General features: G+C 67.4%; 38 protein-coding genes. 27 read left to right on the plus strand and 11 right to left on the minus strand.

Translation table 11 applies throughout. From position 1 onward, the window contains the following. The 6 genes from AC1DJN_RS10965 to AC1DJN_RS10990 form a co-directional block, all read left to right on the plus strand. A partial coding sequence (locus AC1DJN_RS10965) for an NAD(P)H-hydrate dehydratase (protein ID WP_478039203.1) occupies positions 1-1434 on the plus strand: 1434 nt, incomplete at its 5' end. Next, a complete protein-coding gene (tsaE, locus tag AC1DJN_RS10970) occupies positions 1431-1913 on the plus strand; it encodes a tRNA (adenosine(37)-N6)-threonylcarbamoyltransferase complex ATPase subunit type 1 TsaE (protein ID WP_333623444.1) in 483 nt (160 codons plus the stop codon). The genes AC1DJN_RS10965 and tsaE, both read left to right, overlap by 4 nt. Positions 1914-1995: 82 nt before the next feature. After that, entirely contained in the window at positions 1996-3567 is a 1572-nt protein-coding gene (locus AC1DJN_RS10975) for an N-acetylmuramoyl-L-alanine amidase (protein WP_478013591.1), read from the plus strand. 132 nt (positions 3568-3699) lie between these two features. After that, positions 3700-5607, plus strand: coding sequence for a DNA mismatch repair endonuclease MutL (gene mutL, locus AC1DJN_RS10980; RefSeq protein WP_032978685.1), 1908 nt, complete (start codon positions 3700-3702; stop codon positions 5605-5607). An 11-nt stretch (positions 5608-5618) separates the two neighbouring features. Next, positions 5619-6548, plus strand: coding sequence for a DUF1684 domain-containing protein (locus AC1DJN_RS10985; RefSeq protein ID WP_032978687.1), 930 nt, complete (start codon positions 5619-5621; stop codon positions 6546-6548). Between the two features lie 2 nt (positions 6549-6550). Next, positions 6551-7489: a TraB/GumN family protein gene (locus tag AC1DJN_RS10990; protein ID WP_032978689.1), complete on the plus strand. Its 939-nt coding sequence runs from the start codon at positions 6551-6553 to the stop codon at positions 7487-7489. An 80-nt stretch (positions 7490-7569) separates the two neighbouring features. Here AC1DJN_RS10990 and phaR read toward each other — a convergent pair whose 3' ends face one another. The 3 genes from phaR to gluQRS all read right to left on the minus strand — a co-directional run bounded on the left by phaR (position 7570) and on the right by gluQRS (position 9972). Beyond that, complete coding sequence (gene phaR / locus AC1DJN_RS10995) at positions 7570-8115, minus strand: polyhydroxyalkanoate synthesis repressor PhaR (protein WP_025876379.1); 546 nt, start codon at positions 8113-8115, stop codon at positions 7570-7572. A gap of 178 nt (positions 8116-8293) precedes the next feature. Then, positions 8294-9034, minus strand: coding sequence for an acetoacetyl-CoA reductase (phbB, locus tag AC1DJN_RS11000; protein WP_025876381.1), 741 nt, complete (start codon positions 9032-9034; stop codon positions 8294-8296). Between the two features lie 17 nt (positions 9035-9051). Continuing rightward, a complete protein-coding gene (gluQRS, locus tag AC1DJN_RS11005) occupies positions 9052-9972 on the minus strand; it encodes a tRNA glutamyl-Q(34) synthetase GluQRS (protein WP_442252118.1) in 921 nt (306 codons plus the stop codon). Positions 9973-10064: 92 nt separating this feature from the next. On the opposite strand from gluQRS, the gene htpX reads away from it, so the two are divergent. After that, positions 10065-10931, plus strand: a complete 867-nt coding sequence (gene htpX / locus AC1DJN_RS11010) for a protease HtpX (protein WP_154880863.1) — start codon at positions 10065-10067, stop codon at positions 10929-10931. Between the two features lie 769 nt (positions 10932-11700). Here htpX and AC1DJN_RS11015 read toward each other — a convergent pair. After that, entirely contained in the window at positions 11701-12528 is an 828-nt protein-coding gene (locus AC1DJN_RS11015; protein WP_025876387.1) for an inositol monophosphatase family protein, read from the minus strand. A 120-nt stretch (positions 12529-12648) separates the two neighbouring features. On the opposite strand from AC1DJN_RS11015, the gene AC1DJN_RS11020 reads away from it, so the two are divergent. The 3 genes from AC1DJN_RS11020 to AC1DJN_RS11030 all read left to right on the plus strand — a co-directional run bounded on the left by AC1DJN_RS11020 (position 12649) and on the right by AC1DJN_RS11030 (position 15959). Continuing rightward, on the plus strand, positions 12649-13419 hold the full coding sequence (locus tag AC1DJN_RS11020) for an RNA methyltransferase (protein ID WP_442252116.1): 771 nt from the start codon (positions 12649-12651) through the stop codon (positions 13417-13419). 156 nt (positions 13420-13575) lie between these two features. Continuing rightward, positions 13576-13836: a hypothetical protein gene (locus AC1DJN_RS11025; RefSeq protein ID WP_442252115.1), complete on the plus strand. Its 261-nt coding sequence runs from the start codon at positions 13576-13578 to the stop codon at positions 13834-13836. Continuing rightward, a complete protein-coding gene (locus tag AC1DJN_RS11030; RefSeq protein WP_088101734.1) occupies positions 13833-15959 on the plus strand; it encodes a putative bifunctional diguanylate cyclase/phosphodiesterase in 2127 nt (708 codons plus the stop codon). Before AC1DJN_RS11025 ends, AC1DJN_RS11030 begins: the two co-directional genes overlap by 4 nt. 4 nt (positions 15960-15963) lie before the next feature. On the opposite strand, the gene epmB is transcribed toward AC1DJN_RS11030, so the two are convergent. Continuing rightward, positions 15964-17004 carry an EF-P beta-lysylation protein EpmB gene (gene epmB / locus AC1DJN_RS11035; protein WP_442252113.1) on the minus strand — a complete coding sequence of 347 codons (1041 nt, stop codon included), beginning with the start codon at positions 17002-17004 and terminating at the stop codon, positions 15964-15966. 97 nt (positions 17005-17101) lie between these two features. Here epmB and efp point away from each other — a divergent pair, with 97 nt between their 5' ends. The 5 genes from efp to AC1DJN_RS11060 all read left to right on the plus strand — a co-directional run bounded on the left by efp (position 17102) and on the right by AC1DJN_RS11060 (position 21417). Next, entirely contained in the window at positions 17102-17668 is a 567-nt protein-coding gene (gene efp, locus AC1DJN_RS11040) for an elongation factor P (protein ID WP_006379771.1), read from the plus strand. 254 nt (positions 17669-17922) lie between these two features. Next, complete coding sequence (locus tag AC1DJN_RS11045; protein ID WP_478039204.1) at positions 17923-19266, plus strand: TRZ/ATZ family hydrolase; 1344 nt, start codon at positions 17923-17925, stop codon at positions 19264-19266. Between the two features lie 26 nt (positions 19267-19292). Further along, positions 19293-20009, plus strand: coding sequence for a bifunctional 2-polyprenyl-6-hydroxyphenol methylase/3-demethylubiquinol 3-O-methyltransferase UbiG (gene ubiG, locus AC1DJN_RS11050; RefSeq protein WP_025876400.1), 717 nt, complete (start codon positions 19293-19295; stop codon positions 20007-20009). Then, positions 20006-20701, plus strand: a complete 696-nt coding sequence (locus tag AC1DJN_RS11055; RefSeq protein ID WP_025876402.1) for a phosphoglycolate phosphatase — start codon at positions 20006-20008, stop codon at positions 20699-20701. The genes ubiG and AC1DJN_RS11055 overlap by 4 nt, the downstream gene beginning before the upstream one ends. Positions 20702-20712: 11 nt before the next feature. Further along, positions 20713-21417, plus strand: coding sequence for an isoprenoid biosynthesis enzyme family protein (locus AC1DJN_RS11060; RefSeq protein WP_033831576.1), 705 nt, complete (start codon positions 20713-20715; stop codon positions 21415-21417). Positions 21418-21421: 4 nt separating this feature from the next. On the opposite strand, the gene AC1DJN_RS11065 is transcribed toward AC1DJN_RS11060, so the two are convergent. From AC1DJN_RS11065 to yidD, 3 genes are read right to left on the minus strand one after another with little or no spacing between them, the layout of a single operon-like run. Then, positions 21422-22204, minus strand: a complete 783-nt coding sequence (locus tag AC1DJN_RS11065) for a M23 family metallopeptidase (RefSeq protein WP_478039205.1) — start codon at positions 22202-22204, stop codon at positions 21422-21424. Further along, the gene (locus AC1DJN_RS11070) at positions 22204-23550 is read right to left on the minus strand and encodes a dihydroorotase (RefSeq protein ID WP_033831575.1); all 1347 of its coding nucleotides are present in this window, start codon (positions 23548-23550) and stop codon (positions 22204-22206) included. Before AC1DJN_RS11070 ends, AC1DJN_RS11065 begins: the two co-directional genes overlap by 1 nt. A gap of 1 nt (position 23551) precedes the next feature. Further along, the gene (gene yidD, locus AC1DJN_RS11075) at positions 23552-23806 is read right to left on the minus strand and encodes a membrane protein insertion efficiency factor YidD (protein ID WP_014037867.1); all 255 of its coding nucleotides are present in this window, start codon (positions 23804-23806) and stop codon (positions 23552-23554) included. A gap of 273 nt (positions 23807-24079) precedes the next feature. Between yidD and dksA the strand changes: the two genes are divergently transcribed. Next, the gene (gene dksA, locus AC1DJN_RS11080; RefSeq protein ID WP_059064669.1) at positions 24080-25300 is read left to right on the plus strand and encodes an RNA polymerase-binding protein DksA; all 1221 of its coding nucleotides are present in this window, start codon (positions 24080-24082) and stop codon (positions 25298-25300) included. 504 nt (positions 25301-25804) lie between these two features. Here dksA and AC1DJN_RS11085 read toward each other — a convergent pair. From AC1DJN_RS11085 to cysS, 3 genes are read right to left on the minus strand one after another with little or no spacing between them, the layout of a single operon-like run. Continuing rightward, on the minus strand, positions 25805-27052 hold the full coding sequence (locus tag AC1DJN_RS11085) for an MFS transporter (RefSeq protein ID WP_032978720.1): 1248 nt from the start codon (positions 27050-27052) through the stop codon (positions 25805-25807). Further along, a complete protein-coding gene (locus AC1DJN_RS11090; RefSeq protein WP_025876416.1) occupies positions 27049-27501 on the minus strand; it encodes a SufE family protein in 453 nt (150 codons plus the stop codon). Before AC1DJN_RS11090 ends, AC1DJN_RS11085 begins: the two co-directional genes overlap by 4 nt. Before the next feature lie 55 nt (positions 27502-27556). Next, on the minus strand, positions 27557-28933 hold the full coding sequence (gene cysS, locus AC1DJN_RS11095) for a cysteine--tRNA ligase (RefSeq protein ID WP_025876418.1): 1377 nt from the start codon (positions 28931-28933) through the stop codon (positions 27557-27559). A gap of 187 nt (positions 28934-29120) precedes the next feature. Here cysS and AC1DJN_RS11100 point away from each other — a divergent pair, with 187 nt between their 5' ends. From AC1DJN_RS11100 to AC1DJN_RS11150, 11 genes are all read left to right on the plus strand, one after another. Next, positions 29121-29684 (plus strand): hypothetical protein, encoded by a 564-nt coding sequence (locus AC1DJN_RS11100; RefSeq protein WP_442251610.1) that lies wholly within the window; start codon positions 29121-29123, stop codon positions 29682-29684. Positions 29685-30013: 329 nt separating this feature from the next. Then, on the plus strand, positions 30014-31024 hold the full coding sequence (locus tag AC1DJN_RS11105; protein WP_442251604.1) for an N-acetylornithine carbamoyltransferase: 1011 nt from the start codon (positions 30014-30016) through the stop codon (positions 31022-31024). Between the two features lie 71 nt (positions 31025-31095). Beyond that, positions 31096-32289 carry an argininosuccinate synthase gene (locus AC1DJN_RS11110; RefSeq protein ID WP_478039206.1) on the plus strand — a complete coding sequence of 398 codons (1194 nt, stop codon included), beginning with the start codon at positions 31096-31098 and terminating at the stop codon, positions 32287-32289. A 133-nt stretch (positions 32290-32422) separates the two neighbouring features. Next, a complete protein-coding gene (locus AC1DJN_RS11115; RefSeq protein ID WP_032978726.1) occupies positions 32423-33511 on the plus strand; it encodes an acetylornithine deacetylase in 1089 nt (362 codons plus the stop codon). 74 nt (positions 33512-33585) lie between these two features. Then, positions 33586-34914, plus strand: coding sequence for an acetylglutamate kinase (locus AC1DJN_RS11120; protein WP_025876427.1), 1329 nt, complete (start codon positions 33586-33588; stop codon positions 34912-34914). Between the two features lie 5 nt (positions 34915-34919). Further along, positions 34920-35519, plus strand: coding sequence for a GNAT family N-acetyltransferase (locus AC1DJN_RS11125; RefSeq protein WP_025876429.1), 600 nt, complete (start codon positions 34920-34922; stop codon positions 35517-35519). Positions 35520-35529: 10 nt separating this feature from the next. Beyond that, the gene (gene argC / locus AC1DJN_RS11130) at positions 35530-36486 is read left to right on the plus strand and encodes an N-acetyl-gamma-glutamyl-phosphate reductase (protein ID WP_478039207.1); all 957 of its coding nucleotides are present in this window, start codon (positions 35530-35532) and stop codon (positions 36484-36486) included. 19 nt (positions 36487-36505) lie between these two features. Further along, on the plus strand, positions 36506-37801 hold the full coding sequence (argH, locus tag AC1DJN_RS11135; protein ID WP_032978731.1) for an argininosuccinate lyase: 1296 nt from the start codon (positions 36506-36508) through the stop codon (positions 37799-37801). Next, a complete protein-coding gene (locus AC1DJN_RS11140) occupies positions 37801-38064 on the plus strand; it encodes a YciI family protein (RefSeq protein WP_025876435.1) in 264 nt (87 codons plus the stop codon). Before argH ends, AC1DJN_RS11140 begins: the two co-directional genes overlap by 1 nt. Before the next feature lie 10 nt (positions 38065-38074). Next, a complete protein-coding gene (gene proB, locus AC1DJN_RS11145; protein WP_032978734.1) occupies positions 38075-39232 on the plus strand; it encodes a glutamate 5-kinase in 1158 nt (385 codons plus the stop codon). After that, entirely contained in the window at positions 39229-40500 is a 1272-nt protein-coding gene (locus tag AC1DJN_RS11150) for a glutamate-5-semialdehyde dehydrogenase (RefSeq protein WP_032978737.1), read from the plus strand. Before proB ends, AC1DJN_RS11150 begins: the two co-directional genes overlap by 4 nt. The last annotated feature ends 141 nt before the right edge of the window (positions 40501-40641 follow it).

Here is a 40641-nt window from a genome sequence, read left to right on the forward strand (position 1 = left end):
GCCCAGGCCTCCGCGCTGGCGGGCGATGGTGGCTGGGGCCTGATGGCCCAGGCGGGCCAGGTGGCTTGGCAGAGCCTGCTGCAGCACTGGCCGCAGGCGCGGCGGATCGGCGTGGTGGTTGGCAGCGGCAACAATGGCGGCGATGGCTATGTGCTGGCCTGTCATGCGCTGGAGGCCGGGCGGCAGGTGCAGCTGATCGCGCTGCCGGGCAGCCCACCTTCCACGGCGTTGGCGCAGCGCGCCGCAGCGGATTTCAGGTCCGCCGGCGGCACCGTCACTGATTTCAACGGCGAACTGGCCCAGGCCGATCTATGGGTCGATGCCCTGTTCGGCCTTGGCTTCTCCCGGGCACCAGAGGGCGCGGCACTGGCCTTGATCGAGGCGCTGAACGCGCAGCAGGCGCCGGTGTTGGCGTTGGACGTACCCAGCGGTGTCGACGCCGACCATGGCTGCGTGCCGGGCGCAGCCGTACGCGCGGCCCTGACAGTGCAGTTCATCGTCGCCCACCGCGGCCTGTACACCGGCGACGCACTGGAATACACCGGGCGCAGGCACCTGGCACCACTGACGCTGGCCGATGCGGCCTGGCAGGGTGTCGTCGCTGCTGCAGAGTGCTGGACGCAGTCGCGCCTGCCGGATCTGCTGCCGCCGCGCCGTGCCAACAGCCACAAGGGCGAATCCGGCCATGTGYTGTGCGTGGGCGGCAACCATGGCAGCGGCGGTGCCATCGCGATGGCCGCCGAAGCTGCGCTGCGCGCTGGCGCGGGCCTGCTGAGCATCGGCACCCGCCGCGACCATGTCGGCCCGCTGCTGGCGAGGTTGCCTGAAGCGATGACGCACGCGCTGGAAAATGGCTCAGCGCTGCCGGCGTTGCTGGCAAAAGCCAGGGTGGTGGCGATCGGCCCGGGCCTGGGCCAGGACGAATGGGCGCGCGCGCTGTATGCGCGTGTGCTGCAGTCAGGCCTGCCGCTGGTGATCGACGCCGATGCGTTGAACCTGCTGGCGCAGGATGCACATGCGCTGCCCGATGCGATCCTGACCCCGCACCCCGGGGAAGCCGCGCGCCTGCTGGAAACCACCACGGCGGCAGTCCAGGCCGATCGCTATGCCAGCGCGCAGGCGCTGGCCGAGCGCTATCACGCAGCGGTGGTGCTGAAGGGGGCGGGCAGCATCGTCGCCGCGCCCGGCCACACACCGCGACTGATTGCGGCCGGCAACCCGGGAATGGCGGTGGGTGGCATGGGCGACCTGTTGACCGGCATCATCGCCAGCCTGCGCGCGCAGGGCCTGCCTGCGTTCGATGCGGCGGCAGGCGGTGCGCTGCTGCATGCCCTGGCCGGCGATGTCGCCGCCGCCGACGGTGCCCGCGGCCTGCTTCCCACTGATCTGCTGGCGCCCCTGCGGCGGCTGGCCAACCCGGAACGTTCCCGATGACCGAATTCTTCCTTGCTGACAGCAACGCCACCGAACTGCTGGGGCAATGGCTGGCAGCCACCCGTCCGCCGCAGGCGCTGGTCGAGCTGCGCGGTGATCTTGGCGCCGGCAAATCGACCACGGCGCGCGCGCTGTTGCGGGCGCTGGGCGTGCAGGGGGCGATCCGCAGCCCCACCTATACCCTGGTCGAGCGCTATCCGTTGTCCAGTGGCGGCGAGGCCTGGCACATGGACCTGTATCGCATCGGCCAGGCCGGCGAGCTGGATTTCCTCGGGCTGGACGAGGGCAGTGCCGTGCTGTGGCTGGTCGAATGGCCAGAGCGCGGTGCCGGTGCGCTGCCGCCAACCGATCTGGTGGTCGCACTGCAGATTGAAGGTCAGGGGCGTCGCGTGCGTCTCACTGGCATCAGCGACACGGGACGTGAATGGCTGCAGCGGCTTCCCGAAGGTGGCGACTTGCAGGCCCTTTCTGTCGGCTGACGAGAACAAACGCCGGCAGGTTACGGATTATTAAGGAAAAAGGTGTTGCATTCCGTTCAGTGCGGTGATTGAATCCTGAGTCATGCGCCCGGGGAATCGACTCATTGCCATCTGTGCCGCCGTCGGACTTGGTCTGGCGAGCGTCAGTGCGTGGGCCGGTGAGGTCCGCCAGGTGCTGCTCAATACCGGTGCGACCGGAACCCGCGCGGAAATCGCGCTGGTCGGCAGTGGTGGCTACAAGACCCTGTCGCTGGCCGGTCCGAACCGGCTGGTGGTCGATTTCCCTGATTCCAGCGCGGTGCGCAACCTGAAGATGCCGTCGCCGCAGGGCGTGGTGACTGCGGTGCGCACCGGGCAGCCGGTGCCGGGCACTTTCCGTGTCGTATTCGACCTGGCCGAGACGGTCGCCCCCTTCCGCCCGCAGATGCAGCGCGAAGGCAATGAATCCAAGCTGGTGATCGAGTGGCCCGGCGATGGCCCGGCCGTGGCCGCCAGTCGCCCCGCGCCGACGCCTGCGCAGCCGCCAGCGGCATCTTCGGTTAGTCCGGCTCCGGTCCCGGGCCCGACCCCGGCACAAACCGCACAGTCCCGTGGTGATGCCGCGCGAGCCACTGCGCTGTTGACCGCGCAGGTCCAGCAGCAGGCCAGTGCCAGCGCTGCGGCACCCGCCGCGCCGACGCCGGCACCCAGCACCACCCCGGTGCAGATGGCGGCAGCAGGCACCACCGCCAGCAGCACCCCGACGTCGTCGCCGGCAGCCATCCTGGCTGGACAGGCCACCACTGCGGTTGTGGCCACCCAGCCGAAGCCGGTGCCGACACCTGTTGCGCCGACCGAGTCGCCGCGTCCGACCATGCCCAGCGATGCCTCGCGCATACGCATGCAGCCTGGCATGCGTCACCTGGTGGTGGCGATCGATCCGGGCCATGGCGGCCAGGATCCGGGCGCCATCGGCCCGACCGGCAAGCGCGAGAAGGATGTAACCCTGGCGGTGGCGCGTGAACTGGCCCGCCAGGTCAACGCCACGCCTGGCCTGAAAGCCTTCCTCACCCGCGACAGCGATGTGTTCATCCCGCTGCCGATGCGTGCGCAGAAGGCGCGTGCGAACAAGGCCGACATCTTCATTTCGATCCATGCCGACGCCGCCGAAAACCGCTCGGCCACCGGTTCGTCGGTGTATGTGCTGTCGACCAAGGGCGCGTCTTCGCAGCGTGCACGCTGGCTGGCGGACAAGGAAAACGCCGCCGATCTGGTCGGTGGCGTGCGCCTGCAGCAGACCGAAGGCACGCTGGCCAACGTCCTGCTGGACCTGGCCCAGAGCGGTTACATGAAATCCTCCGAAGACGCAGCCGGGCACGTGCTGGGCGGCCTGAAGCGTATCGGCAACAACCACAAGCCGAACATCGAGCGCGCCAACTTCGCCGTGCTGCGCACTTCGGACATGCCTGCGATGCTGGTGGAAACCGCGTTCATCTCCAACCCGGATGAAGAGCGCCGCCTGATCGACCCGGCCTACCAGCGCAAGGTCGCCGGTGCGGTGCTGGATGGCGTGCACACCTTCTTCAGTCGCCAACCGCCGCCGGGCACGTTGTACGCCGCGCGCGCGCAGGCCGAGATCGACGCTGCAAGCACCGTGGCGGGCGGCAGCAAGTAACCCGCTGGATCGCTCGCGTCCGCTGGAGCCAGGCCACGCTTGGCTGGCTGGCGCCGCGTACGGTGGATCTCGACTCTCCTTGGCGCCGCTCCGCTATCATCGTGGCATGACGTCTGCCTGCCTTGCCTGCCCATGAACGCGCCCGATCCGCGTCCGATCCGGCCGCTGCCGGAAATCCTGATCAACCAGATTGCCGCCGGTGAAGTGGTCGAACGACCCGCATCGGTGGTCAAGGAACTGGTTGAGAACGCGATCGATGCCGGCGCCAGCCGCGTCGATATCGAGTTGGAAGAAGGCGGTGTGCGCCTGATCCGCATCCGCGACAACGGCAGCGGCATTGCCGCAGAACAGTTGCCGCTGGCGGTTTCGCGGCACGCCACCAGCAAGATCGCCAACCTGGATGAGCTGGAAGCAGTGGCCACGCTGGGTTTCCGTGGCGAAGCGCTGCCGTCGATCGCCTCGGTCAGTCGTTTCACCCTGGCCTCGCGCCGTGCCCATGATGAGCACGGTTCGGCACTGCAGATCGAAGGCGGCAAGATCGGCGAGGTGACCCCGCGCGCGCATGCGCCCGGCACCACGGTGGAAGTGCGCGAGCTGTTCTACAACGTGCCGGCGCGGCGCAAGTTCCTGCGCGCCGAGCGCACCGAACTGGGGCATATCGAAGAGTGGCTGCGTTCGTTGGCRCTGGCCCGTCCCGATGTCGAGCTGCGCGTCTCGCACAACGGCAAGGCCTCGCGTCGCTACAAGCCAGGCGACCTGTATTCGGACGTGCGCCTGGCCGAGACCCTGGGCGAGGACTTCGCCAACCAGGCTGTGCGCGTGGACCACAGCAGTGCCGGCCTGCGCCTGCATGGCTGGATCGCGCAGCCGCATTATTCGCGCGCCAGCACCGACCAGCAGTACCTGTACGTCAACGGACGTTCGGTACGTGACCGCAGTGTCGCCCATGCAGTGAAGATGGCCTACGGCGACGTGCTGTACCACGGCCGCCAGCCAGCGTATGTGCTGTTCCTGGAGCTGGACCCGACGCGCGTTGATGTGAACGTGCATCCGGCCAAGCATGAGGTGCGCTTCCGCGATTCGCGGCTGGTGCATGACTTCGTCTACCGCACCCTGAAGGATGCACTGGCCGACACCCGTGCCGGCATGACCGCGCAGGAGATCGGTGCCGGCGCGGCGCATCCGGCCGAAGGCGACCCTGCGGCGGCGATGCCGGGCGCGACGGCGTCCAGCTTCGGCTACGTACGCGGCCCGGCGCCCGGTGCCGGGCAGGGCGGCGGTGGTGGTGGCGGCTTCTCTGGCTGGCGCCCGCAGCAGCCGCTGGGCCTGCAGGTGGCCGACGCACCCGCCGCCTATGCTGCGTTGTATGCGTCGCCAGCGGGTGCCGAGCGCGGTGCGGCACTGCCGCCGATGCCGATGGAGAACGGATTGCCGGTCACCAGTGCCGACGCCGGCGTACCTCCGCTGGGTTACGCCGTTGCCCAGCTGCATGGCATCTACATCCTGGCCGAGAACGCCGAAGGCCTGATCGTGGTCGACATGCATGCGGCGCACGAACGCATCGGCTACGAGCGGTTGAAGAATGCGCACGATGGCATCGGCCTGCAGTCGCAGCCGTTGCTGGTGCCGATCACCCTGGCGGTGGGCGAGCGCGAGGCCGATACCGCCGAGGCGGAGGCCGATACGCTGGCTGCGCTCGGATTCGAGATCACCCGCGCGGGACCGGGCGCACTGCACGTGCGCAGCATCCCGGCGCTGCTGGCCCATGCCGAGCCCGAAGGCCTGCTGCGCGATGTGCTGACCGACCTGCGCGAGCACGGCCAGAGCCGTCGCATCGCCACTGCGCGCGATGAGCTGCTGTCGACCATGGCCTGCCATGGCGCGGTGCGTGCGAACCGGCGCCTGACCGTGCCGGAAATGAACGCGCTGCTGCGCGACATGGAAATCACCGAGCGGTCCGGACAGTGCAACCACGGCCGACCGACCTGGGCCCGTTTTTCGCTGGCGGAGATCGACCGCTGGTTCCTGCGCGGACGTTGAGGGGAGCACCGATGCGATTTTGCCGAATGGGCAGCCTGCTGGCGGCCCTGTTGTTGGTGGCCTGCAGCCCGGCACCCACGCCGGCACCGGCCGCCGTTGAGGATCCGGCCTTCGCCGCACAGCAACAGCAATGGCGGGTGCTGCGCTACCAGGACCTGACCCGGCCCGATGGCTGGACCGCGCTGGTCGGCCTGCACTGGTTGCAGAACCGATCGCACTTCGTCGGCAGCGGCGACACCAGCGGCATCCGCCTGGCGGTGGGGCCGGCCAAGCTGGGCCTGCTGCGCCGTGAAGGCGACCAGTGGTGGTTCACGCCGGAGTCCGGCACGGATGTCACCCTTGATGGACAGCCCGTGCGCGGGCGTGTGCGCATGGATACCGACAAGGATCCGCAGCCGACCCTGCTGGCCTTCGATGGTGGCAAGGGCCAGCTCAGCCTGATCCGTCGCGGCCCGCGTGACGCACTGCGGGTCAAGCATGCCGATGCACCGGCGCGCCGCGATTTCGCCGGCCTGCAGTACTGGCCCGGTGGCCCGCAATGGCAGGTGCAGGCGCGCTTCATCGCGCATCCGCCAGGCAAGACCCTGCCGATCGTGGACATCACCGGCCTGACCACCGAGATGCCCAACGCCGGTGCCGTGGAATTCGATCGCGACGGCCGCAGCTGGCGGCTGGAAGCGATCGGCGAACCCGGGCAGCCGCTGTTCCTGATCTTTGCCGACCGTACCAGTGGCCACGGCAGCTACCCTGCCGGCCGCTATCTGGATACCGATGCGCCCACGGCCGACGGCCACGTGACGATCGACTTCAACCACGCCCACAACCCACCGTGCGCGTTCACCGCCTATGCGACCTGTCCGTTGGCGCCGCCGGAAAACCGCCTGGACCTGCGCGTGGAAGCGGGTGAGAAAACGTATCACCTGCCTGAAGGAGAGGGTTGAACATGTTGATGAAACTGTTGCTGCGCAGTGCCGTTTTTCTCGCTGCCTGCGCCGTCGGTCCGTTGGCCGTCGCGCGCGATGCGCCGGCCGAAGCCACGGCCGGCAAGCCGCCGGTGCCGCTGCTGTGGAAGGTCACCGGGCAGGGAGACGCACGCCTGTACCTGCTGGGTTCCTTCCATCTGTTGAAGCCGCAGGACTATCCACTGTCGACCGAGGTCGAGCAGGCATTCGAAGCCTCGCAGCGTGTGCTGTTCGAAGTGACCCCTGAGGAACTGCAGTCGCCACAGATGGCCAGCCAGATGGTGCAGGTGGCTACCCGCAAGGACGGCAGTGAACTCAAGCGTGACCTGGATGCGCCGACCTGGCAGAAGCTGCAGGCCTATGCGACGCAGAACCAATTGCCATTGGCGCAGTTGCAGGGCATGAAAGCGTGGTTCGTCGGCCTGACCATCACCGTCGGGCAGATGCAGAAACTGGGCCTGGACCCCGAACTGGGGCTGGACCGGCACTTCATGCAGCGGGCGCAGAAGGCCGGCAAGAAGACCGCAGGCCTGGAAGACATGTCCAGCCAGATCAACCTGCTTGATGGCATGAGCGTGCAGGAGCAGCGGCAGATGCTGTCCGAGGCGCTGGACGAAGCGGGCAAGGGGGACGCCCAGGCGCAGATGCTGCATGAGGCCTGGCGCCGCGGCGACGATCGCCTGCTGTGGAGCCGGATGGGCGTGGAGATGCGCCAGAAGTATCCGCAGCTGTACCAGCGCATCAATACCGACCGCAACGATGCATGGGTGCCCAAGCTGCTGCCGTACCTGCAGGCCGGGCAGGGCGGCACGCTGGTGGTGGTGGGCGGCCTGCACCTGCTGGGCAACGACGGCGTTGTCGAGAAGCTGCGGGCGAAGGGGTACAAGGTCGAGCGGGTCTGCAAGGGCTGCAGGAAGTAGAACCACGCCCCGCGTAGAGGCGTTCAAAACAGAACGGCGCGCTCATGGCGCGCCGTTTTCGTATCCGCCGGGGCGGGGGCTCAGCGGCGGGTCTTGCCGCCGGTGCCGGTGCCGCCGGTCGGATCGTTCGGCTTGCCGGCCGTACCGGCGCCGGTGCCCGTTCCGGTGCCACCCGGACGCGGGCCACCGAAACCGCTGCCCATGTTGCGCTGGAATTCCTGCCACAACTCCAGGTTGCGCTCGGTCAGCTGGTTCATCATCGCCCACGGCGTCTGCCCCAGCAGGTTGCCCATCTGCTGGCGGAACTGCTGCTGCTGGTCGAGGAAGACCTGCATGCTGCGCTCCAGGTAGTTGCCCATGAAGCCCTGCAGGGAATCGCCGTAGAAGCGGATCAGCTGGCTCAGCAGCTGGGTGGAGAGCATCGGTTCACCGTCCTGCTCCTGGTCGGCGATGATCTGCAGCAGGACCGATCGGGTCAGGTCGTCGCCGCTCTTGGCGTCGCGGACTTCGAAGTCTTCGCCGTCGAGGATCAGCTGGCGCACGTCCTCGATGGTGATGTAGCTGGAGATCTCGGTGTCGTACAGACGGCGGTTCGGATACTTCTTGATGATGCGGGTCGCAGCCATGAAGCGGTACTCGTCACAGTAGACGCGCAGCATGGCGCAGTGCAGCAGCGGTTGCAACCGCCCCAGCCCCCGCCAGGCTTGGCTTTCCGTCGCCGGAATGTTGCGCAGCAAGGCTTTGCGTGCTGCGCAGCATGACCAACGGCAGGGTGCAGCACGGGCTTTCAGGCCCTGGCGCCGTTTACCAGCCCATGTGATGGCCGCCGTTGATGTCCAGGTTGCTGCCGGTGATCCACGAGGCCTCTTCGGCCACCAGGAAGGACACGCCGTAGGCGATTTCTTCCGGCTTGCCCAGACGCCCGGTCGGGATGTCGGCAATGATCTTGGCGCGCACTTCCTCGGGCACCGCCATCACCATGTCGGTGGCCACGTAACCGGGCGAGATCGTGTTCACGGTGATGCCGAAGCCTGCGTTCTCGCGCGCCAGCGAGATGGTGAAGCCATGCATGCCGGCCTTGGCGGCGGCGTAGTTGGCCTGCCCGTACTGGCCCTTCAGGCCGTTGATCGAGCTGATCTGGATGACCCGGCCCCAGCCGCGTCGACGCATGCCCTCGATGACCGGACGGGTGACGTTGAACACCGAGTTGAGGTTGGTGTTGATCACATCGTGCCACTGCTCCGCGCGCATGCGGTGGAAGGTGGTGTCGCGGGTGATGCCGGCGTTGTTGACCAGGATCTCGACCGGGCCCAGTTCGGCCTCGACCGCGCGGATCAGGCCTTCGGCGCTGGCAGAGTCGGAGACATCGCCCGGGAAGATCGCCACGTGGTAGCCGCGTTCGGTCATCGCCTGCTGCCAGGCGCGGGCCTTGGTCTCATCGCGGTAGTTGGTGGCGACCCGGTGGCCCTGGTCGGCCAGGCGTTGGCAGATGGCGGTACCGATGCCGCCGGTTCCGCCGGTGACCAGTGCGACGCGAGATGTCATGGAAAGCTGTCCGGATGTCAGGTGGGGGAAGGGGGATTCTGCAACATCGGCGCGGAAAGTGCGCCGGCCGGCAGCAGAATGTCCGCGCGCGGCAGCAGGCGGGGGTTGAAGCTGCGCTGCGCGGCGGCCAACAGCGCGTCGCGGTCGTCGATGCCGTCCAGTGCGGTGCCCGGCTGGCCCAGCAGTTCCCACAACCGGCGCAGCACCGGTACCGGCGCGCCGGCATCCACCGGCAGCGCGGCCAGTGACTTGGACAGTTTGTGGCCCGGTGCATCCAGCAGCAGCGGCAGGTGCCAGTAGCGCGGCGTCGGCAGGTCCAGCGCCTGCTGCAGCAGGATCTGCCTGGCGGTGGAATCGAGCAGGTCGGCGCCGCGCACGACTTCGTTCACGCCCTGCGCGGCATCGTCGACGACCACCGCCAACTGGTAGGCCCAGCAGCCGTCGGCGCGGCGCAGTACGAAATCACCGACCTCGGCATGGACATCCTGTTGCTGCGGGCCGCGCAGGCCATCCTCGAACCGCACGATGCTGCCGGGCGGCACGCGGAAGCGGACGGCTGGGTCCGGTCTTGCCTGCCGCGCGACGCAGCGATGGTGGATGCCGCCATTGGCGGCCAGATCGCTCCGACTGCAGTGGCAGACAAATGCGTCGCCATCGGCCAGCAGGCGGTCCAGCGCCGTCTGGTAGGCGTCGCCACGCGCGCTCTGCCAGATCACCGGCCCGTCATGAAGCAGGCCGAAGGCGGCCAGCGCCTGCAGTTGCGCCTGTGCGGCGCCGGCCACCGTGCGGGGTGGATCGACGTCTTCGATGCGCAACCGCCACAGGCCGCCATGGTGGCGCGCAAGCAGCCAGCTGCCGAAGGCGGCAAGCAGCGAGCCGGGATGCAGCAGGCCGGTGGGCGAGGGCGCGAAGCGGCCGCAGGAGAGGGAGGAGGTCATGCAGCTGAATCGTCGGTCAGGTTGGCGCTTGAATTCAAGCTGACTGCACCGCAGATTGACGGATATCGACCCCTTCCGAGCCGGAATTTCCCATGTTCACCCGTATTGCCCTCTTTCTAGCGACCAACCTCGCGGTGCTGATCCTCGCGAGCATCGTGATGTCAATCCTGGGCGTGGACTCCCGTTCGATGAGCGGCCTGCTGGTCATGGCTGCCATCTTCGGTTTTGGTGGTTCGCTCATCTCGCTGCTGCTGTCCAAGTGGATGGCCAAGCGCTCCACCGGTGCGGTGGTGATCACCGAGCCGCGCAACCAGACCGAGCGCTGGCTGCTGGCCACCGTCGAGCGCCAGGCCAAGGCCGCCGGTATCGGCATGCCGGAAGTGGCGGTGTATGACGGCCCGGAGATCAACGCGTTCGCCACCGGTGCCAACCGCAACAATGCGCTGGTGGCGGTGTCCACCGGCCTGCTGCACAACATGAGCGAGGATGAAGCCGAAGCCGTGCTCGGCCACGAGATCGCCCACGTCGCCAACGGAGACATGATCACCATGGCGCTGCTGCAGGGTGTGCTGAACACCTTCGTGATCGTGCTGGCCCGCGTAGTCGGCGGGGTGATCGACAGCGCGCTGTCGGGCAACCGCGAAGGTGGTGGCCGTGGCTTTGCGTATTACATCATCGTGTTCGTGCTGGAGATGGTGTTCGGCCTGTTCGCCACGATGATCTCGATGTGGTTCTCGCGCCACCGCGAATTCCGTGCCGATGCCGGCGGTGCATCGCTGGCCGGCCGTCAGAAGATGATCTCGGCGCTGGAGCGGCTGCAGCTCAACCACGGCCAGAGCACCCTGCCGACGCAGATCGCCGCGTTCGGTATTGCCGGGTCGACGGCGAAGAAGCTGTTCATGAGCCATCCGCCGCTGGAAGAGCGCATCGCCGCGCTGCGGGCGTCGACCATGGCATAAGCCTCCGCTTGTAGAGCAGTGCAGGAACGCCTGGCCTCGCGCCGGGCGTTTTTGTTTGCGCGCCCACGCGTCGGTAGCGCCGGGCCATGCCCGGCGGATCGTTTCCGCGACCGCGGAGGGGCGTCACTTTTCTTTTCGCGCGAAAAGAAAAGTAACCAAAAGAAACGCGCCGCCGGCCGCGAGCCGTCGCTACGCGCCGGTACCCTGCGCTTCTCGGTCCGCCGAGGGACGGTGCGGGAACTCGCTGCGCTCAGACACCCGCACCTCTTCGCCCTCGCCGGACCTGCGGTGCTCGGCTCGCTGTAAGGCGGGCCGGAAGRTCAAGAYCAACRGCAAGAGCATCCACGCATGGCGTGGATCTACTGGGTGCAGCTGTGGCGTTTGATCTTGGGTCCGCCTTGCAGYGAGCCGAGCATCGCAGGGGAATCAGGGGCGCAGAGGCGCCGATGCCTGAGCGCAGCGAGTTCGGCGCCGTTCCCTGGTTCGCCGAGAAGCGCAGGGGACCGGTGCGTAGCACCGGCTTGCGTACTGGCGGCGTGTTTCTTTGGTTACTTTCTTTATGGCGCACATCCCTGTGCGCCACCCTACGGGCCGGCTCCGCCGTTCCGCGCTGCTCCTGCARCACGGTGCACGAGCAAAGAAAGTAACACCCCTCCGCGGTCGCGGAAATGATCCGCCGGGCATGGCCCGGCGCTATCGACGCGTGGGCGCACAAACGAAAACGGCACCTTCGCAGGTGCCGTCTCCATGAACCGCTTTACGCGCGAAATCAGAACTTCGCGTCGAACTCGGCAGCGTAACCCGTGTTGACCAGTACCTTCTGCAGCGACTCGGCCACCTTCAGGTTGCCGGCCACGATCTGCTGGGTGTCCGGGCCGCGGTTGTCCATGCGGGCCGGGGTCGCGCCCTTGAAGTCGCAGACTTTGCCACCGGCTTCGCGCACCAGCAGCACGCCGGCAGCGATGTCCCAGGCCTTCACGCCGGCCTCGAAGTAGGCGTCGGCGCGGCCACAGGCCACGTAGGCCAGGTCCAGCGCGGCCGAACCCGAGCGGCGGATGTCCTCGGCGTGCACCAGCAGGGCGTCCAGCGACTTCAGCTGCGCACTGGCGCGGGCACGCTCGCGCGGGGCAAAACCGGTGTGGATCATGGTGCCTTCCAGATCCTTGCGGTCGGCCACGCGGATGCGGCGGTCGTTGAGCACGGCGCCGGCACCACGGCTGGCAGTGAACAGTTCATTGCGCAGCGGGTCGAAGATCACCGCGTCGGTCGGCTCGCCGTTCTCGACCAGAGCGATCGACACGCAGTAGTGCGGCACGCCGCGCAGGTAGTTGCTGGTGCCGTCCAGCGGGTCGATGACCCACATGTGGCGACGCTCGCTCTGCACGCCACCTTCTTCACCGAAGATGCCGTACTCGGGGTAAGCGCGCTTGAGTTCCTTGACGATCACCTTTTCCGCGTCCGCATCGACTTCGCTGGCGTAGTCCATGCGGCCCTTCTGGACTACATTCAGTGCCTCGAGCTTGTTGATGTTGCGCAAGAGGACGTTGCCGGCGAGGCGGGCGGCCTTGACCATGACGGTGACGGCGGGTTTCTGCATGGCATGGGCTCCCGGAAGGGCAGAAGAGAAGGGCTGGCGGGGGAAAAGAGCGGGTCCGGCGCAGTGGCCGGCCGCACAGTTTACCATTGGTCTTCGTCCAGCTCGACATTTTCCCTGTTCATGTCCCAGTTTCCTGTCGCCACCCGTCTCCGATTCGTCCTTGTCGGCACCCAACACCCCGGCAACATGGGGGCCGCCGCCCGTGCCCTGAAGACCATGGGCCTGGCCCGCCTGGTCCTGGTGGCGCCGGAGAAGCCGCTTGATGAAGAGGCCTTCCGGCGCTCGGCCGGTGCCGAGGACGTGCTCGGCGACGCACCGGTGGTGGCCACGCTGGCCGAGGCCGTGGCCGACTGCCGCTTCGTGCTGGGGTGCACCGCACGTGCGCGCCGGGTCCAGCTGGAGGAGTTCCTGCCGGCAGATGCCGCCGCCCGCGCAGTGGCCAAGGCCAGCGAGGGTGCCGAGGTGGCGCTGGTGTTCGGTCGCGAGCGTACCGGCCTGACCAACGAGGAGCTGCAGCTGTGCCATGCCGCCGTGCACATTCCGTCCGACCCGGAGTTCAGCTCGCTCAACCTGGCCGCCGCAGTGCAGGTGCTTGCCTATGAAGTGCGCATGCAGTTGCTGGGCGCACAGCCGGTGGCCCCGACCGAGCCGGACAACCGCGAGCAGGCTGCCAGCCACGATCAGATGGAGAGCTTCTTCGCCCAACTTGGCGAGACTCTGGACGAGATCGATTTCCACAAGGGACGCGCGCCCGAGTCGGCGATGCGCAAGCTGCGCCGCCTGTTCCTGCGCAGCGAGCCCAGCGAGCAGGAAGTGCGCCTGCTGCGCGGCATCCTGGCCGATACCCAGCGCATGGCGCGGCTGGCGCAGAAGAACGGCAAGGACAGCTGACGACGGTCTCACTTTTTCGGGTAGTCTGTCCGGATACCCCGGGGGGATGATGCTTGTGTCGGGTCTGCGTAGGGCAATGCAGGGGGAACTGCTGCGCCTGGCCTTGGCCCTGCTGGCCGGGACGGCGCATGCTGCGCCCGGTTCACAGAAGGGGCGTTGGGCAGCGATGAGGGGCAACTCGCGATGACGCAGGATCATGCGCTTGGCAGTGTGGACCGGGAGGGTGCCGGACCGGCGCCGACGGTGCCCGGCCGCGCGTCCGGCGCGCTGCCGCGTGTCGTCTGTCTTCGGCGGGTGCAGCGTGCGTTGCAGAAGGTGTTGGGGGCTTCCGGTTTCCGCCGCGTCGATGCGCATGCGCAGCCGTGGCGGGATGATTTGAAACAAGGGTCGACGCGCGTGCGGATGGAAGTGGAATGAAGTTGCTCGGCTCGGGGATGCAGGCCCGGTTCCTGCTTGCGATGGGCGGGGCGATGCTGGTGGTGGTGGCGATCCTGGCCGTGCTGCTGGGGCGGCAGGCTGCGATGCAGGGCGAGGTGAGGTCGCTCAGCAACGGCGTCATCCACGAACTGTTCGACCGCAGCGTGCGCAGCCGTGGCGAGGCCATGGTGCGCGAGCTGTCCGATGCGCTTGCCGGTCCGCTCCACAACAACGACCTGGACCAGGTCGGGGCGCTTGTGCGCAGCATTTCGCGGCAGCCGGTGGTGCGCTACGTACTGGTGTTCGACGACCGCGGGCGGCTGGTCCACGACGGCTCGGCCGGAGTGCCCGGATCCGGGCGGCCGATGACCGATCCGTTGGCGGCCGGGGCGGTTGCCGCGCAGTCGCTGGTGGTGCAGCAGTCGCCCACGGTGCTCGACAACGCGATGCCGATCAGGGTGGGCAAACAACGCATCGGTGGTGTCCGCGTCGGCATGGCGCTGGATGAAGTGCTGCAGCGTGAGCAGGCGGCCAACGCGACCCTCGGTGAGAGGCTGCAGCAGATGGGAAGCCGGCATCTGGGCTGGCTGCTGCTGATGCTTGGCCTGCTGGTGGTGATCGGCGTGGTGGTGATCCTGTACGTACAGCGCACGCTGGTGGCGCCGATCCGCGAGCTGGCCGCGGCCGCCCGGCGCATCGAAGCGGGCGACTACCAGGCGCCGCTGCGCGAAAACACCCGCGACGACGAGGTCGGGGAACTGGTGCGTGGTTTTGCCCGCATGCGTGATGCGATCGCCCGCCACGACCGCGAAGTGCGGCGCATGGCCTACACCGACGCCTTGACCGGGCTCACCAACCGCCTGGCGTTCCGCGAGGCGCTGGACCATCGATTGATGGCCGCACGTGCGTCCAATCACCGGTTGGGTCTGCTGTTTGCCGATATCGATGATTTCAAGCGGGTCAATGACACGCTGGGCCATGAGGCCGGCGACGAGGCGTTGCTGCAGTTCGCCCAGCGCATCGGCCGCGCAGTGACCGAGGCCGGCGGCGACGATGCCGTGCTGGCGCGGTTCGGCGGCGACGAATTCGTGATCCTCGTTGGTGATGGCGATGTTGCGGCCAATGCGCGGTTGCTGGCCGAAGTGCTGGTGCGCGAGCTGGGCAAGCCGCTGGTGGTGCAGGGCAGGGAACTGTTCCTGGGCACCTCGATCGGCGTGACCCTGTTCCCCGACGATGCCGCAGATGCGACGACGCTGCTGAAGAACGGCGACATCGCGATGTACCAGGCAAAGATGGCCGGCAAGAACTGCTATCGCTATTACAGCCGGGCCATGGATCACGCGGTCGAGCGGCGCGTGCACATGGAACAGGAACTGCGCGGGGCCTGGGAGCGCGGCGAGCTGCGGCTGGCCTATCAGCCGATCTACCGCATGCGTGACCGCCGCATGGTCGGTGTCGAAGTGCTGCTGCGCTGGCAGCACCCGACGCTGGGCACGATTCCGCCATCGGTGTTCATCGAGGTGGCCGAGCAGAGTGGCCTGATTGAGATCATCGGTCCGAAGGTGCTGCGTGCCGCCTGCATGGAAGCGGTGCAGTGGCCGCGGGGCGTGGCCGGTGACGAGTTGTTCGTCTCGGTCAATGTGTCGCCACGGCAGTTGCGCGGCGGGGAGCTGCCGGCGTTGGTTGCACAGTGCCTGCAGGAGTCGGGCCTGCCGGCCTCGCGCCTGCACCTGGAGCTGACCGAGACGGCGGTGATCGGCGATGAGATGCTGGCCGCGCAGCTGTTGGACCGCCTGCACCGGGCCGGGGTGAAGGTGTGGCTGGACGACTTCGGTACCGGTTTCTCCGGTCTCAGCCACCTGCGGCAGGTGCCGGTGGACGGCGTCAAGATCGACAAAAGCTTCGTCGCCGACATGCAGCGCGACCCGGACGACCTGGCCCTGACCACGGCGATCATCGCCATGGCTCACGCACTGGGCATCACGGTGGTGGCCGAGGGTATCGAACAGGAGGCCCAGTTCGAGCTGCTGGCCCAGCGTGGCTGCGACCTGGGTCAAGGCTACCGGCTGAGCCACCCGGTCACCGCCACCGAAGTGGTGCGGATGATCGAATCGGGCGCGTGAGGCGCTACAGCGGGCGCTTGCTCGGGTCGCCGGGCAGTTCGCGGACCAGCTTGGGGACCAGGTAGCCGGACAGCCGGGCAGTGAGGCCGGCAATCAGGGCCTTGGCCTGGATGTCGTCCACTTCGAAGTGGGCCACGCCCTCGACGCGATCCAACTGGTGCAGGTAATACGGCAGCACRCCGGCGGCGAAGCTGCGTTCGCTCAGGTCCTGCAGCGCCTGCACGCTGTCGTTGACCCCGCGCAGCAGCACCGCCTGGTTCAGCAGCTGGGCGCCGATGCCACGCAGACGGGCCATCGCGGTATCGACGCTGGCGTCGAATTCATTGGCGTGGTTGGCATGGACCACGATCGCCAATGGCCACGACAGGCTGCCCAGCCAGGCCAGCAGTTCCTCGTCCACGCGCTCGGGCAGCACGATCGGCAGGCGCGTGTGGATGCGCAACCGGCGGATGTGCGGGATCTGGCGCAGCGCATCGGTCAGCTCGGCCAGCTTGTGCGTGGCCAGCGACAGCGGGTCGCCGCCGGACAGGATCACCTCATCGATGTCCGGGTCTGCGGCGATGGCCTCCACGGCCTCCTGCCAGCCCCCCTTGGCGGCGTTCTCGGCGCCATAGTCGAAATGCCGGCGGAAGCAGTAGCGGCAGTTGATGGCACAGCTGCCGGTGGCCACCAGCAGGGCCCGGCCACGGTATTTCTGGATGACCCCGGTGGCCTTTTTGGCCGCGCCGTCGCCCACCGCGTCAAAGCTGAACCCGGGCGCCGGGCGCATCTCCGCGTCGATCGGCAGTACCTGCCGCAGCAGCGGATCGTGGGCGTCGCCACGGCGCATGCGGGCGACGAAACCCTCCGGCACGCGCAGCGCGAACTGGGCGATGGCCGCCTCCGATACGCCCAGCGCCGCGGCATCCAGATCCAGGCGGGCCAGCAGCGTCTGCGGGTCGCGCAGGGCCTGCCGCCACAGCTGCTGCCAGCGCGCGGGCGCGCTTGGCGACTGGGTCCGGGGGAAGGCGGAAAGCTGCATGGAGAGGGGGCCTGCGGTTATCATGGACACATAAACAGTTGCCCGCCGGGGTTCCGGTGGGCTTTCCATTCTATCCGGCTCGCCGCACGCGCGGCGGTTTCGCCATTTGAGGAGCTTGAGCATGGCCACTGCGGGCATGAACGATGTCAAGAACGGGATGAAGATCCTGGTCAACAATGAACCGGCCGTCATCTCCGAGACCGAGTTCATCAAGCCGGGCAAGGGCCAGGCCTTCACCCGCGTGCGCTATCGCTTCATCAAGTCGGGCCGCACGGTCGAAATGACCATGAAGGCGACCGACGACGTGGAAGTGGCCGATGTGGTCGATACCAACATGGACTACATGTACAGCGACGGCGAGTACTGGCATTTCATGGACCCGGAGACCTTCGAGCAGGTGCAGGCCGACAAGGCCGGCATGGGCGGCGCCGAGAAGTGGCTGAAGGGCGAGGAGTCCTGCATCGTGACCCTGTTCAACGGTTCGCCGATCTTCGTGCAGCCGCCGAATTTCGTTGAACTGAAGATCACCGAGACCGATCCGGGCGTCCGCGGTGACACCTCGGGCGGCGGCGGCAAGCCGGCCACCCTGGAAACCGGCGCCGTGGTGCGCGTTCCGCTGTTCGTCAACCAGGATGAAATCATCAAGGTCGACACCCGTTCGGGCGAGTACTCCTCGCGCGTCAAGTAATCCGGCGCAGCCGGATTACGGTAGTGCCGGCCGCTGGCCGGGTACGCGCCATCGCATTCGCGCTGGCGCTCCCACGATCCGCCATGGCGGATCGTGGGCCCCCACTCACCAGCATCCACACCCCGCCGCTTCGCGGCCGCCCCTGACTCAGGGGCTTGCCTTCCAGAAGCCCAGCGGTAGCCGTTTGACCGGTGATCAGTCGCCAGGTCGGAGCCAAGGCTACGTATGGTCCTTCCCCCAGCCAGTGAGCCCGCATGAGCGATAGCCCGCACCTCCCCGAAGCCTGCGACCTGCTCATCGAAGCCGGTTATGTCGTTCCGATCGAGCCGCATGCGGTGGTGCTGGAAGATCATGCCGTGGCCATCCGTGGCAGCGAGATCGTGGCCATCCTGCCGCGCGCCGAAGCGCGTGCGCGGTTCCGCGCCACCCAGGTTGTCAGCCGCCCAGAGGCGGCGCTGATGCCGGGCCTGGTCAACGCACATACGCACAACCCGATGACCCTGCTGCGCGGCGTCGCCGACGACCTGCCGCTGATGACCTGGCTGCAGCAGCACATCTGGCCGGTGGAAGCGGCGGTGATCGGTCCCGAATTCGTGGCCGACGGCACCACCCTTGCCATCGCCGAGATGCTGCGTGGCGGCACCACCTGCGCCAACGAGAACTATTTCTTCGGTGACGTGCAGGCCGCCGTCTACAAGAAGCATGGTTTCCGCGCGCTGGTCGGCGCGGTCATCATCGATTTCCCCACCGCCTGGGCCAAGACCGACGACGAGTATTTCGCCAAGGCCGGTGAACTGCATGACCAGTGGCGCACCGACCCGCTGATCGGCACCGCATTCGCGCCGCATGCGCCGTACACGGTCAACGATGCCAATTTCGAGCGGGTGCGGATGCTGTCCGACCAGCTGGACATGCAGGTGCATCTGCATACCCATGAAACCGCGCAGGAAATCACCGATTCGATCAAGCTGCACGGCCAGCGTCCGCTGGCGCGGCTGGATCGCCTCGGTCTGGTCAACGACCGCCTGATCGCGGTGCACATGACCCAGCTGACCGAGGCCGAGATCCACCTGTGCGCCGAGCGCGGCGTCAGCGTGGTGCATTGCCCGGAATCGAACCTGAAGCTGGCTTCTGGTTTCTGCCCGGCCTGCGCCCTGCAGCGCGCCGGCGTGAACCTGGCCATCGGCACCGACGGCTGCGCCAGCAACAACGACCTGGACATGTTCAGCGAGAACCGCACGGCGGCGATCCTGGCCAAGGCCGTGGCCGACGATGCCACCGCGCTGGATGCGGCGACCACGTTGCGCGCCTCCACCCTCGGCGGCGCCCGCGCCCTGGGCTTCGGCGAGCGCATCGGTTCGATCGAGGTCGGCAAGCAGGCCGACCTGGTCTGCGTTGATCTGTCCGCGCTGGAGACCCAGCCGCTGCACAACGTGCTGTCGCAGCTGGTGTACGCCACCGGCCGCCAGCAGGTCAGCGACGTCTGGATYGCCGGCMAGCCCAAGCTGGTGCAGCGCGARCTGGTCGGCATGGACCTGCCGGGCATCRTCGCCAACGCGCGCCAGTGGCGCGAGCRCATCCGWCAYATCCGCGCCTGAGTGCAGGCGCCGCAAGGACAACCGTCATGACTGCCCCCCACGCTTCTTCCAATTTCGATCAGGCCGAGCTGGACAAGTTCGCCGCGCTGGCCAACCGCTGGTGGGACGCCGACGGCCCGCAGAAGCCGCTGCACGCACTGAATCCGGTGCGCCTGCAGTACGTTGCCGACCGCGCGTCGCTGCGTGGCGCACGCGTGCTCGACATCGGCTGCGGTGGCGGGCTGCTGAGTGAAGCGCTGGCCCAGGCCGGTGCCGAAGTGACCGCCATCGACCTGGCGCCGGAGCTGGTCAAGGTTGCGCGCCTGCATGCCCTGGAAAGTGGCGTCAGCGTCGACTACCGCGTGCAGGCCGCCGAGGACCTGGCCGCCGAACAACCGGGCAGCTTCGATGTGGTGACCTGCATGGAAATGCTCGAGCACGTGCCCGATCCGGGCGCGATCATCGAGGCCTGCAAGCGCCTGCTGAAGCCGGGTGGCCATCTGTTCCTGTCCACCATCAACCGCACTGCCGCCGCATTCGCCGTGGCCATCGTCGGTGCCGAGTACGTGGCACGGCTGCTGCCCAAGGGCACCCACCACTACCAGGAATTCATCAAGCCGGCCGAGCTGGCGCGTTGGCTGCGCGAGGCCGACCTGCAGCTGGCCGATGTCAGCGGCATGGCCTATGAGCCGTGGCGCAACCGCGCCCGCCTGAGCAGCCGCACCGACATCAACTACCTGGCCCACGCGGTCAAAGCGCCGTGACCGCCGCCGTGTTCCCGCGTGCGGTGCTGTTCGACCTGGACGGTACGTTGCTGGACAGCGCCCCGGATTTCGTCGCCACCCTTGATGCGATGCTGGCCGAGCGCGGCCGCGCACCGATCGATCCGGCGCAGTTGCGGCCAGTGGTGTCCAAGGGTTCACGGGCGATGGTGTCGGCCGCGTTTCCAGAGCTGGAAGCGGCCGAGCGCGATGCACTGATTCCCGAGTTCCTGCAGCGCTACGAAGCCTCGATCGGCCAGCACGCCGTGCTGTTCGACGGCGTGGCCGGCATGCTCGGTGCGCTGGACGAAGCCGGCACCGTGTGGGGCATCGTCACCAACAAGCCCGAATACCTGGCGCGGCTGATCGTGCCGCAGTACGGCTGGCAGCAGCGCTGCGCCGTGCTTGTCGGGGGGGACACCCTGGCCGAGCGCAAGCCGCATCCGTTGCCGCTGCTGCACGCCGCGCAGCTGATCGGCATCGCAGCGGAAGACTGCGTGTACGTCGGCGACGATGAGCGCGACATCATCGCCGCGCGTGCTGCCGGCATGCCGTCGGTGGCGGCGCTGTGGGGCTACCGCCTGCACAGCGATGACCCGTTGGCCTGGCAGGCCGATGTGCTGGTCGAGAACGCCGGACTTCTGCAACTGGCCAGTCTCTGGCCGAACCGGCCGGCGACCCCGGCCCAGCCGTAAGGAACAACGTAGTGAGCAGTACCGCGCTGGATAGTTTCCTCGACAAGTGGCGCAGCCGCTGGCCGGAATGGTCGGTGGCCGAGCCGTTCGTGGCCGAACCGCAGCGCCATGTGGCGCTGGCGTGGTTCGCGCTGCTGCAGGAATTCGACGACATGCTCAACACCGCTGGCGACCCGCTGCCGGCGGACGCCAAGCTGGCGTGGTGGGGCGAGGAACTGCGGAGCTGGGCCGCGCAGCGTTCGCGGCATCCGCTGGGCCGCGTGCTGGAGCCGGTGCGGGCACCGTGGGTGCAGCTGGCCGAGGCGCTGCCGGATCTGGTCGAGGCGCGCACCGTAGCGCTGGACGCTGCCGGCGCCGAACGTGCACTGGGCAACTATGCCGACGCGGTGGCTGCGGTCGAGGCCGTGGTGTTTGCCGACAAGCCGCGCAAGGGTGCTGGCCATGCCGTGCTGCTGCAGACCCTGGCCCAGCGCCTGCAGGACGCTGGCGTGGCCGGGGTTCCGCGCAGCCTGCTGGACGAAGATGCCGGCAACGCTGCACAGCGTTGGGCGCAGCAGTTGCTGAAAGGGTGGGGCACCCGCGTGCCCGGTCCACGTGCACGCCGGGTGTGGTCGAGCCTGGCGCGTGCACGTCTGGCGGCGCAGGCCGCCGGCAAACCGATTGAAGCCACGCCCGTGCGCACGTTGCTGCGCGTGTGGTGGGCCGCGCGCGGCTGAACCATCACATGGTAGTGCCGGCCSCTGGCCGGCAATCCGCATAGGTCGCTGAACACCATGAGGGTTCGACGCGATCACCGACCTTCACGTCGATGCGCGACAGGTGCAGGAAGTTCGAACTGACACCGAAGCCGTGGTCGAGCAGCAGGGTGCCACCGGTCAGGTACAGGTCCGGACCAGCGAACGTCACCACACCGGCCGCCGGTGCCTTCACCGGGGTGCCGGTCGGCACTGCGATGTCCATGCCGGAGTGGCCGGCACCGGGCTGGCCGTTGTACACGCGGGCGTTGCCGAAGCGGCCGCTGATGCGGCCCTGCACCGGCCAGATGAAGGTCTGGGTGAAATCGGTGCGGTTGTCGTCGCGCGCACGGGCAGCGGTGACCTGCGCCTGTTCGCGCTTGATCCGCTCGGCGATGGCCGGCGGCGGATTGACCGTCTTCGGCGGTACGCCGTTCACCCGCTCGGTCGGCCAGTCGCGTGGGGTCACGGCGATGGCGGCCGTCTCGCCGCTGCCATCCGGTCGGCGGATCTGCACCTGCAGCGGGCCCTTCTCATCGCGACCGATGCCGAACACCACGCTGCCGTAGCTGCTCACGCGCAGGTCGCGGCCTGCATAGCGCACGCTGCTGCCGGCGGGAACCTTGCCGATCACCAGCGCGCCCTGCGACGCGCTGGCCGGGAACACCACGCGGCTGTCGATCAGGTCGCCGATGCCGTCCTGTGCCTGGGCTGCGGAGAGCAGGGGCGCTGCCAGCAGCAGCGCCGCGAACATGAGTGCCGGACGCATCAGCGGTCGTAGGTCATGCGCTGGCCGGCGGGCTTGCCCACCAGCGTGCTGCCGTCCCACACCAGCTGGCCGTTGACCCAGGTGGAGGCCACGCGCGAACGGAACGTGGTGCCCTCGAACGGCGACCAGCCGCACTTGGACAGCACGTCCTCGCGCTTGACCGTGAACGGCACATCTTCCACCAGCACCAGGTCGGCGAAGTAGCCTTCGCGCAGGAAGCCACGCTCTTCCACATCGAACAACTGGGCCGGGGCATGGGCGAATTTTTGCACGACCTGCTCGCGGGTCAGCTTGCCTTCGTGCACGCGTTCCAGTGCGGCAACCAGCGCGTACTGCACCAGCGGCAGGCCCGACGGCGCCTGCGCATAGGGCTTCTGCTTCTCTTCCCAGGTATGCGGGGCGTGGTCGGTGGCCAGCACGTCCAGCACGTCGTCAGCCAACGCGGCGGTGATCGCCTCGCGATCGGCCACGTCCTTGATCGCCGGATTGCACTTGATCAGGTTGCCCTTGGTCGCGTAATCCGGGCGGGCGAAGTGCAGGAAGTGCACGCAGGTCTCGGCGGTGATCTGCTTGCGGCTGCCGTCGGCGCGGATCAGCGGGCCCTTCTCGAACAGCGCCAGTTCGTCGGCGGTGGAGATGTGCAGCACGTGCAGGCGGGTGCCATGCTTGCGCGCCAGCGACATGGCCAGCCGCGTCGACTTGATGCAGGCCTCACGCGAACGGATGTCCGGGTGCATCTCCGGGGTCAGTGCGTCGCCGTACTTCTCCTGGAACGCTTTCAGGTTGGCATCGATCATCGGCGTGTCTTCGCAGTGCGTGATGATCGGGGTGGGGCACTCGCGGAAGATCGCGTCCAGGGTTTCGGGGTTGTCGACCAGCATGTTGCCGGTGGACGCGCCCATGAACACCTTCACGCCCGGCGCCTTCTTCGGATCGAGCGCACGGATGGCGTCGAGGTTGTCGTTGCTGGCACCGTGGTAGAAACCGTAGTTGGCCCAGGCACGGCCGCGCGCCAGCTCGTACTTGGCTTCCAGGATGGTCGAATCCAGGGTCGGCGGGTTGGTGTTGGGCATGTCCATGAAGCTGGTCAGGCCACCGGCCACGGCCGCGGCCGATTCGCTGGCGATGTCACCCTTGTGGGTCAGGCCGGGTTCGCGGAAATGCACCTGGTCGTCGATCATCCCGGGCAGCAGCCAGCGCCCGGCCGCATCCACCACCTGTTCGCCATCACGCGGAGTCAAACCCTTGCCGATCTGCGCGATGCGGTCGTTCTCGATACGCAGGTCGCCTTCGAAGGTGCGGCCTTCGTTGACCAGGCGGGCATTGGTGATGAGCGTGGAGGACATGTCAGTGTTTTCCTGTGCAACGGCAAGAGGGGGCGTTGGGAGATTCGGGCACTGGATCGAAGCCGCCGGGATGGAACGGATGGCAGCGGCCCAGCCGTCGCGCCGCCAGCCAGCTGCCGCGCAGCGGGCCGTGCCGGGAGATGGCATCCATGGCGTATTCAGAGCAGCTCGGCACGAAACGGCAGCGAGGCCCCAGCAGCGGGCTGATGAAGCGCTTGTAGAAGCGCAGCAGGGCGATGAGCAGGCGCGAGATCACGCAGTCATCTTAAGCCAGTTGGCATGAAGGCCGCATTTGTGCAGGATGGGCCGTTGGTCGCATGTCGTAGATGGCCTGCGACCGCTAGCGGCACCCCTCCAGGTGCCGGACAGGTTCCGTACCGCGCAAGGCGGTCCGTGTTCGTCGGACCGCACCTTGGACCCGTTGACTCCTGGACTGAATGGAGCGGGCCCCCAAGGTTGCTGCTGCGGGTCGGGTAGGCTATAAAGGCCCGCTTTCCCGGGCCCCGGGGAATCCAAGGAAGAGCGTTTCGTGGCTGCTAAAAAAACTGCAAAGAAGGCCGTCAAGGCCGCCAAGAAAACCGCCAAGCCTGTTGTGAAGAAGTTGGCGGCCAAGCCCGTTGCCAAGAAGCCGGCCAGCAAGCCGGCGACCAAGGCGGCATCCTCACAGCCGGCGGCCAGGAAGGCCACCGCAAAGAAAGCGCCGGTGAAATCCGGCAAGCCGGCAGTGGCGAAGAAGCCCGCTGCGCCGGTCAAGGCCAAACCTGCCGCTGCCAGCAAGAAGGCGCCGGTGGTGAAGAAGGTTGCCAGCAAGGCTGCGCCGGTGAAGAAGGCCGCTGCCAAGCCGGCACCGAAGAAGGCAGCAGCCAAGCCAACGCCGAAGGCGGTGGTGAAGAAGGTTGCCGCCGCGCCTGCTGCCAAACCGGCAGCAAAGAAGGTGGCGCCTGCCAAGCCGGCACCGGCCAAGAAGGTTGCCAAGAATGTCGCCCCGCCGGCCGCCAAGCCGACGCCGGCCCCTGTAGTGAAGTCCGCACCGAAGCCAGCTGCGAAGCCGGCCCCGGCCAAGTCTGTCCCGGCCAAGACCGCGGCAGTGGCGGCAGCCAAACCGGCCCCCAAGCCGGCCCCGGCCGCCGCTTCTGCAGCATCGACCGCCCCGCAATCCAAGAATCCCGTGCCCGTTTCGAAATCGCCTGCCAAAACCGCCGTGAAATCCGATTCCGCTCCGAAGACCGTGACCCGCCCCGTGGGCAAGGTCGCCGTGGCCGTTGCCGCCCGTTCGACGGCACCTGCGCCGCGCAGCAAGTACAAGGTCGTCGAATACAAGACCGACGAGGCCACTGGCCGCCCGATCCTGCCGGCAGGCTACAAGCCGGCCTCGGACGAGGAGTACATGAGCCCGCTGCAGCAGGAGTACTTCCGTCAGCGCCTGCAGAACTGGCGCGCCGACCTGGTGGAAGAGTCCAAGCAGACCATCGAGAACCTGCGTGAGGAAGTGCGTGACATCGGCGATGAAGCCGAGCGCGCGACCCGCGAAACCGAGAACTCGCTGGAGCTGCGCACCCGTGACCGTTACCGCAAGCTGATCGGCAAGATCGACAGCACCCTCAAGCGCCTGGAAGCAGGTGATTACGGGTACTGCGTGGACACCGGTGAAGAGATCGGCCTGGAGCGCCTTGAAGCGCGCTTGACCGCCGAGCGCACSATCGACGCCCAGGARCGTTGGGAGCACCTGCAGAAGCAGCAGGGCGACTGATTCCGGTTCGTTGTGATGTCATGCAGAAAGCCCGGCTTCGGCCGGGTTTTTTGTTGGGTTCGAGTTGGCTGCGTAGAGCGGCGCCTTGCGGGTATCGGGGTGAGCCTGCGGGTGGGGCCAGGCAGGACACGCTGCAAGTACATCCCTGTACGCTCGGCCGCGGCATCCATGCCGCGGACGGTCCTGCCCGGCCCACCCGCAGGCTCTCGACGCCTCCCTGCGCGCGGTCGCTGGAGAGCCGAACCACGCTCGGCTCAGGCCGGAGCCGGAGATTGGATGGAAGGGCAAGAGCAGCCAAGCATGGCTTGGCTCTACCAGCGGCGAAGAGGCGCCGCTGTTCTGTAGAGCCGACTGTTGGTCGGCTGGCTTTCCGCGCCGTCCCTTGATTCACCGAGGAGCGCAGGGCACCGGTGCGTAGCACCGGCTCGCGGATGGCGGCGCGTTTCCGCCGCGGTCGCGGAAAGAGCCCGCCGCTACCGGCGCGTGTGCGCACGGAAATCCGCTCTACTGCAGATCGCGCAGATTCAATTTCCGCAGCGTCGGGTTCTTCCATGCAGTGACCCCGGCCACGCTCAGCACCGCGAATCCGCCCAGTACCACCGCCGGTACCAGCCCCAGCACTTTGGCCATGGTGCCGGCATAGAACGCGCCCAGTTCGTTGGACGAACTGATGAAGATGCCGTTGATAGACGATACCCGGCCGCGCATCTCTTCCGGCGTGGCCAGCTGCAGGATGGTGGAGCGGATCACCACCGACACGCCGTCGAAGGCGCCGTAGAACAGCAGGATCAACGCCGACAGCCAGAAGTGCTGGGACAGGCCGAAGCCGATCACGCACAGGCCGAAGCCGGCGACCGCGAACAGCAGCACCCGACCGGCATTACGGTGCAGGGGGTGGCGCGCCAGCCACAGGCCAACGCACACCGAGCCCAGTGCCGGCGCCGCGCGCAGGATGCCCAGGCCCTCCGGGCCGTGATGCAGGATCTCGTGCAGGAACGCCGGCAGCATCGCCACCACACCGCCCAGCAGTACCGAGAACATGTCCAGCGCCATGGCGCCGACCATGATCCGGTTGCCGACCACGAAGCGCGCGCCTTCGGCAATGCTCTTGAAGATCGGGGCGGCTGGGCCGGCATGCACCGGCTCTTCCACCTTCAGCGTGGCCAGGCAGCCCATCGCCACCAGCGCGAAGGCCGTGGCCACCGCATAGGACAGGCCCTTGCCACCGAAGCCGACCAGTACGCCACCCAGTGCCGGGCCGGCGATCATGCCAGCCTGGAACACCACGGCGCCAAGGCCGGCGCCACGGGCGAAGTGCTCGCGTGCCAACACCCGGGCGAACAGTGCGTTGTAGATCGGCGACAGGAAGGCGCGGACCATGCCGGTCAGTGCGATCGCCGCATAGATCGGCCACACGCCCTCAACCGGCAGCCAGCCCTTGGCCACGCTGGTCAGCACCAGCGCGGTGGCGACCAGGCCGGAACAGGCGACCATGCCCAGCTTGCGGCGCGGCAGATGATCCACCAGATAACCGGCGAACGGGGCCACGCAGAAGAACGGCAGCACCTCGGCCAGGCCGATCAGGCCCAGCGAGAACGGATTGCGGGTGACTTCGTAGATGTGCCAACCGACGGTGACCGCGACCACCTGGTAGGACAGCATCGCGAAGATGCGATACGCCAGCAGCCTGGCGAAACCGGGCCGGGACAGCAGGCCCAGCGCGGTGTCTTCGGCCGTGGCGGGCTCGCTCACGACGGATCGCGCTGCAGCTGGGCCTGCGCGGTCTCGCGGATGAACGCCAGCATCGCCGCCACGCCGTTGCTGCGGGTCGGCGACAGGTGGCGGGCCAGACCGATGTCCTGGATATAGCTGGGTTCGGTGGCCAGGATCTCCTGCGCGGTGCGCCCGGAGTACACGCGCAGCGCCAGGAAGATCAGGCCGGAGACGATGGCCGAATCGCTGATGGCGTGGAAGCGCAGCGACTGCGCGTTGCCTTCCGGCACGATCCAGACCATCGACTGGCAACCGAGCAGGCGGTGCTCTTCGGTCTTCCACGCGTCCGGGAAGGCGGGCAGCTTGCGGCCGAGGTCGATCAGGTACTGGTAGCGCTCGGACCAGTCGCCGAAGAAACCGAATTCCTCGGCGATGGCCGTCTGTGCCTCGGCGGCGGTGGGTTCAAGCGGGAACGGGGAGTCGATCACAACAGTCTCTACAGTAGGGAGCGTGGCCGRCTGACCGGCCACGGGGCAGGGCAGGTCAGCCGCGCTTGCGCGACCAGCGCACGCCCTGCGGGGTGTCTTCCAGCACGATGCCTTCGGCGGCCAGCTGGTCGCGGATGGCGTCGGAACGAGCGAAGTCACGTGCCTGCTTGGCTGCCGCGCGTTCGTCGATCAGGCCCTGGATACGCGCATCGTCGTCGCTGTCGCCGGCGGCGTTGCCGAACCATTGCGCCGGATCGGCCTGCAGCAGGCCCAGGGCGAGGCCGGCGCCAAGCAGTTCACTCTTCAACCGTGCGCGTTCGCCAGGATCGGTGGCGCGGCGCGCTTCACCGGCGATACGGGCCACTTCGGCCAGCGCCTGCGGCGTATTGAGATCGTCATCCAATGCCGCTTCGATCTCTGCCGGGATCACCGCGGTGGCGGCAACGTCGGCCAGCTCGCGCAGGGTGCCGTACAGGCGGTCGAGGGTGCGGCCGGACTGTTCGATCAGCGCATCGGACCAGTCCAGCGGCTGCCGGTAGTGGGCCGACAGCAACGCCAGGCGCAGCGCCTCGGGGGCATGCCTGCGGACCAGGTCGTGGACGCGCTCGATGTTGCCGATCGACTTGCTCATCTTGGCGCCGCCGAAGTTGAGCATGCCGTTGTGCAGCCAGAAGCGCGCGAACACCTTGCCGCCGTGCGCGCACTCGCTCTGTGCGATCTCGTTTTCGTGGTGCGGGAACTGCAGGTCGACGCCGCCGGCATGGATGTCGATGGTCTCGCCCAGGTGCGCGGCGGCCATCGCCGAGCATTCGATGTGCCAGCCCGGACGGCCGCGGCCCCAGGGCGATTCCCAGCCCGGCAGGTCGTCGCTGGACGGCTTCCACAGCACGAAGTCGCCGGGGGCGCGCTTGTAGGGAGCGACCTCGACCCGGGCGCCGGCCAGCATCTCGTCCGGATCGCGGCGCGACAGCTTGCCGTAGCCCTCGAAACTGCCGACGGCGAACAGCACGTGGCCCTCGGCGGCGTAGGCATGCCCGCTGCTGACCAGCTGCTCGATCATGGTGATGATCTGCGCCATGTGCGCGGTCACTTCCGGCTCGATGTCCGGCGGCACCACGCCCAGCGCGGCCATGTCTTCACGGTAGGCAGCAGCGAAACGGTCGGTGATGGTGCTGATCGGCACGCCCTGCTCGCGCGCGGCGGTGTTGATCTTGTCGTCCACGTCGGTGATGTTGCGGGCGTAGCGCAGGGCACCGAAGCGCCGCCGCAGCAGGTCGGCCAGCACCCCGAACACCACCGGCCCACGGGCGTTGCCGATGTGCACGTAGTTGTAGACCGTCGGGCCGCACACATACAGGGTCGGACAGGCCGGATCGAGCGGAGTGAACGGTTCGAGCTGGCGAGTCAGGTTGTTGTGCAGGCGCAGGGTCATGGGTCTGTGACTGGGGGACAAGCCTGTGATTTTAGAACGTGTCGGGGCCCTTTGGGGGGACCGTTGCCACCGGTGGACGTCACCGGCGGCCGGGGTGGGGTGGGCAGGAACGGCGCGGACGGGTAATGTTCAGCCCCTTGCGGTCACCACTGCCTACACTATTGCCGTGTCCCTGCTCCCTTCGCCAATGAAAACCACCGCGTTGCTGACCCTGGCCTGCCTGTCGGCGCTGCCCGCCGTGGTCCGGGCCCAGGAGGCCGAGCCCCGCAACCGGGTGGTGATCGTGGAGAACGTGAAGTTCGACTACGCCCAGGTGCTCAACGTGGAGCCGGTGTTCCAGACCCTGCGTGCCACCCGCACCGAGGAGCACTGCGAGCCGGTCTCGACCCGTACCCTGGCCCCGGTCAACGTCACTGGCGAGGAGCCGGTTGAGGACAAGGGCCGCATCGGCCGCCTCTGGGATTCGGTTCGCTCGATGTTCAAGCGCAGCGACGAGGAAGTGCTGGAGGAACTGCCGGCCGAAGCCCCCGCCCCGGCGCCGGCCAACACGGGCCCGATGCTGACGCGGGACTGTCGTATCGTGCCCGTCGGACGCGAGTTCCGCCGCCCCATCGCCTATGACGTGGACTATGTCTACAAGGGCACCAAGTACCGTTCACGGCTGCCCGAAGACCCGGGCAACCGGCTGAAGATCCGGGTTTCGATCACCCCCTGGGTGGGCCCGGAGCAGGCTGCCGCCGGCACCCCCTGATTCTGCGACGCCGGCCTCTTGCGCCGGCCCCGGCCGCATGTAAAGATTGCCGACCAATGAAGCTCACCGACTTCCAGCACGACAGCAGCGCCGCCCGCCAGGCCACTGGCATGACGTCGCGTGCCCGTCGACCGGAACCCCACATTCTCGCTGGGTAATCCGGAGCTTTCTGCTGTTCGTCCGAWAAAAACCCAGCCCGCCGGCTGGGTTTTTTCGTTTCCGCGTTCTGAAAGCTTCATCTGCAACCTTTTCGCACCACCCTGGTTTCCGGTTTTCCCTTCCACCTTCCACCGCGTCGACCCTCGGCGCCGCTCATGCAAGGAATGATGATGTCCCCCAAGCACTTCCTGAACACCCAGGACTGGAGCCGCAGCGAACTTGACGCGCTGCTGACCCAGGCTGCGCTGTTCAAGCGCAACAAGCTCGGCGACCAGCTCAAGGGCAAGTCGATCGCGCTGGTGTTCTTCAATCCGTCCATGCGCACCCGCACCAGTTTCGAGCTGGGTGCGTTCCAGCTCGGTGCCCACGCAGTGGTGCTGCAGCCGGGCAAGGATGCATGGCCGATCGAGTTCAACCTCGGCACGGTGATGGACGGCGATACCGAAGAGCACATCGCTGAAGTAGCCAAGGTGCTCGGCCGCTACTGCGACATCATTGCCGTGCGCGCGTTCCCGAAGTTCGTCGACTGGGCCTACGACCGCCAGGACGTCGTGCTCGAGAGTTTCGCCAGATACTCGCCGGTGCCGGTGATCAACATGGAGACCATCACCCATCCGTGCCAGGAACTGGCGCACGTGATGGCCCTGCAGGAGCATTTCGGTACCCAGGACCTGCGCGGCAAGAAGTACGTGCTGACCTGGACCTACCACCCCAAGCCGCTGAACACCGCAGTGGCCAACTCGGCGCTGACCATCGCCACCCGCATGGGCATGAACGTGACGCTGCTGTGCCCGACCGCCGACTACATCCTCGACGAGCGCTACATGGGCTGGGCCGAGCAGAACGTGGCCGAGAGCGGCGGTTCGCTGAAGATCAGCCATGACATCGACAGTGCCTATGCCGGTGCCGACGTGGTCTACGCCAAGAGCTGGGGCGCGCTGCCGTTCTTCGGCAACTGGGAGCCGGAGAAGCCGATCCGCGACCAGTTCAAGCACTTCATCGTCGACGAGCGGAAGATGGCCCTGACCAACAACGGTGTGTTCAGCCACTGCCTGCCGCTGCGCCGCAACGTCAAGGCGACCGACGGCGTGATGGATTCGCCGCAGTGCATCGCCATCAACGAAGCCGAGAATCGCCTGCATGTGCAGAAGGCGATCATGGCTGCTGTTGCCGGCCGCTGATTTTCGTACGTCGTTCAAGCACTCCAGACAATCCGCCGGGCATGGCCCGGCGCTACCAGGACATACCCCCCATGAGCAACAAAGACGTCGTTCTCGCCTTCTCCGGCGGCCTTGATACCAGCTTCTGCGTGCCGTACCTGCAGGAGCGCGGCTACAACGTGCATACCGTGTTCGCCGATACCGGCGGCGTGGATGACGAAGAGCGCGATTTCATCGAGAAGCGTGCCGCCGAGCTGGGTGTCACCAGCCACCAGACCGTCGATGGCGGTCCGGCCATCTGGTCCGGCTTCGTCAAGCCGTTCGTGTGGGCCGGCGAGGGCTATCAGGGCCAGTACCCGCTGCTGGTGTCGGACCGTTACCTGATCGTCGATGCCGCGCTCAAGCGCGCTGCCGAACTGGGCACCAACATCATCGCCCACGGCTGCACCGGCATGGGCAACGACCAGGTGCGYTTCGACCTGGCAGTGAAGGCCCTGGGTGACTACCAGATCATCGCGCCGATCCGCGAGATCCAGAAGGAACACACCCAGACCCGCGCCTACGAGCAGAAGTACCTGGAAGAGCGTGGCTTCGGCGTGCGCGCCAAGCAGCAGGCCTACACCATCAACGAGAACCTGCTGGGCCTGACCATGTCCGGCGGCGAGATCGATCGTTGGGAAGCACCGGGCGAGGGCGCCCGTGGCTGGTGCGCACCGCGCGCCGAGTGGCCGGAACAGGCGCTGACCGTCACCCTGAAGTTCGTCGAAGGCGAAGCTGTCGAGCTCGACGGCAAGGCACTGCCGGGCGAGCAGATCCTGGCCCAGCTCAACAAGCTGTTTGCCCCCTACGGCGTCGGCCGTGGCGTGTACACCGGCGACACCGTGATCGGCCTGAAGGGCCGCATCGTGTTCGAGGCACCGGGCCTGGTCTCGCTGCTGGCCGCGCACCGCGCGCTGGAAGATGCGGTGCTGACCAAGCAGCAGAACCGCTTCAAGCCGGACGTGGCGCGCAAGTGGGTGGAGCTGGTGTACGAAGGCTTCTACCACGACCCGCTGAAGACCGACATCGAAGCCTTCCTGARGTCTTCGCAGGCCAAGGTCAACGGCGAAGTGGTGCTGGAAACCCGYGGYGGCCGCGTCGACGCSGTKGCGGTGAAGTCGCCGCACCTGCTCAACACCAAGGGCGCYACCTATGCGCAGTCGGCCGACTGGGGCGTGGAAGAAGCCGAGGGCTTCATCAAGCTGTTCGGCATGAGCTCCACCCTCTACGCGCAGGTCAACCGCTGAGCGGTTGACCACGCTTTCCACCTCAACCCCGCGCCGTTGGCGCGCCCCCTTCAACAAGAAGGGGGCTCTCCACCAGACGCGTTCCGGTAGCGCCGGGCCATGCCCGGCGGAATTCCACAGGAACTGTTGATTCATGCTTGAACAGACGCTCGATCACCTGCAGGCACTGGTGTCCTTCGACACCCGCAACCCGCCGCGTGCGATCACCACCGGTGGCATCTTCGATTACCTGCGCGACAACCTGCCCGGGTTCAATGTGGAGGTGATCGACCATGGCGCCGGCGCGGTCAGCCTGTATGCCGTGCGCGGCACGCCGAAGTACCTGTTCAACGTGCATCTGGACACCGTGCCAGACTCGCCGCACTGGAGTGCCGACCCGCACGTGATGCGCCGCCTGGACGACCGCGTGGTCGGCCTTGGCGTGTGTGACATCAAGGGCGCGGCTGCGGCGCTGGTGGCGGCCGCCAATGCCAGTGATGGCGACGCGGCCTTCCTGTTCTCCAGCGATGAAGAAGCCAACGATCCGCGCTGCATCGCGGCGTTCCTGGCCCGGGGCATTGCGTACGAAGCGGTGCTGGTGGCCGAACCGACCATGAGCGAGGCGGTGCTCGCGCATCGTGGCATCAGCTCGGTACTGATGCAGTTCGCCGGCCGTGCCGGCCATGCGTCGGGCAAGCAGGATGCAGCCGCCAGTGCGCTGCACCAGGCGATGCGCTGGGGCAACCGCGCGCTGGACCATGTCCAATCGCTGGCCTCGGCACGCTTCGGTGGATTGACCGGCCTGCGCTTCAACATCGGGCGCGTGGAAGGTGGCATCAAGGCCAACATGATCGCACCGGCGGCGGAAGTGCGTTTTGGTTTCCGGCCGCTGCCGTCGATGGATATCGATGCGCTGCTGGCGACCTTCGCCGGCTTCGCCGAACCGGAAGCGGCGCTGTTCACCGAAACCTTCCGTGGCCCCAGCCTGCCGGCAGGAGATATCGCCGAAGCCGAGCACCGCCGCCTGCTGGCGCGCGACGTGGCCGACGCGCTGGACCTGCCGATCGGCAACGCGGTGGACTTCTGGACCGAGGCGTCGCTGTTCTCGGCCGGTGGCTACACCACGATGGTGTTCGGTCCGGGCGACATCGCCCAGGCCCACACCGCCGATGAGTTCGTGACGCTGGAGCAGCTGCAGCGCTACACCGATGCCGTACACCTGATCATCGCCGCCGGCGCCTGATCGACCCACAACGCCGCTGCGCTTCTGCGCGGCGGAACTGCAACGCGGCGACCGCCGCCTGTGACGAAACCGAAATGTCTCCTGCCCTCCAGCCCCACCGCCAGACCCGCCAGACCATCGTGCGCCTGCTTTCGAGCATGGCCAGCGCGAAGGAGATCAGCCAGTACCTCAAGCGCTTTTCGCAGCTGGACGCCAAGCGCTTCGCCGTGGTCAAGGTCGGCGGCGCGGTGCTGCGCGACGATCTCGACGCGCTGACCTCCTCGCTGTCGTTCCTGCAGGAAGTCGGCCTGACCCCGATCGTGCTGCACGGCGCCGGCCCGCAGCTGGATGCGGAACTGTCGGCCGCCGGCATTGAAAAGCAGACGGTCAACGGCCTGCGGGTGACCTCGCCGGAAGCGCTGGCGATCGTGCGCCGGGTGTTCCAGCAATCCAACCTGCGCCTGGTCGAAGCGCTGCAGCAGAATGGCGCGCGCGCCACCTCCATCACCGGCGGCGTGTTCGAGGCGGAGTACCTGGGCCTGGACACCTACGGCCTGGTCGGCGAGGTGAAGAAGGTCAACCTGGCGCCGATCGAGGCCAGCCTGCGTGCCGGCTCGATCCCGGTCATCACCAGCCTGGGCGAGACCGCCGGTGGGCAGATCCTCAACGTCAATGCCGACTTCGCCGCCAACGAACTGGTGCAGGAGCTGCAGCCGTACAAGATCATCTTCCTGACCGGTACCGGCGGCCTGCTGGACGAGCAGGGCAGCGTGATTGATTCGATCAACCTGTCCACCGAGTACGACCACCTGATCGCACAACCGTGGATCCACGGTGGCATGAAGGTGAAGATCGAACAGATCAAGTCCCTGCTGGACCGGTTGCCGCTGGAATCGTCGGTGTCGATCACCCGGCCGGCCGACCTGGCCAAGGAACTGTTCACCCACAAGGGCTCGGGAACGCTGGTGCGCAAGGGCGAGAAGGTGCTGCGTGCAACCGCCTGGAGCGAGCTGGACCTGCCGCGCCTGAAGGGCCTGATCGAATCCAGTTTCGGCCGCACCCTGGTGCCGGACTATTTCGAGAGGACCACGCTGCTGCGCGCGTATGTCAGCGAGAACTACCGCACGGCGGTGATCCTCACCGATGAGGCCGAGGGCGTGTACCTGGACAAGTTCGCCGTGCTCGATGATGCCCAGGGCGAAGGCCTTGGCCGCGCGGTCTGGAACGTGATGCGCGAGGAAACCCCGCAGCTGTTCTGGCGCTCGCGCAACGGCAACCCGATCAACCACTTCTACTACGCCGAGTCCGATGGCTGCTACAAGCAGGGTCATTGGAAGGTGTTCTGGTACGGTGCCGATGGCATCGACCGGATCAGGACCTATGTCGACCACTGCGCGGTGCGTGCGCCGAGCCTGGAGGGCTGAGCGCGATGAACCATGCAGACTGGACCCGGGTACCCACGTTGACCGGCACGCATGCGCGGCTGGAACCGCTGCAGATGAGCCACATCGACGGCCTGCGCGGCGCGTTGGGCGAAGGCGCGCTGTCCAGGCTCTGGTACACCCAGGTGCCCGATGCGAAGGCCATGACCGGCTATGTGCAGGCGGCGCTGCAGGCACAGGCCGAAGGCAAGGTGCTGCCGTTCGTGGTGTTCGATGCCAACGACCAGATCGTCGGCACCACCCGTTACTACGATCTGCAGCCGGACGTACCGCGGCTGAGCATCGGCTACACCTGGTATGGCGAATCGGTGCAGCGCACCGGGGTCAACTCCGAAACCAAGCTGATGCTGCTCAGCCATGCCTTCGAGCGGCTGGAATGCCTGAGCGTGGTGTTTGAAACCAGCTGGTTCAACTTCACCTCGCGCACCGCGATCGCACGCCTGGGCGCCAAGCAGGATGGCGTGCTGCGCAATCACCGCCGGCATCCCGACGGCACGCCGCGCGACACCGTCATCTTCTCCATCATCGATGCGGAATGGCAGGGCGTGAAACGCCACCTGCAGCACCGCCTCGATTCGCACGCATGAGCACGCACGCATGAGCACTTCCTCCTCGTTCACCGTCGGCATCGTCGGCGCCCGCGGCCATACCGGCGCCGAGCTGATCCGCCTGGTGGCAGCGCATCCGAACCTGCAGCTGGGCTTCGTGTCCTCGCGCGAACTGGCCGGGCAGCGCGTGTCCGACCACTACCCGCAATGGCAGGGCGAACTGCAGTTCGAGAATCTCGACGCCGACGCCGTTGCCGCCAAGGGCGTGGACGCGGTGGTCCTGGCCCTGCCCAACGGCCTGGCCGCGCCGTTCGTGGCGGCGCTGGAAACGGCGAAGCCGGACACGGTGATCGTCGACCTGTCGGCCGACTACCGTTTCGACAACACCTGGTACTACGGCCTGCCAGAGCTTACCCGCAGCCGTTACCGCGGACAGAAGCACATCAGCAATCCCGGCTGCTATGCCACCGCGATGCAGCTGGCGATCCATCCGCTGCTGGATCTGCTGGCTGGCCCGCCGCAGTGCTTCGGCGTGTCCGGCTACTCGGGTGCGGGCACCTCGCCGTCGGACAAGAACAACGTTGAACTGCTGGCCGACAACCTGATGCCGTACGCGCTGACCAACCACGTGCATGAGCGCGAGGTTTCCGTGCAGCTGGGCGTGGCGGTCGAATTCATGCCGCACGTCGCGCCGCATTTCCGTGGCATCACCCTCACCGCCAACCTGTGGTTGAACCRCGTGCAGACCCGCGAGCAGATCGTCGAGCGCTTCCAGCAGGCCTACGCCGGTGAAGCACTCATCGAGGTCGTGGACGAGGCGCCGTGGGTGAGCCGCATCGCTGGCCGCCACGGTGCCCAGGTCGGCGGCTTCACGCTCGCCCCGGGCGGCAAGCGGGTGGTGGTGGTGGCGACCCTGGACAACCTGCTCAAGGGCGCGGCCACCCAGGCCATGCAGAACCTCAATCTTGCGCTGGGCATCGACGAACTGACGTCGATCCCGCACTGAAACCGTACAGGAGCTCCCCATGGCAGACCTTCTTTGGCAGAAGCCAGGCGTCGCTGTCGATGCCCAGATCCAGACCTTCCTCGCCGGCGACGACGTGATCCTCGATCGCGAGTTCTTCCTGCATGACATTGCTGCCAGCGCCGCGCATGCGCAGGGCCTGCAGCACATCGGCATCCTCAGCGCCGACGAACTGGCCGGGTTGCTGCGTGAACTTGAGGTGCTGGCGCAGGACTTCCGCGAAGGCCGCTTCGTGCTGGATACGCAGTATGAGGATGGCCATTCGGCGATCGAGGCACGGTTGACCGAACGCCTGGGTGATGCCGGCCGCAAGATCCACACCGGCCGCAGCCGCAACGACCAGATCCTGGTCGCCACCCGGTTGTGGTTGAAGGAAAAGCTGCAGCGCGTGGCGCAGGTCAGCGCCGAAGTGGCAAAGGTGGCACTTGACCGTGCGCAGGCCGAGCAGCATCTGCCGATTCCCGGTTACACCCACATCCAGCGTGCCGTGGTGTCCTCGGCCGGCATGTGGTGGGCCGGTTGGGCCGAAGCCTTCATCGACAACGCCGTGCGTGCCCGCGATACCAATGCACTGGTCGATGCCAATCCGCTTGGCACCGCCGCCGGTTACGGCGTGAACCTGCCGCTGGATCGCGAGCACACCACCGCCGCGCTCGGCTTTGCGCGCATGCAGATTTCGCCGATCTACGCGCAGCTGTCGCGTGGAAAGTTCGAACTGGCCGCGCTGGAAGCGCTGGGCGGTGCCACCCTGGACCTGCGCCGCATTGCCTGGGACCTGTCGCTGTTCACCAGCGCCGAATTCGGTTTCGTCGCGTTGCCGGCGCAGTACACCACCGGCAGTTCGATCATGCCCAACAAGCGCAATCCGGACGTGATCGAGCTGATGCGCGCGACCCATGCCAGCGTCGCCGCTGCACGCACCGAAATCGAGCAGCTGCTGTCGCTGCCGTCGGGCTACCACCGCGACCTGCAGTCGTCCAAGGGCGCCATCTTCCACGGCTTCGGGCGCGGCCTGGCCGCGCTTGAACTGCTGCCGGCGCTGCTGGCCAACCTGGAATGGCGCGATGACAAGCTGCGTGCAGCGATCGATTCGGGCATGTATGCCACCGATGTCGCGGTGGAAGCTGCGGTAGCGGGCGTACCGTTCCGCGAGGCCTACAAGGCTGCTGCTGCCGGTGCCGACAGTGCAGGGCAGGGGCGCACGCCGGAAGGCAGCCTGGCGGCGCGCGTATCACCGGGTTCGGCGTCGGACCTGCGCCTGGATGAACTGCGCGCGCGCTGGCAGGCGCTGTCCTGATGGCCGGCACCGTCTACCTGGTGCTGGCGATGCGCCTGCCGGGCTTCACCGACGCCGTGGTGCAGCCGCACCGCGACTTCCTCGATGCGTTGCAGGCCGAGGGCCGGCTGCAGCTGACCGGCGGCTTTGCCGACGGCAGTGGTGGCGCCTATGTGCTGTGCAACCTCGACAGCCTCGCGCAGGCGCAGGCCATCGTCGCCACCGATCCGCTGGTGACGATGCAGGCATCGGCGCTGAGCGTCCATGAATGGAATACCCGCTGAGGCGCCCCTGATGACTGTCCACGCCGCCCACGTTGCATCGCCGTTCCCCGAACAAGCGCTGCCGTCGTGGCGGCGCGCCGTGCTCAAGGTCGGCAGCAGCCTGCTGGCCGCCGACGGTGGTGGCCTGTCGCCGCGCCACGCGCTGGGCCTGGCCCAGTTCGTTTCGGCCAACGTGCTGGCCGGGCGCGAGGTCGTCATCGTCTCCTCCGGCGCGGTCGCTGCCGGCCGCGCGATCCTGCCCCGGGCCGATGAACCCGGTGCGGCGATGGCGGCGCGGCAGGCGTTGGCGGCACTGGGCCAGGCGCAGCTGATCGGTCTGTGGCAGCGCTTCTTCGAGCGCCCGGTGGCGCAGGTGCTGCTGACCCATGACGATCTGCGCAACCGCCGCCGCTATCTCAATGCGCGGGCAACCCTCAACGAGCTGCTGCGGCTGGGCGCGCTGCCGGTGGTCAACGAGAACGACACCGTTTCGGTGGATGAGCTCAAGCTCGGTGACAACGACAACCTGGCCGCGACGGTGGCAGCGCTGGTCGATGCTGATGCACTGTTCATCGCCACCGACATCGACGGTCTCTACAGTGCAGATCCGCGCACGCATGCCGATGCCCGGCCACTGCATGAAGTGGCCGAGTTGAACGATGCCGTGCTGGCGATGGCTGGCGGCGCCGGTTCGGTCGCCGGTACCGGCGGCATGCGCACCAAGCTGGAGGCCGCAGCCAAGGCCGGCCGTGTCGGCATTGAAACCTATCTGTTCAATGGCCGCAGCGGCGAGGTGGTGCGCGCGCTGGCGCAGGATCGCCTGTTCGGCACCCGTATCCATGCAGCACGCAGCCGTGAGGCGGCCCGCAAGCACTGGCTGCGCCACGCTCCGCTCGCCGAAGGCGCGATCCTGGTCGATGCCGGCGCCGCCCAGGCGATGCGCGAGAAGGGGGCATCGCTGTTGCCCGGTGGCATCACCGGTGCCGACGGCGCGTTCCGGCGCGGTGACATGGTGCAGGTATGCTGGAACACCGACGCCGGCCGGGTGTGCGTGGCCCGTGGAGTGAGCCAGTACGCCGCCGATGACGTGCGCCGCATTGCCGGCCGCCACACCCGCGACATCCAGACCGTGCTCGGCTACAACTACGGCGGTACCGTCGTCCATCGCGACGATCTGGTGCTGCCATGAACCTACTGCAGGATATGCCGATGAGTGAGATCGAATCGCAGGCCCGTGCCTGCCGCGACGCGGCCCAGGTGGTTGCCGGCCTGGACAGCGATGCGCGCAGGGCACTGCTGCAGGCGATGGCGCAGGCGCTGGAGGTCAATGCCGGACAGATTCTTGCAGGCAATGCACGCGACCTGGCCGCCGCCCGCGAAAAAGGTGTGGGCAGCGCGATGCTCGACCGCCTGGCACTTGACCCGGCGCGCCTGCTGGCGATGGCCGACGCCGTGCGCGAGGTGGCCGGCCTGCCGGACCCGGTCGGGCAGGTGACCCGCGACGACGTGCGTCCGAACGGCATCCGCGTACAGAAGGTGCGCGTGCCGCTGGGAGTGATCGCGATGATCTACGAAGCWCGCCCGAACGTGACCGCCGAAGCCGCCGCGCTGTGCCTGAAGGCGGGCAACGGCGTGATCCTGCGTGGCGGCTCGGAGGCGATCCATTCCAATACCGCCATCGCCCAGGCGTTGGCGGGGGCATTGAAGGCCAACGGCGTGCCCCCTGCCGCTGTGACGGTGCTGACCGACCTGCGTCGCGAAGCAATGCTGGAACTGCTGCAGCTGCACGAACTGATCGACCTGGCCATCCCGCGCGGTGGCGAAGGCCTGATCCGCTTCGTCGCCGAGCACGCACGGGTGCCGGTGATCAAGCACTACAAGGGCGTCTGCCACCTGTTCGTCGATGCCAGTGCCGATCTCGACAAGTCAGTCGATCTGCTGGTGGACGGCAAGTGCAGTCGCCCGTCCGCGTGCAATTCACTGGAAACCCTGCTGGTGCACCGGGGCATTGCCGCAGCGTTCCTGCCGCGTGCTGCACAGGCGCTGGCCGAACGTGGCGTGCAGCTGCGCGCAGACGAGCGCGCGCAGCCATTGCTGCCGGGGAGCACCGCGGCCAGCGAAGACGACTATGCCGCCGAATTCCTTGATCTGGTACTGGCGGTCCGCGTGGTCGACGATCTTGATGCAGCGATCGCGCACATCCGTACCTATACCTCCGACCACACCGAAGTGATCGCCACTGAAGACGTAGCCAGTGCCGAGCGTTTCGTCAGCGCATTGCGCTCGGCGGTGGTGATGGTCAACGCGTCTTCGCGTTTTTCCGATGGTGGCCAGCTTGGCCTCGGCAGCGAGATCGGCATCTCCACCACGCGCCTGCACGCCTATGGCCCGATGGGGCTGGAAGCGCTGACAGTCGAACGGTTCGTGGTGCGCGGCGAAGGCCAGGTCCGAAGGTAGGGTCACAGCCGGGCTGCGCCCGGCACCCGCAGAGGCCGCGGCAACAGCCGAAGCAACCGCAAATGCAACGGCAACGGCAACAGCGGGGTTCCTGCGGGAAGGCGGGGTGGGTCCGGTTGCGGGGGACGCTGCAAGTACGTC

Source organism: Stenotrophomonas sp. 05L414_2 (assembly GCF_056397905.1).

Coding starts and splice junctions, on each gene's coding strand:
- tsaE (WP_333623444.1), top strand. CDS start 1,431: ATGACCGAATTCTTCCTTGCTGACAGCAACGCCACCGAACTGCTGGGG.
- phaR (WP_025876379.1), bottom strand. CDS start 8,115: ATGGCTGCGACCCGCATCATCAAGAAGTATCCGAACCGCCGTCTGTAC.
- AC1DJN_RS11105 (WP_442251604.1), top strand. CDS start 30,014: ATGTCCCCCAAGCACTTCCTGAACACCCAGGACTGGAGCCGCAGCGAA.
- AC1DJN_RS11030 (WP_088101734.1), top strand. CDS start 13,833: ATGAAGTTGCTCGGCTCGGGGATGCAGGCCCGGTTCCTGCTTGCGATG.
- AC1DJN_RS10990 (WP_032978689.1), top strand. CDS start 6,551: ATGTTGATGAAACTGTTGCTGCGCAGTGCCGTTTTTCTCGCTGCCTGC.
- AC1DJN_RS11115 (WP_032978726.1), top strand. CDS start 32,423: ATGCTTGAACAGACGCTCGATCACCTGCAGGCACTGGTGTCCTTCGAC.
- argH (WP_032978731.1), top strand. CDS start 36,506: ATGGCAGACCTTCTTTGGCAGAAGCCAGGCGTCGCTGTCGATGCCCAG.
- AC1DJN_RS10985 (WP_032978687.1), top strand. CDS start 5,619: ATGCGATTTTGCCGAATGGGCAGCCTGCTGGCGGCCCTGTTGTTGGTG.
- AC1DJN_RS11015 (WP_025876387.1), bottom strand. CDS start 12,528: ATGCAGAAACCCGCCGTCACCGTCATGGTCAAGGCCGCCCGCCTCGCC.
- AC1DJN_RS11140 (WP_025876435.1), top strand. CDS start 37,801: ATGGCCGGCACCGTCTACCTGGTGCTGGCGATGCGCCTGCCGGGCTTC.
- ubiG (WP_025876400.1), top strand. CDS start 19,293: ATGACTGCCCCCCACGCTTCTTCCAATTTCGATCAGGCCGAGCTGGAC.
- AC1DJN_RS11070 (WP_033831575.1), bottom strand. CDS start 23,550: ATGTCCTCCACGCTCATCACCAATGCCCGCCTGGTCAACGAAGGCCGC.
- AC1DJN_RS11020 (WP_442252116.1), top strand. CDS start 12,649: ATGTCCCAGTTTCCTGTCGCCACCCGTCTCCGATTCGTCCTTGTCGGC.
- cysS (WP_025876418.1), bottom strand. CDS start 28,933: ATGACCCTGCGCCTGCACAACAACCTGACTCGCCAGCTCGAACCGTTC.
- AC1DJN_RS11125 (WP_025876429.1), top strand. CDS start 34,920: ATGAACCATGCAGACTGGACCCGGGTACCCACGTTGACCGGCACGCAT.
- AC1DJN_RS10975 (WP_478013591.1), top strand. CDS start 1,996: ATGCGCCCGGGGAATCGACTCATTGCCATCTGTGCCGCCGTCGGACTT.
- AC1DJN_RS11100 (WP_442251610.1), top strand. CDS start 29,121: ATGAAAACCACCGCGTTGCTGACCCTGGCCTGCCTGTCGGCGCTGCCC.
- htpX (WP_154880863.1), top strand. CDS start 10,065: ATGTTCACCCGTATTGCCCTCTTTCTAGCGACCAACCTCGCGGTGCTG.
- phbB (WP_025876381.1), bottom strand. CDS start 9,034: ATGACATCTCGCGTCGCACTGGTCACCGGCGGAACCGGCGGCATCGGT.
- AC1DJN_RS11120 (WP_025876427.1), top strand. CDS start 33,586: ATGTCTCCTGCCCTCCAGCCCCACCGCCAGACCCGCCAGACCATCGTG.
- efp (WP_006379771.1), top strand. CDS start 17,102: ATGGCCACTGCGGGCATGAACGATGTCAAGAACGGGATGAAGATCCTG.
- proB (WP_032978734.1), top strand. CDS start 38,075: ATGACTGTCCACGCCGCCCACGTTGCATCGCCGTTCCCCGAACAAGCG.
- gluQRS (WP_442252118.1), bottom strand. CDS start 9,972: ATGACCTCCTCCCTCTCCTGCGGCCGCTTCGCGCCCTCGCCCACCGGC.